38 protein-coding genes and 2 pseudogenes are annotated in these 49,325 nt (G+C 46.9%); 11 read left to right on the forward strand and 29 right to left on the reverse strand.

All coding sequences use genetic code 11. The features are described 5' to 3' along the window. Together FEK42_RS14780 and hipB are read right to left on the reverse strand one after the other, a co-directional pair. A pseudogene (locus tag FEK42_RS14780) lies at positions 1-772 on the reverse strand (HipA N-terminal domain-containing protein); the annotation flags it as partial. Continuing rightward, positions 772-1,038, reverse strand: coding sequence for a type II toxin-antitoxin system antitoxin HipB (gene hipB / locus FEK42_RS14785; protein ID WP_130209497.1), 267 nt, complete (start codon positions 1,036-1,038; stop codon positions 772-774). The gene hipB and the pseudogene FEK42_RS14780, both read right to left, overlap by 1 nt. Before the next feature lie 449 nt (positions 1,039-1,487). Between hipB and FEK42_RS22785 the strand changes: the two genes are divergently transcribed. The 3 genes from FEK42_RS22785 to FEK42_RS14795 all read left to right on the forward strand — a co-directional run bounded on the left by FEK42_RS22785 (position 1,488) and on the right by FEK42_RS14795 (position 3,022). Next, positions 1,488-1,649: a hypothetical protein gene (locus FEK42_RS22785; protein WP_165382765.1), complete on the forward strand. Its 162-nt coding sequence runs from the start codon at positions 1,488-1,490 to the stop codon at positions 1,647-1,649. Between the two features lie 312 nt (positions 1,650-1,961). Continuing rightward, positions 1,962-2,465 carry a helix-turn-helix domain-containing protein gene (locus tag FEK42_RS14790; RefSeq protein ID WP_130209643.1) on the forward strand — a complete coding sequence of 168 codons (504 nt, stop codon included), beginning with the start codon at positions 1,962-1,964 and terminating at the stop codon, positions 2,463-2,465. Between the two features lie 56 nt (positions 2,466-2,521). Continuing rightward, positions 2,522-3,022, forward strand: a complete 501-nt coding sequence (locus FEK42_RS14795) for a DUF6622 family protein (protein ID WP_130209499.1) — start codon at positions 2,522-2,524, stop codon at positions 3,020-3,022. Between the two features lie 513 nt (positions 3,023-3,535). Here the strand turns inward: FEK42_RS14795 and FEK42_RS14800 are convergent. The 3 genes from FEK42_RS14800 to FEK42_RS14810 form a co-directional block, all read right to left on the reverse strand. Continuing rightward, the gene (locus FEK42_RS14800; RefSeq protein WP_130209501.1) at positions 3,536-4,018 is read right to left on the reverse strand and encodes a GNAT family N-acetyltransferase; all 483 of its coding nucleotides are present in this window, start codon (positions 4,016-4,018) and stop codon (positions 3,536-3,538) included. After that, entirely contained in the window at positions 4,006-4,272 is a 267-nt protein-coding gene (locus tag FEK42_RS14805) for a DUF1778 domain-containing protein (RefSeq protein ID WP_130209503.1), read from the reverse strand. Before FEK42_RS14805 ends, FEK42_RS14800 begins: the two co-directional genes overlap by 13 nt. A gap of 229 nt (positions 4,273-4,501) precedes the next feature. Then, the gene (locus FEK42_RS14810) at positions 4,502-5,425 is read right to left on the reverse strand and encodes an omptin family outer membrane protease (RefSeq protein ID WP_130209505.1); all 924 of its coding nucleotides are present in this window, start codon (positions 5,423-5,425) and stop codon (positions 4,502-4,504) included. Positions 5,426-6,274: 849 nt separating this feature from the next. On the opposite strand from FEK42_RS14810, the gene FEK42_RS14815 reads away from it, so the two are divergent. The 3 genes from FEK42_RS14815 to FEK42_RS14825 all read left to right on the forward strand — a co-directional run bounded on the left by FEK42_RS14815 (position 6,275) and on the right by FEK42_RS14825 (position 16,752). Further along, positions 6,275-14,131 carry an Ig-like domain-containing protein gene (locus tag FEK42_RS14815; RefSeq protein WP_171022637.1) on the forward strand — a complete coding sequence of 2,619 codons (7,857 nt, stop codon included), beginning with the start codon at positions 6,275-6,277 and terminating at the stop codon, positions 14,129-14,131. Between the two features lie 447 nt (positions 14,132-14,578). Next, positions 14,579-15,784: an AAA family ATPase gene (locus FEK42_RS14820; RefSeq protein WP_130209509.1), complete on the forward strand. Its 1,206-nt coding sequence runs from the start codon at positions 14,579-14,581 to the stop codon at positions 15,782-15,784. After that, a complete protein-coding gene (locus FEK42_RS14825; protein WP_240780413.1) occupies positions 15,781-16,752 on the forward strand; it encodes a ParB family protein in 972 nt (323 codons plus the stop codon). Before FEK42_RS14820 ends, FEK42_RS14825 begins: the two co-directional genes overlap by 4 nt. Positions 16,753-17,432: 680 nt before the next feature. Here the strand turns inward: FEK42_RS14825 and cadA are convergent. The 21 genes from cadA to flgB form a co-directional block, all read right to left on the reverse strand. After that, positions 17,433-19,565 (reverse strand): lysine decarboxylase CadA, encoded by a 2,133-nt coding sequence (gene cadA / locus FEK42_RS14830; RefSeq protein ID WP_130209511.1) that lies wholly within the window; start codon positions 19,563-19,565, stop codon positions 17,433-17,435. A gap of 77 nt (positions 19,566-19,642) precedes the next feature. Continuing rightward, on the reverse strand, positions 19,643-20,974 hold the full coding sequence (cadB, locus tag FEK42_RS14835) for a cadaverine/lysine antiporter (RefSeq protein WP_130209513.1): 1,332 nt from the start codon (positions 20,972-20,974) through the stop codon (positions 19,643-19,645). A gap of 363 nt (positions 20,975-21,337) precedes the next feature. After that, the gene (cadC, locus tag FEK42_RS14840) at positions 21,338-22,855 is read right to left on the reverse strand and encodes a lysine decarboxylation/transport transcriptional activator CadC (protein ID WP_135491841.1); all 1,518 of its coding nucleotides are present in this window, start codon (positions 22,853-22,855) and stop codon (positions 21,338-21,340) included. A gap of 338 nt (positions 22,856-23,193) precedes the next feature. Continuing rightward, on the reverse strand, positions 23,194-24,714 hold the full coding sequence (locus FEK42_RS14845; protein ID WP_130260440.1) for a methyl-accepting chemotaxis protein: 1,521 nt from the start codon (positions 24,712-24,714) through the stop codon (positions 23,194-23,196). A gap of 43 nt (positions 24,715-24,757) precedes the next feature. Then, positions 24,758-25,267, reverse strand: a complete 510-nt coding sequence (locus FEK42_RS14850; RefSeq protein WP_130209517.1) for a chemotaxis protein CheW — start codon at positions 25,265-25,267, stop codon at positions 24,758-24,760. A 10-nt stretch (positions 25,268-25,277) separates the two neighbouring features. After that, entirely contained in the window at positions 25,278-27,296 is a 2,019-nt protein-coding gene (cheA, locus tag FEK42_RS14855; protein ID WP_138211878.1) for a chemotaxis protein CheA, read from the reverse strand. Position 27,297: 1 nt separating this feature from the next. Further along, positions 27,298-28,281 carry a flagellar motor protein MotB gene (gene motB / locus FEK42_RS14860; protein WP_135495490.1) on the reverse strand — a complete coding sequence of 328 codons (984 nt, stop codon included), beginning with the start codon at positions 28,279-28,281 and terminating at the stop codon, positions 27,298-27,300. Continuing rightward, a complete protein-coding gene (gene motA / locus FEK42_RS14865; protein ID WP_135491825.1) occupies positions 28,278-29,171 on the reverse strand; it encodes a flagellar motor stator protein MotA in 894 nt (297 codons plus the stop codon). Before motA ends, motB begins: the two co-directional genes overlap by 4 nt. Positions 29,172-29,409: 238 nt before the next feature. Then, entirely contained in the window at positions 29,410-30,147 is a 738-nt protein-coding gene (locus FEK42_RS14870; RefSeq protein ID WP_135495491.1) for an RNA polymerase sigma factor FliA, read from the reverse strand. Positions 30,148-30,321: 174 nt separating this feature from the next. Then, positions 30,322-31,974, reverse strand: coding sequence for a methyl-accepting chemotaxis protein (locus FEK42_RS23210; RefSeq protein ID WP_135491826.1), 1,653 nt, complete (start codon positions 31,972-31,974; stop codon positions 30,322-30,324). 96 nt (positions 31,975-32,070) lie between these two features. Beyond that, positions 32,071-33,006: a flagellar hook-associated protein FlgL gene (gene flgL / locus FEK42_RS14880; protein WP_135491827.1), complete on the reverse strand. Its 936-nt coding sequence runs from the start codon at positions 33,004-33,006 to the stop codon at positions 32,071-32,073. Positions 33,007-33,042: 36 nt separating this feature from the next. Continuing rightward, entirely contained in the window at positions 33,043-34,680 is a 1,638-nt protein-coding gene (flgK, locus tag FEK42_RS14885) for a flagellar hook-associated protein FlgK (protein ID WP_135491828.1), read from the reverse strand. Between the two features lie 99 nt (positions 34,681-34,779). Next, positions 34,780-35,730: a flagellar assembly peptidoglycan hydrolase FlgJ gene (gene flgJ, locus FEK42_RS14890; protein ID WP_135491829.1), complete on the reverse strand. Its 951-nt coding sequence runs from the start codon at positions 35,728-35,730 to the stop codon at positions 34,780-34,782. After that, entirely contained in the window at positions 35,730-36,791 is a 1,062-nt protein-coding gene (locus FEK42_RS14895) for a flagellar basal body P-ring protein FlgI (RefSeq protein WP_276606382.1), read from the reverse strand. Before FEK42_RS14895 ends, flgJ begins: the two co-directional genes overlap by 1 nt. 68 nt (positions 36,792-36,859) lie before the next feature. Further along, positions 36,860-37,573 carry a flagellar basal body L-ring protein FlgH gene (locus tag FEK42_RS14900; RefSeq protein ID WP_135495492.1) on the reverse strand — a complete coding sequence of 238 codons (714 nt, stop codon included), beginning with the start codon at positions 37,571-37,573 and terminating at the stop codon, positions 36,860-36,862. 55 nt (positions 37,574-37,628) lie between these two features. After that, entirely contained in the window at positions 37,629-38,411 is a 783-nt protein-coding gene (gene flgG, locus FEK42_RS14905; RefSeq protein WP_135491831.1) for a flagellar basal-body rod protein FlgG, read from the reverse strand. 23 nt (positions 38,412-38,434) lie between these two features. Further along, positions 38,435-39,172, reverse strand: coding sequence for a flagellar basal body rod protein FlgF (locus FEK42_RS14910; protein WP_135491832.1), 738 nt, complete (start codon positions 39,170-39,172; stop codon positions 38,435-38,437). Positions 39,173-39,183: 11 nt separating this feature from the next. Continuing rightward, positions 39,184-40,395, reverse strand: coding sequence for a flagellar hook protein FlgE (gene flgE, locus FEK42_RS14915; protein ID WP_135491833.1), 1,212 nt, complete (start codon positions 40,393-40,395; stop codon positions 39,184-39,186). 33 nt (positions 40,396-40,428) lie between these two features. Further along, the gene (locus tag FEK42_RS14920) at positions 40,429-41,142 is read right to left on the reverse strand and encodes a flagellar hook capping FlgD N-terminal domain-containing protein (RefSeq protein WP_135491834.1); all 714 of its coding nucleotides are present in this window, start codon (positions 41,140-41,142) and stop codon (positions 40,429-40,431) included. Positions 41,143-41,152: 10 nt separating this feature from the next. After that, the gene (gene flgC, locus FEK42_RS14925) at positions 41,153-41,557 is read right to left on the reverse strand and encodes a flagellar basal body rod protein FlgC (RefSeq protein ID WP_130209545.1); all 405 of its coding nucleotides are present in this window, start codon (positions 41,555-41,557) and stop codon (positions 41,153-41,155) included. 8 nt (positions 41,558-41,565) lie between these two features. Beyond that, a complete protein-coding gene (gene flgB, locus FEK42_RS14930; protein WP_135491842.1) occupies positions 41,566-41,979 on the reverse strand; it encodes a flagellar basal body rod protein FlgB in 414 nt (137 codons plus the stop codon). 277 nt (positions 41,980-42,256) lie between these two features. Here flgB and flgA point away from each other — a divergent pair, with 277 nt between their 5' ends. From flgA to flgN, 3 genes are all read left to right on the forward strand, one after another. Continuing rightward, positions 42,257-42,955, forward strand: coding sequence for a flagellar basal body P-ring formation chaperone FlgA (gene flgA, locus FEK42_RS14935; protein ID WP_135491835.1), 699 nt, complete (start codon positions 42,257-42,259; stop codon positions 42,953-42,955). Between the two features lie 68 nt (positions 42,956-43,023). Continuing rightward, entirely contained in the window at positions 43,024-43,317 is a 294-nt protein-coding gene (gene flgM / locus FEK42_RS14940; protein WP_135491836.1) for a flagellar biosynthesis anti-sigma factor FlgM, read from the forward strand. Between the two features lie 15 nt (positions 43,318-43,332). After that, on the forward strand, positions 43,333-43,779 hold the full coding sequence (flgN, locus tag FEK42_RS14945) for a flagellar export chaperone FlgN (RefSeq protein WP_135491837.1): 447 nt from the start codon (positions 43,333-43,335) through the stop codon (positions 43,777-43,779). A 122-nt stretch (positions 43,780-43,901) separates the two neighbouring features. Here flgN and flhC read toward each other — a convergent pair whose 3' ends face one another. Then, positions 43,902-44,453: a flagellar transcriptional regulator FlhC gene (flhC, locus tag FEK42_RS14950; RefSeq protein WP_130209553.1), complete on the reverse strand. Its 552-nt coding sequence runs from the start codon at positions 44,451-44,453 to the stop codon at positions 43,902-43,904. Between the two features lie 10 nt (positions 44,454-44,463). After that, complete coding sequence (gene flhD / locus FEK42_RS14955) at positions 44,464-44,811, reverse strand: flagellar transcriptional regulator FlhD (RefSeq protein WP_135491838.1); 348 nt, start codon at positions 44,809-44,811, stop codon at positions 44,464-44,466. 1,079 nt (positions 44,812-45,890) lie between these two features. On the opposite strand from flhD, the gene FEK42_RS14960 reads away from it, so the two are divergent. Beyond that, complete coding sequence (locus tag FEK42_RS14960) at positions 45,891-47,021, forward strand: RNA-guided endonuclease TnpB family protein (protein ID WP_135491839.1); 1,131 nt, start codon at positions 45,891-45,893, stop codon at positions 47,019-47,021. Between the two features lie 179 nt (positions 47,022-47,200). Here the strand turns inward: FEK42_RS14960 and FEK42_RS14965 are convergent, their stop codons facing one another. Then, positions 47,201-47,833, reverse strand: coding sequence for a response regulator transcription factor (locus FEK42_RS14965; protein WP_135491840.1), 633 nt, complete (start codon positions 47,831-47,833; stop codon positions 47,201-47,203). 344 nt (positions 47,834-48,177) lie between these two features. On the opposite strand from FEK42_RS14965, the pseudogene FEK42_RS14970 reads away from it, so the two are divergent. Further along, positions 48,178-49,286 (forward strand): annotated as a pseudogene (locus tag FEK42_RS14970) (IS3 family transposase). The last annotated feature ends 39 nt before the right edge of the window (positions 49,287-49,325 follow it).

Here is a 49,325-nt window from a genome sequence, read left to right on the forward strand (position 1 = left end):
GTCTGACACATATCCTCCTGCGGCAAGCGAAGTAAAACCGTTCGTTCAGTATTCCAGCGTCTGTCAAAGCGTTCGACCGCTAACGCGCGCACCTTTCCCGCTTTAATGATTTCTGCGTCGGGAACATTCAACCCGAATTCTTTTGCCAGCAGCAGACAGTAATACTCATTATCAACACTCTGACTGAGATCGAGCGTCGCGTTGGGCTGCCTGATTTCACCAATCGGCAATTTAATGATATGCGTCGTCGGCGTTATTCCTTTCGGAATGCACCAGTCATTGCCCATTCTGAGCAGCGCGGTCTTCTCCTGCGCGCCAGCAACCGAGATGCGAAAGTCATCTTCCTCCTAATCATGTCTAGCGGGATATCTGCTTTATAAGCCGTTAATACTTCTTCAAGTCTGGCTTCAGTAAGCTTTTCCCATGCCATTATCGGGCGCGTTACGGTTTCGTCTTCTGGTAATAACGTCACGGCGCCAACGCTGTCTCGCCCTATTTCTGACAATAAATCAAACGGTTGTCTGGATTTAGCATGATAACGTTTAACGATCCGGTCGCGTAAAATCGGGCTATCGGGTAACAGGTTATCGAAGAAGTTAAATACGGCATCAGAGGTGATATTCCCCCTCTGCAATGGCAGCGAAAGCGACAATGGCCTGGCATAACGGTTGGCTAACCACTCCGGCGCATACTTAAAGGTATGGGCACCGTTGGCCAGCTTCGTCAACTCGCCTACCCGCTGGTTGTTCATCCACGTGACAAGTTTAGGCATTACCACTCCAGATCTTGCTGATCAGTTGATTCTGGCGAGGCATTTTTCGTGTCGCATAGCGTCATTGATAGCTTAAGCGACAGTAATATCTTAAAAAATGTTGTTAGCGTGGTGTTGTCAGGGTTGTTTTCGAAATTGGAAATGGTCGCCTGTTTTATACCGATTTTTTTCGCCAGCTCGCTCTGCGTCCAGCCATTTTGCTGACGAACCAGTTTCATTGCATTTGCTAATTGCGTTGGGCTATAGATCATCGGAAAGCTTATCATGCCATACGTCCACAAGAAGTTTATCCGCTTTAGGGGATATTTTCAGTTTTATCCTTTAGTGAGGATAAAGTCAATCTGCAAACGCATTTTATCCGCTTTACGGGATAAACACTGCGATAGCCGCGATCGCGGATAAAAACGACCATACAGGTATAGTGCATCTCCACTACACCGGGTGGCGTCAGCCCCATTACCCCGATGCAGTCCATTTTCTTCTGACTTTTCTGTGTGTTTTGTGTGTATTTTAGCCAAGAATGTGATCAGTACCCGATATAGTGGATCACGTCATTGCCACCATACCTGATAGCGTGATGGCACGGTTAGGAAACTTTACCTGGTACAGTGTATCGTGAATGATGATCGGCTCTGATAACGCGATGATACTGAAGTGAAAGCTGTACCCTGTGTAGTGGATCCAGTGAAAGTGCGCACCCGGTATAGTGTGCTTCATGGCTGAATCGGAGTTTGCCGCAGGTAGCCCTGCGTCCACCATCATGACAGACACTGGTCGCAGGACTCGCGAGCCGTATGTAGGTAATCCACTATGCCGGGTGAATGATATGTTGATCCATGCTGACGGACAGCTGGTTATCCACAAAAACGGAGCATAACCTTGTGACCGGAATCCGGATAAGACGAGATAATCATCATTACTGCGGCATCACCAGTAAGGGGTAACCCTGCTCCTCTTTTACTTCAGTTTCTCTATATTCAGCATAAATTCAGACGTTCCGCTGATGCTGGAAGTCGACGGAAAGAACGGGAAGCTGCGGCTGTCACCCAACCCCAGACCCAACTGAATGTGCAGGGGTCCGACCTTATGACACTGGCGTGTCGCCTTGCTGTCATGGTGGTGTCGTATACGGTGCCGGACTGATGTGCAAGTATTATTGTCACAGACATTGCAGAGAACGGGAACAATGATGACTGTCGCTGAAAAGGTGAAAACATATCGTCTGAGAAAGGCATGGTCGCAGGAACAACTGGCTGAAGTCGCCTCTCTTTCTGTAAGGACTGTGCAGCGAACTGAAAAAGGCCAGAAGCCGAGTCTGGAAACACTCAGTGCGATTGCTTCAGCCTTTGATATAAATGTTTCTGATCTCTCGGAAGAGACTTACGTTGCCAGCCAGGCTCTTGATGAACGCATCAGCGAAGCCAAAATTCAGGTAGCACAGGAAACCCGGTTTTATCGGATTCTGGTTACTGCTGTTCTGGTATGCACAGCATTAATGATAATTAACTCTCTGTTTACCCCGGAAAGTTACTGGTCCGTTGTGGTAGCTGTTATATGGGGAGGACTTGTCATACTCAGGGGAATACGCGTGTTTATCATGCGAGGGAAAATCGCCTTATGGCAACAACGCAGGTTGCAGAAAATTCTTCGGTCAGGAAATAAAATATCGAATAACAATACCACTGAAAAGTAATGGTGTGCCGATTCACCTGTACTGAAAAAGATTAACTTTCGTAACTGGGACAACTTATGAATATTGCAATCTTTTTAAGAGATACACCTGTCTGGATATGGATCCTGCTGGCTTTTTTACTGCGACGCGGCTTTGCTGCTCTTTATGTCCGGGAGATGACAATCAGGCGGTTGTTTTTTCTCCCAGTGCTTTTTCTTGTCTGGGGGGCATATGGTGTTATCACTGAGACAGCACTTGCTGGCGCAAGCCTTTCAATGATGGCAGCAGGACTGCTCGCAGGCACGGCTCTTGGATACAGGTTGTGGCGCTTACAGCCACCGCTGAGAGATTCAGATAATCCGGGCATGATTATCAGGGCTGGGACGCCGCTGACCCTGGGGCTGATTGTGATTACTTTTTGCATGAAGTTCATACTTACTTCAGCCATTTATCTGCAACCGGGATTACGGTCATCCGCAAGTTTTTGTATGTTGTTTGGCGGTGTAACAGGACTTATTGATGGCGTATTCTGGGGAGGAACCCTGAGCCTTTTCATCCCTTGGTACAGCAGAAGATGATTAACCGTAACTACCGGTGATCGAAACCCAAAGGACCCGCTATTCATTGTTGTTGGCTCACGCCAGATGAAATTGAAATTTTCGCTTGTGGTAAGCGATGGTCGCACAGTTAGGGTATACCCCAAGGCATAAACGCTATAAGCGTTGTAGGATTGTTCTTGGATCTGTGACAATTGATAACTTACAAAAAGCTTTGCTTAAAATCCGTAAACCGTGGAGAACGAGCAATATCGTTATCCCGTCATTTATTTAATTAAATGTCTGCTTCACAGCAGACACTCAACAGCGCCGTCCGCGTCTATAACTGACCTATCGCGCTTAATGTTCTATATTGCTGTTCTGTTAACCGACTGGGGCCGAGTGACATTTATCGCAAGCCATGCCTAAGTGCGTACAATGAATCGCATAAAAAAGTAACTTATTGATTTTAAAGTACATATAACAAAGATTATGTTAAATGACACATCTGGAAGGCCTCGGTATGCACATTTCAATCTCCCTTGCCCCCCATTATTACGGCAGTCGGAGAAACAACGTTCTCTCCTGCGTTTGTGATGCTTTAAAACCATGATGCAGGTAAAAGCGTCGGGCAGTGTCAGTAAGTGCATGAACCATAATGGCGCGAACACCAATATTTTCAGCGACTCTATAGCATCGCAATACCGCATCATGAAGCAGATCGGCGCCCAGTCCTTTACCGTGGAATGAAAGATCGACCGCCAGACGAGCCAGGATAATCACCGGTATGGGGTCAGGCATATTACGGCGAATATTTCCCGTTGCTTCGACATGATTCACACTACCGGTTGCAAGTGAGTAATAACCAACTACACGTTTTGTCTCTTGCTTGCAGATAACAAACGTCCGCGCAGCCCCAAGCGCCTGATTCTTTAAGCCTCGGTGTTTTAACCATTCATCCAGAACAGCCTCACCGCTAACAAATTCCGCAAGTTGATGAGAACTCGATAAAGGTTCAGGCTGAGTTACAAATCCCACTGTGGTTTCCTTGCCAGAAGTTTTTCTAATGCTGGGTTAGATTCTACCGGTGCATCGATCATATCAATAAACTCGGCATACTGCTCCTCGTTCAAATTAAACACCCTGCGTTCAAGAATGACATTCTCTGCGGCCTGGCAAGCCATTTCGAGGATAAAATCCGTGCGCGACTTATGCAGAATTTCTGCTGCCGTATCTATCAGCGCCCGCTGGGATTCTCTGGCGCGAAGGTTGAGTTGGACATCTGATTTCATGGTAACACTCCGTATAGCATTTGCTATACAGCATAGCAGATTATTGCTGTGTAGCAATTACTATACATAGCGGATAACTGAATCTTTCACCAGAGTGTTACTGACTAAAGGTACTTAATGTTGGCAAGACGGCTGCTGCAACGGATGGGTAAACTATCAGGATGTTGTAACTACGTAATTTTTATTTAAATTCGGGGGCGTTTACTGCCCCCGAAGACGCATTTAACCATCAGAAGCGGTACTCAATCCCTGCGCCAATGGCGTAGTTATAGTTTTGAATACCCGCAGCATCATTGTAATGTTCAGAGTCACCTGTGACTTTATCACGTACAGCTGTGTCACCCCTGCCTTCAGAAAAACGCGTCCAGCTCAGTTCAGTGAAGACACGAGCCTGAGAAGTAATGTGATATCCCGCATTGATAGTCCCTGAGTAATAGTTTGAATTACTGGCACTTTCATTAAAACTCAAGTCACGCAGGTAATGCTCATCATGGTCACGCGCTTCTACCCACGGACTGAATTTAAACTGGGCTGTGATATCAAAATCCTGGTAAATATATTGACCCTTCAGCCCTAAGTAAGGCACCCGGTATTTCTGCTGGTAACCAATGGTACGCTCACCTCGCGGGAAATCGCCCTCATTAGCACCATTATCATAGGAATAATGCCCGCCCTCGGCCAGCCAACTAAAACGGGTTTCTTGATACCCCACCAAAGCACCGAGCTTAAAGCTATCTTCTTTCAGCAACCAGCCAGTAAGGTTCAGATCAAACTGGTTGGCAAAATTCAGGTGCGTGTCAGGACTGCCAGACCAGTCACTCCAGTGGCTTTGCGAAGGATAAGACCAGTCATAATCATCCATACCTGAACCGCGAGATGCCAGCGTTGTCCACCCATTAGCATTCAGCGACAACCATGATAATGGCTCCCAGGTAATACCTGCTTTAATAATCGGCGCATTGTTTATTTTCCAGTTAAGCTGGCTTGCTTTAACCCCTTCATCATAAACAAATTCGCGAGACTCCCCGTTTAACACCGAAAGGGAAGTTTCAACTGACACACTCTCAGGAGAAAAGTTAACGCTCTGGTCAGCATATGCCAATGGCGTTAATGCAAGTAAACCTGCCCCGGTAAGTAATACTCTTTTAAACATCGCTTTTACCCTTATAACCTGGTGGATATGCCTTATGACTGACATCAGCGCACCGATAAATTTTTCAGTTATACCTCAGCAGCAATTACTACTGACTAAATGATGGAAATGCTGTCATTTATGGATATATTTAACCTGATTGGACTATGATATTTTTACAGCCCATAATGCCATACATCCCGCGACTGCAATCAATCAAATTATGCAGAATTACGTGGTTATTCCACATTTTAAAATAGAACATTCATTGACATCAGAACAAATTAAGGTAAAACCCCTAATAAAAACTCAAACAACGTAACTCAAAATACAACACAACTCCAAAGAAATATAATTGATTGATATACATACATATAATCATATCACAAAGATAAATCACTATAGCATCGACGCCAACCAACGCAGTAATAATGGAATTTTATGCTGTGATTTCACATAGCAACCAGACCTATATATTCTAGTTATAAACAACATTACCAGGAATTATAGCAACTGTTATACGCAACAGTATGTTTTCATTAAAAAATACACATAAAACCATAACTATCCGAATATTCCATTATTAACAAAAAATCATTAACATTCTTTAGTTTCTATCACCTCCCAGGCCAGGAGATACAAATTAAACACATTACACCGACGTGCAAATAAACGTCAGCAATACACTGTTCCGCCGTCTGCCTCAGGCAATTTGAACAGAAGAAAAAAGTACTTTAAGGAAGATTGGCACGGATATATTTAAATACTGTCCGCCGTCTATTAACAAATTTCAAACAACAGACTGATGTTATTATGAAACAGAGACTCACGGCCTGCCTGCAAATATTTTTGCAGCTCACGGTTATTTTTATGAACTCCTTTGTTTTTACGTTCCCTGCTCAGGCAGCAACGAATTCGCCGGAGAATAAATCCAAACAAGAAGAAAAAGGAAAGCACTCTGCAAAAACGGCAGCACAGGATGATGGTGACGATAAAAAAATCGCTTCGATCATTACCAGCACGGCTGAATTATTAAAGCAGAGCAACAGAACAGATGCGCTGATATCCTCAGCCATCGGCAGCACTTCTTCGATTGCCACCAGTGAAGTGCAACAGTGGTTGCAGCAGTTCGGAACCGCCAAAGTTAACGCGACCCTGGACCGCAAAATGGCACTCAATAATGCCAGCGTGGATCTCCTGGTCCCTCTTTACGATAACAAGAAGCAGGATCTCGTGTTTACCCAGGTTGGCGCCCGCCGCAATGATAACCGCGATATAGCCAATATCGGTATTGGTTATCGTTACTTCGCTGACCACTGGATGTGGGGCGTCAACACTTTTTATGACCAGCAGCTCTCCGGTAATAAGCATCAGCGTCTGGGCGTCGGTACGGAGCTGGGTGGCGATTTCTTCCGCCTGAGCGCAAACGGTTACCGCCGACTTTCCAGCTGGAAGAATTCAAAACGCTATGACGATTATCAGGAACGCGTCGCCAATGGCTATGACATTCGCGCCGAGGGGTATTTACCCGTTTATCCACAGTTAGGCGCAGAACTGGCGTGGGAGCAGTACTTTGGTGAGGAAGTGGCACTCTCGCAGAATAGCAGTGATAAGCGCCTGAGCAACTCGTGGGCCATGACGCTGGGCGTCAACTACACGCCATTCCCACTGATGACCGTGGGCCTGAACCAAAAAATGGGTAAAGGTGATCAGAACGACACCCAGGTGAACCTCAATCTCAACTGGAAAATGGGCGAATCCCTGGCGAGCCATCTCGATCCAGACGCCGTCGGCGCCAGCAGAACGCTGATGGGTAGCCGTTACGAGCTGGTAAACAGAAACAACGACATTGTGCTGGAGTACCGTAAGCAACAGGTTATCTGGCTGACCCTGCAGGATAAAATTTCCGGCACTGAATCTATGACCCTGCCGGTAAATGTGCAGGTAAAGAGCAAATATCCCCTTGATCACATCCACTGGCAGGCCGACAGTCTGCTGAAAAACGGCGGCAACATCAGCGAGAAAAATGGCGCCTGGTCCGTCACATTCCCGCATTATCATACCGGCAACGCCGTGAAGAATGTCTATGTTGTTTCCGCGACGGCTCTGGATACGAAAGGTAACCAGTCGCCACCGGCGTACATGACTGTGCAGGTTGACAGTTTTAATATTCAACACGCAGTCACCACCGCCAGCGCCGCTAAAATGACGCTGCCAGCGGACGGAGCAAGCAGCACACCGATTAGCGTGACGCTGACCACCGCCAGTGGTGAGAAAGTCACCGGTCAGGCAGCTAACCTCAGTGCTCAAATCACGCAAGCCAACTCAAAACAACAGAAGCCACAAAAGAAAGCCAGGCTGCAAAAGAAAACCAACCTCTCTCCGGCAACCGCGCCAACGCAGGTGCCAGCCAGTATCTCAGCGTTTAAAGAAACCTCGCCCGGTGTGTATGTCAGTACTTTCCATGCCGGCAATATGCCTGGACAGACAACTGTCGATGTTTTCTATAACAAAACTCAGAAGATTAGCAGCACAACCATTACTCTGGAATCTCCCGCTGCCAGCGAGCGCTTTGCTGCCCACGGGATAACCGCATCTGTGCCGTCAGCCCTGGCTAACGGCAAAGATGCCATCAGCCTCACTGCACACGTCGTGGATGCAACGGGGAATCCTGTATCGGGCGTCCCCGTTACCTGGACCACGGATAATGCGCAAGCTCTCCTGTCGGCAACGTCCGCTCGCACCGATGCCCAGGGGAACGCCAGCATCTCGCTGACCAGTTCCCAGCTCCTGAGTACAACAATCAGCGCCCATCTCGATAACGGCGAAATGATTAAAAGTGAAGCGCTGCAGTTTATTGCGGATAATGCCAACGCAGTGATCAGCCAGATTGATGGCGATAAAACCGGTGCTATCGCCAATGGCCAGGACACTATCATCCTGCAGGCCATCGTGACCGATACCAGCAACCACCCTTTACCAAACCAGACCGTGAACTGGGCCATTAGTTCCGGTAGTACCACAGCACATCTGGCTGGCAGCCAGAGCCAAACCAACGAGAATGGCGTGGCAACCATGCTTCTCACCTCCACCAGTGCCGGACAGGTTACCGTTTCCGCCACCACCGGAGACAAGACAACCGGGAAAGCGGTACCAAAACACTCCATTCCTCTGACTTTTGCGGCCGACGCCAAAAGCGCCGTGCTGAAAAATATTACACCGGATAAGACCACGCTGCTGGCCGACGGGAAAGAGAGCGCAACGCTAACCGTTATTATAGAAGATGCGTTAGGTAACCCATTAAAAAATGTCCAGATCGACTGGAGTACCCTCAGTACTACCGCGCATTTTGCCCCGACAACCGCGCTGACGGATGACGAAGGCAAAGCTACAACCCAGGTTAGCTCCTCTGCTGTGGAAGATGTGGCACTGACGGCTGCCCTCCAGGGGCAGAAGATGACCTCCCCGACGTTGCATTTTACGGTTGATAATAAAAGTGCTGCGGTAACGTCGCTTAACACCAGTAAAGAAACCGCCATTGCCAACCTGAATGACGCCATTCAGCTGACTGCACTGATTTGCGATGCACACCAGCATCCTGTATCCGGCAGCCCGGTGAAGTGGACCATTACGTCCGGTAAAGGGGTACTCAGCACCGAGCAGAACACCACCGATGCCAGTGGTTACAGCAAGGTCATGCTGACGTCAGCCTCAAGCGGGGATGTGGTGGTTACTGCCAGCACCGCAGGCAGTAGCGCAGTGGCTTCTCATAACCTGCATTTTATTGCCGACAGCACTTCGGCAAAAGTCACCGACGTCACCGTGGATAAAAAACACGCCGTTGCCGACGGAAAAGAATCTGTAACCTACATCGCGACAGTAAAAGATGAGAAAGGCAACGCCCTGGCAAGCCATAAAGTAACATGGCATGCCTCCGGCGCTGGCGTCATCCTTTCTGCAGCAACCACGCAAACTGATGCTTCCGGGATAACCTCGGTCACACTGTCGGCGCTGAAAGCCGGTACAGCCAGCCTCTCTGCACAGGCTGAAGCAGGCGTTGCGTTTAATGCTTCCCCGGTAACCTTTACCGGAGACACCCGCACCGCACAGCTTACTGACCTTAAAATCAGTAAACAGAATGCGCTCGCCAACGGCACCGATGAAGTCACCTTCACGGGTACAGTGATGGATGCGAACAGTAACCCGCTGTCGGGTATCAGCATCAACTGGAGCGCAACACCTGCCACTGGCCACCTGTCCGCGGCCTCTGGTACGTCAGACAGCAACGGTAACGTGACGGTATCCCTGGCTTCAAAACAACGCGGGGCGCATCAGGTTACCGCTCTGGTGAACGGTAAAGCAATTACCTCAAACAGCGTGATATTCACCGAGGATGCCGCCACGGCCAGCCTGTCTGCCCTGAATGCAGACAAAACCAGTATCACCGCCGGTACAGGCAGCGTCACGCTGACCACTCAGGTGCTGGACGCATCCGGCCATCCGGTGGCGAATAAATCTGTCGTCTGGAAGTCTGACAATGCCGCGGGGGTTTTCAGTGAAACCACCTCGAATACCGACGCCCAGGGTAATGCGAAGGTGACCTACAGCAGCACCCGTGCACAGGCCACCACGATCACCGCATCCAGTGACAATAACAGTCAGAAAACCGTGAAGCTAACCATCACGCCCGATGTCAAGAGCGCAAAACCTGTTGATGTCAGTGTCAATAAAACCAGCGCAACGGCGAATGGCAAGGATGTGGTCACCCTGACCGCCAGAGTGGAAGATCAATACAAAAACCCCGTCAGCCAGAGTGATGTTAACTGGCAGATCCAACCGGCAGGTAAGTATCATCTTACCGGTAGCCCACAAAAAACCGATGATCAGGGCCGGGTTACCGCAACGCTGGCTTCAGAGGATGTGGTCGCCTGTCAGGCCGTGGCAACCGCTAACGGTGTGAACAAATCGTCTGCAACCATCAACTTTGATGTCGACGCAGCCACCATCGGTGTTGCCGCCCTGACATCGTCCACAACATCCGATATTGTTGCGGGCAAAGATATCATTACGCTACGGGCCGTAGTCACTGACAGCAGCGGCCACCCTGTTGCAAAGCAAATAGTTTACTGGAGTTCTGATAACACCACTGGCGATTTCTCGCCAGCTGCTGCCAGCGAAACCAACAGTCAGGGTATCGCGGAGATGAAATATAAGGCCACCCGTTCCGGTGCCACGCATATCACGGCGAGTTCCAATCAAACCAGCCGGGATATAACGGTGAATATTATCGGTGATATGACCACCGCGACCCTGTCTGACAGTAAAGTGGACAAAACCCAGGCCGTAGCCGATGGCAATGAACAGATAACATGGTCGGTCACGGTGAAAGATGCAAACGGCAATATCCTGCCTGGCGCACAGGTTAACTGGAGCAGCAACGATCCGAAGCTGATCTTCGCCAGCACCAACAGCCTTGCGGATAATCAGGGGGTTGCAACCATGCATTTCACCTCCACACACGCCGGGCAGACAACTGTTTCCGCCACCACCGCGAACGGTGCAGCGAAACAAACCACCACGCTGACGTTTGTTGCCGACGCCAAAAGCGCCGTGCTGAAAAGCATTTCACCGGATAAAACCACCCTGCTGGCCGACGGAAAGGACAGCGCTACGCTGACTGCTGTCGCAGAAGACGCACAGGGTAATCCGTTAAAGAATGTCCAGATCGACTGGAGTTCAACCAGCAACACCGCACAGTTAACCGCTACGACCACCCAGACGGACGAGCAGGGACATGTCACAGTCCAGGTCAGTTCTCCGGCGGTGGAAGAGGTTACGCTGACTGCCACGCTGCAGGGGCAGAAGCTGGCGTCTCCGGTCCTGCACTTTATGGCGGACAGTAAAACCGCCGCGGTAACTTCACTTAACGCCGACAAAAAAACTGCCGTCGCCAACCTGAATGATGCCATTCAATTGACGGCGCTAGTCACTGATGCCAGTAAGCATCCGGTGATCGGCAGCCAGGTGAAGTGGGTTATTACGTCCGGTAAGGGAACGCTCAGTAGCACGCAGAACACCACCGATGCCAGTGGCAACAGCGTGGTAACACTAACGTCACAGTCAAGCGGGGATGTGGTTGTTTCCGCCAGCACCGCGACAGGTGCCGCAGTAGGTTCACAAAGTCTGCACTTTATTGCCGACAGCACTTCGGCAAAAGTGACTGGCGTCACCGTGGATAAAACGCAGGCTATTGCCGACGGCAAGGAGCTTATTACCTACACCGCAGCAGTAAAAGATGCTAAAGGCAACCCTGTTGCAAATCATAAAGTGACCTGGAGCGCTTCTGGTACGGTTGTTACGCTTTCAGCACCGAGCGCAACAACCGGTGCTTCGGGCGTCGCGTCCGTTACACTGTTGGCGCTCAAAGCCGGTACGGTCAGCCTCTCCGCACAGGCAGAAGCAGGCAGTGCGTTTAATGCGCCACTGGTAACCTTTATCGGTGACGCCCGCACTGCGCAGCTTACCGACCTGAAACTCAGTAAACAGAACGCACTCGCTAACGGCACCGATGAAATTGTTTTCACGGGGATTGTGGTGGATGCAAACAATAACCCGCTGCCGGGCATCAGCATCAACTGGGCGGCGATACCTGCAACGGGTCTTCTGTCGGCAGCGTCCAGCACGTCAGACAGCAATGGTAAAGTGACGGTATCTCTGACCTCAAAACAACGTGGGGAGCATCAGATCAGCGGTAACATTGGCCATGTTGCCAGCGGAGCACTGGCAACATCAGGTACAGTGAAATTCACTGAGGACGCGACGTCTGCTACGCTGCAAAGCCTGACGGCAGATAACACCAGTGTCACAGCCGGTAAAGGTATTGTTACGTTGACCGCCCAGGTTCTGGACGCATCCGGTCACCCGGTCGCGAATAAACCTGTTGTCTGGCAGTCTGACAATGCCGCAGGTGTTTTCAGTGAAACAACGTCGAACACCGATGCGCAGGGTAACGTGAAGGTGACTTACAGCAGCACGCTCGCGAAAGCCACCACCATTACGGCATCCAGCGACAATCACAGCCAGAAAACTATTCAGCTAACCATCACGCCTGATATACAGAGTGCAAAACCGGTTAACGTCAGCGCCAGTAAAACCAGCGCAATGGCGAATAACAAGGATGTGGTTACCCTGACCGCCACCGTGGAAGATGAATACAAGAACCCCGTCAACCAGAGTGAGGTGACCTGGCAGATTCAGCCAGCAACAGGTAAATATCATCTTACCGGCAGTCCGCAAAAAACCGACGCCCAGGGTCAGGCTACAGCAACGCTCACCTCAGAGGATGTGCTCGCTTATCAGGCCGTGGCAACCGTTAATGGCGTGAACCAGTCATCTGAAACCATCAGCTTTGGTGCCGATGCGACTACCGCCACAGTCTCTGTGCTCATCCCATCCACAACAACGGATGTGATCGCAGGTGATAGCATAACGCTGAAAGCCACAGTAACGGACAAATCCGGTCATCCTGTTATTAACCAACGTGTTAACTGGAGCTCCGATAATACCAGTGGGATTTTCCAGGCTAATAATTACAGTGACACCAACAACCAGGGTATTACAGAGATAACCTATTCTGCCACCCAGGCCGGAGCCACGCACATCACGGCGGAAAGTAATAACAGTCACCAGAACGTGACGGTGAATATGATTGGCAACATTGCTACCGCGACTCTGTCTGACAGCAAAGTGGACAAAACCCAGGCCGTAGCCGATGACAAGGAACTGGTGACCTGGTCAGTTATAATCAAAGATGCGCATAGCAATCCGGTTGAGGGTGTCCAGGTCGACTGGACCAGTAACAACCCAAATCTGACGTTAGACGGCACCAGCAGCCTGACAGATAACCAGGGCGTCGCAACCATCACCGGACACACAAAAATCGCAGCCACAACAATTGTCACCGCCACGATGCCAATAAGTGGCACACAGCTTGCCGCGCCCGGAGTCACCTTTATTGGCGATGTTAAAACAGCAACGATATTTGATTTAACGTATGCAAAAAACCTTATTAACAATGACGATTCGGATATGTCTACTTATTACGCTACGGTTAAGGACATCAATAATAATGTGGTTCCCGGTGCCACAGTTAACTGGCAGACGACGCTGAACGCCCTTTCTGCTGCAACTTCGAAGACAAATAATTCTGGAGTCGCAACTGTCACACTTAAGGGGCGTGAGGAAGGAAAGGCTACAGTCACTGCTCTCATTAATGGTTCGACACAACAGGACAGCAACGTTGTGTTCTTTAACGGTAAACTATCCAATAGCTGGGTCATCAACACAGACTCAGCCATCTATAAATCTGTTACTTTAGAAACTCGTGCTTCAGCGGGATTTGTCACTGTCTCCCCCACAATGGGCGCGGAAACACTCTCTTCCGGGGCTGGCTATGCGGAAATTACGACACCTGTGACAGATGAAAATGGCAACCAATATACGATTCATCTGAGGGGTAACCGCGTAACTCAATGTGGAGAAAGCGTCTTTAATTCTGCCTATAATTCTTGTTCAGCACCCAATCTCACCGCCAAACTTACATGGCTTCGTAGTGATAATAGTGAGATTCCCCCCGGTCATTACACTGGTCAGATTCACTTTATGGCCCGTAACCGTTGGAGCTGGGCTGTTGATTTCAACATTGATCTGGATTTAACCATTAGCTAAACAGAAATCACGCTAGCACCCAATAAAGGTGCCTGACTAACGCAGTGAGATTACCCACCGCATCAGCTTAAATAACACCTAATGGCCTGCGCAACATTTATTGCGCAGGCCATTTTTTATCAAAAATACCCTGATATTACCGATTTTTTGGACTATTGACCTGACGCGTATTGGCTGAAAATAGTGCTATCAGAGTTCCATCAGGTTGAACGCAATACAACAACGATATTATCCAGACAGACGCTTTATGTACGTCATCAGCACTACATGACTCGCCCTTCTGCCCCGCTCCGATCTGGCGAATAACGCCCAGAGACGCTCACTACTCAGCGGATAAGTGAGACGCTACCCGCTATTTTTACCTTATTGCATCTGAAATGTTTACTTTGCCACTTGTATGTAGCATTCTTGACGAAATTCATCATTTCAGCATAAAGGCAGAAAATCATGGATACGCCTGTCCATCTGTTAAAAGTTGCGCAACGTTCAGAGAAAATGCTGTTTTCTCTTACCGAACAAATTCAGTCACAGAAAGAAGAGTTGCAGGAAAACAAGTTTTATCAGGTCTATGCCAAGGCAGCGCTTGCCCGGCTGCCCCGTCTCACGCGCGCCAGCGTGGACTACGCCGTCAACGAGATGGAAGAAAGCGGCTATGTGTTTGATAAGCGCCCCGCCGGTAGCTCCACCAAATACGCGATGTCGATTCAGAACATTATCGACATTTACCATCACCGTGGCGTTCCCAAATATCGCGACCGCTATCCATCGGCATTCGCCGTTTTCATCGGCAACCTGAAAGGTGGCGTGTCTAAAACGGTTTCTACCGTTTCTCTGGCCCATGCGCTACGCACCCACCCTCACCTGCTTTATGAAGACTTACGCATCCTGGTCGTTGATCTCGATCCGCAGTCTTCAGCAACCATGTTCCTCAACCATACCCGGGCCATTGGCATGGTCGAGGCCACCTCCGCACAGGCCATGCTGCAAAATGTATCGCGTGAGGAGTTGCTCTCAGAATTTATCGTGCCTTCCATTGTGCCGGGCGTGGACGTACTGCCAGCCTCAATTGAAGATGCGTTTATCGCCTCACGCTGGGATGAGTTATGCGCCGAACACCTGCCTGGACAGAATGTTCACGCGGTGTTGAAAGAGAATGTGATTGATAAACTGCGCAAAGATTACGATTTCATCTTTATCGATAGCGGCCCACACCTTGATGCGTTTCTCAAAAATGCTATCGCCTCAGCCGATCTGCTGTTAACGCCGGTTCCGCCTGCGCAGGTTGATTTCCACTCGACGCTGAAATATTTAACCAGGCTCCCTGAACTGGTTGAAATTATTAATGAATCCGGCATGAAATGTAATCTGCAAGGCAATATCGGCTTTATGTCAAAACTGTCGAACAAGGCCGACCATAAGCTTTGTCATAGCCTGGCGAAGGAAATTTTTGGCGGCGATATGCTTGATGTCGCATTACCGCGACTGGATGGCTTTGAGCGTTGTGGTGAGTCTTTCGACACCGTTGTCTCGGCAAACCCAGCCACCTATATCGGCAGCAGCGAAGCGTTGAAAAATGCCCGCCACGCCGCCGAAGATTTCGCCCGGGCAGTCTTCGACCGCATTGAATTTATCAGAACCAATGGAGGTGTATGATGAGCGCCAAGAGAGTCACCATAGGCCGTACCTTCAAAACCCCTGCGCTGCACGAGGATGATGGCGGACCGTCTCAGGAGCAAATCTTTACCCTCTCCACTGGGCGTCATGTTACTTTTTCGCTGCGCACCATCCCGGCCAACGAGGTTGAAAATGGGACGTATGTTATTCAGGAGATCAATGGCCGCGATCAGACTTCACTGACCAGCGAGTCCCTGAAAGACATTACCCGCACGCTTCGTCTGCAACAGTTTTTCCCTTGCATCGGCATCGAGCGGGAAGACGGCGTGGAAATTATTGATGGTTCCCGCAGACGCGCGGCGGCAATTTTGTGCCATACCCCACTGAAAGTGCTGGTCACCACTTCAACAGTATCTGCCGATGAAGCTCGTAAACTGGCGGCAGATATTCAGACGGCGAAAGAACATAACCTGCGTGAAGTCGGGTTACGCCTGATGGCGCTTAAAGCGTCTGGTCTGAATCAGAAACAGATAGCCGCACAGGAAAAACTGTCGCCGGCCAAAGTCTCCCGCGCCATGCAGGCGGCATCCGTTCCGCAGGAACTGGTTTCCCTGTTTCCGGTGCAGTCGGAGCTTCATTTTTCCGATTACAAATTACTCGCTGCGGTGGACGAAAGTCTCGCCGAGAAAAATGTCGAACTGAGCACGCTGATCGAACAAATTTCAGAAGATATTGATCTTATTCTGAGCGAAGGTGGCCTTGCGGAAGATGAGATTAAAAATAAGCTGCTGAAGCTTATTCAGAAAAAATCCTCTTTGCTGATCTCACTGCCTAAAAAAGAGAAAGCGAAAGTGGTGTCGCTATGGGCTTTTGATGACAAAGACAGATACGCGCGTAAACGCATTAATGGCCGGACAATCTCTTTTGAATTTAATCGTCTGACAAAAGAGGTCATGGACGAGCTGGAGCAGTCAATTAATGACGTGCTCGCCAGGCACCTTGATTAACCGTTTTCGCGCGGACATCATGAATGTACGCGGTAACGGCAAAATGGCTATTTAGCCCGACGTAGTTTCTTGCCGGATGCGGCGTAAACGCCTTATCCGGCCTACAGAACCATGTGGATGTAAGCGCTTACTTCATGTGATAACCTGATAGTAAAACGAAAAACTCAGGCACTGCCTATAAATTATAATTATGCCACAACAGAACTATTCCTGCTATCACCGCAAAAAAACCAATAACGCTGAGTAAAAAAATTATCGACACATGATGACTAAACTTAACTTTTCGGTTGCTGAACATAATCTCATATCCTTCCATCTTGCTTCTCCTTTTTCTATCCTGGTTAATAGCGGGTATATCTTTTACAGAGCAATATTTATCTAAAATGCTGTTTTGTTCTAAATCCGGGTGTGAATAAAGTCTTTATCTTATTTTTGATTTTTGTGCCAAAATTTATTTTCTCTGTATGTGCACTATCACATACTGACACTCAGCGTAAGAGAAAACCATCAGGATTTGGCCTTAGTTTAGCGGCCAGGAGGTATTGATAATATGGCTAAAAGAGGAGTAAGCAGCGGGCAAAAATAAAGCCGGTGAACGACAGCATGTATTCACCGGCCCCTTCCAATAGATCGATATAAGACAGAAGGAAATAAACTGTTATATCAATTTACTACTTTAATTACTTAAGTACTTTCACGGTATAACGGCCATCGGCCTGACGATACGCACCATGAATATCGGTTTCAAAGCCCGGATAATGCGCGCCAATTTCACACAGCATCTGCAGGAACTCCAGTACCGGACGGCTTTCAGCGGTGATCATTTCGCCAGGCATCACCAACGGTACACCCGGAGGATACGGCAGGATCATATTGGCGTTAACGCGACCGACCATGTCATCCAGATAAACTTCTTCTACTTCGCTATGCAGTTCTTTCTGGAATGCACGATACGGCGTTACCACCATTTCAGGCAGAACTTCGAACGCGCGATACATCAGATCCGGCAAATTATGGTGAGAAATCAGTTTATGAATGTTCTGCGCCAGTTCCTGAATACGCATGTCTTCATAGAATTCAGGATCTTCCTGATACAGTGACGGCAGCATGTTTTTCACACGCAGGTTTAAATCAAAGGCGCGTTTGAACTCGGTCAGGCCACGCAACAGGCTCAGAGCTTTGGTTTTATCGATACCAATGCTGAAAAGGAAGAGCAGGTTATAAGGACCGGTTTTCTCAACAATAATGCCGTGTTCATCAAGGTATTTCGCCACAATGCTTGCTGGAATACCGAAATCGTCCATCGTGCCGTCTTTCGTCATACCCGGCGTCAGCAGAGTGACTTTGATCGGGTCCAGATACATATGCTCGTTGTCAATGTTCTGGAAACCATGCCAGCCGTTGTCAGAATTGAGCGGCCAGCATTCAACCTGGTCAATCTGCTCTGGCTGCCAGACATCAAAGAACCAACCTTCTGATTCACCTTTTAAGCGTTTAATCTCTTTACGGAACCTGATTGCACGATTAATAGAGCCATCAATCAGACGCTTACCGGCATTTCCTTTCATCATTGCCGCAGCAGTTTCAGTCGATGCAACAATACCGTAATGCGGTGAAGTCGTGGTGTGCATCATATAGGCTTCGCTGAACGTCTCTTCGTTGACATCCCCTTTCACATGGATCATGGATGCCTGAGAAAACGCCGCGAGCAATTTATGCGTAGACTGAGTTTCGTAAATCACTTTACCTTCAACACGACCACCGCTCATCCCGCATTTACCTTTGTAAATTGGCGAGAAATTGGTGTAAGGCACCCAGGCGGAATCAAAGTGGATGGATTTTACGTCCAGCGTTTTCTTGATGTAATCGGTGTTGTACAGCAGGCCGTCATAAGTCGAGTTGGTAATAACAGCATGTACAGGCCAGGTGGCATTCGGAGTTTCTTGCACGCGTTTGGCGATGGTTTCATGCTGAAATTCGCTCTGCGGAATACCGCCTAAAATACCGTAAGCATTACGGGTCGGGCGGAAGTAGATCGGCGTAATATCGCTCATCATCATCAGATGGGTCAGCGATTTGTGGCAGTTACGGTCAATCAGCACAGTACTGCCCGCCGGAGCGGAATACATGCCGACGATTTTGTTAGCGGTTGACGTACCGTTGGTGACCATATAGCTGCGTTCAGCGTTGAACACGCGAGCAATATACTCTTCCGCTTCTTTGTGCGGACCAGAGTGATCCAGCAGAGATCCCAGCTCAGATACCGAGATGGAGATGTCTGACTTCATGGTGTTTGCACCAAAGAAGTCATAGAAAATGCTACCGACCGGGCTTTTCAGGAATGCCGTACCGCTCATATGACCAGGGGTACAGAATGTGTACTTACCTTCACGAACATATTTGAACAGGGCTTTGGTCAGTGGCGGCAGAATGGTATCGATATATTCGTCAGTATTTTGCTTGATTTTTAAGGCGATATCTTCCGCCGCGCCCAGCGCGTATTCGAAGAAACGCACCTGCATACGCAGCTCGTTAAGGCTGACATCCAGGGTAGAGTGAGTATTTGCAAACGCATACAGTGGCATGTACTCATTCATGGCGCTGATTTCTTCGCACAGCGCAAGATTGTACTTATCCCAGTCGAAGATCACGCCGCAAAGTTGAGCATTATTTTCAATCAGCTTCAGCAGATCTTCGCGGTCGTTTGGATAGACAACGTGGAAGCCTCGTTTTTCAAGGGCGCAATGCAATTCACGGATAGGCTCTTCTTTAAAGTAAACACCCATCTGATTCATTATCGCGATAACGTTCATATTTATATCTCCTGATAGAGCTGGCTCCTCCCGTCTCGTTGTGGGAGAACGAGAGGAACGCAGAGAAACGAAGGGAATTAGTGGGTGTCTACGCTGCTAACGTCGTCAGCAGCATGTTCGCGCTGGTGCAATTTACGACCGTAAAACATCAGGATTATCAGGCTGACGATAAATGTACCGGTCAGCTCGAAGGACGTGGCGCCTGACAGAGCGATGAAGCAGAAGACACAACCCAGCACTGAACAAACCAGGCTGGCGCAGTTGCGCAGGTTGACGCCTTCGAAACGAATCAGATCAACACAGGAGTAGAAGTAAGGAAGCATGGTTAACAGCACGGCGATCCCGGTTAGCACGCCAAACAGGTCAGAAGCTTTACCACCGGTAGAGTTCATCACCGTGATCAACACCATCAGGGCTGTCATTTTCACAGCTGCAAGCAGCAGGCCTTTTTTAGGGATGTTATTACTGTCAACATCACCATAAACTTTCGGGAAGTTGCCGTCGTTTGCCGCACGGACACCCGCCTGGCCAACCAGCATCATCCAGGAACCGAGGGAAGTCAGACAGGCGAAAGCGGTAAAAGCAGAAACCACCGGTGCGGCCCAACCGCCAAACATCGTCGCGGCGCTAACGGCGAACGGAGCACCAGAAGCAGCCATACGGTCGGCAGGGAACATCCCGGAAAGCACCTGGGTTGCGGCAATATAAACGATACCGGCCATTGCCGTGCCCAGCATGGTTGCCAGCGGAACGGTGCGTTTTGGATTCTTCACCATGCCGCTGCTCACCGCAGCAGATTCAACGCCAACGAAAGCCCACAGGCAGAGCAGAATACTGTTAATCACAGCGCGGCTGTCAGTCGTACCGGAGGTGTTCCAGTTCGCCTGGTAAGTCGCCAGATCAAACCAGTGCCAGCCAATAACAGCAGTCAATGCGACAGGAATCAGAACCAGTATCAGGCCAATCGTCGTCAAACGACTCACCCAGGTACCGCCAAGCATGTTGACGAACGTAAAGATCCAGACGATAGCAATACAGGCAATGCCGGCTGGAATTGGGCTATTTAATACAGGGAAGAAAGTAGAAAGATAAGAGACTGCGGTAATACCAATAGCAAGGTTACCGATCCAGTTCGCATGGTAATAAAGAACACCGGTCTGGAAACCGAATGCCGGAGATATTTCCCCTGCATAAGCAATTGGACCACCTTGTTGCGGGTTTTTGGTCGCCAGGCGGGCATAAACATAGGCCAGCGACATCGCGCCAATAATAGAGATAATCCATCCCCAGATAGCAATACCACCAATGCTGGCAAGATTCGCGGGTAATAATGCAATCCCGCTGCCCATCATATTACCGGCTACCACGCCAGTGCAGGCAAATAGCCCGATCTGTTTGGCAGAACTCATATTTTCAATCTCCTGGATTTAATATTCAAGGCACTAGTCAACATGTAAACAACGCTGAAGACTGGCCGACTACAGAAAAGAGTACTAATTCAGGAGAATGAAGTCCTAAAGATAAAATGAATAAACAATAAACGATATATAAATGATGTTTTTTAGAGATACATAAAGGTTATCTGGATTATCTACGGTTATCATGAAAAGATAAATCTTGTTGATTATCAACCAATTAAAGCAACTTTCTTAAGAATAAAACCGTAGTTCATCTGACTTATGATGGATTACGTAAAATATAAATACGGTGACTGATGACATGAAAAAAACGCCTTATCATATTATTTAAGAAAAAATATGATAAGGCTTCATTTATTCTACTGAAGAATAATTTTCAAGGTAGGGTACGATGCGGTTTAGTGATGTCTGGAATATTCCGTTTTTAATCCAGTACAGCGTGTTTTCACCAGGACGAAAATTAAATGCGGTAATATAGGCATCAGCAGCAAGACGGTTTTCGCCTTTCATTTCGTAGACTTTTCCCAGCAGGATATAGTTTAGCCAGGAGAGCTCATTTCTGATACCAAGATTAATTGCCTGATACGCCTCCTCCACGTTGCCACGATCTAACAAATCGACAGTTTTAATCTGATAGTAAATCGCTGAATCCTTGATCCCTGGGCTGTTACGAATTTTCTCCATCGAGGCATATAACGTTTTAAGCTGTTTGTCATCAAGCAACTGCTGCGTATGGCGAAAAATATCGATCAATGCTTTTTCAGCATTAACATAGGTAAATTCCGGGGACTGTTTCGCCACGTCTTCGAGGATTTCACTGGCTTTGTTTAGCGATGCAGCATCCCCCTGCATTAACAACTGATGTGCTTCAAAAAAATGTGCCAGAGACTGACTTTTAATGGGTTGATAATGGCTCATCATTTCCGTCATTTTGTCTGACCAGGATAGCGAAAGCGCCGATGATAAATTGCTCAGTAAATCATTCTGGATCGCAACCTCATTAGACCCCGTAATGAAGTAACGTTTATCCAGCATAACCTCGCCGTTCGCATGATCGACCAGGCGGACAGACATAAAACATTGCTGTGCGCGATAGTGACGTTGATTGAGAAACTCCAGCGTTAACGTTTTCCCTGAATTCCCCGAAACATGGCCGCTGTAGTTTATTTTGTCATGCACCATATAATTAGAAAATGTGTTAAGCGTGGATGTCACCAGGCTTCCTAAGCCAACGGCATAAAAAAGCTGTAAATTCCAGTTATTACATGCATTTCCATTAACGAGGTGTATATCAATATCAAGTGGATTCAGCAGAAGCTGAGTATTGGTCGTCGTTAAATTAGATTTAATTGCTGTTTTTGCAACCATAAATACACAACTGAGCACGGCTAGTAAAAATATAGCCCAAACGATAACAACACGGAAATGATGATATTTACGCGGCTGATCATCCGTTAATTGAGGTGCGGTAATGGTGGGGGCATTGGTCGGTGGCGGAGTATCAGACATAATATCGGATTGTTCAGGCGTCAATTCCATTTCTTCAGCACACCATATTACCGGCGCGGTGAGTTTATATCCACGCTTGGGGATAGTAACGATATATTCATTATTTTCATCATCATCGCCATTTTTTAATGACTTGCGTAATTCAGAAATAGATTGTGTTACAACGTGGCTGGTAACGATATTACGCTTCCACACATGGTCAATCAACTCATCGCGCGTAAGCACCTCTCCGGGGTGATGAGCAAGAAAAACCAGAAGATCGATTAATCGCGGTTCGAGTGTTGTCCGCCGCCCGTTGCAGCTGATTTGATTAACATCGGGACTGACTAACCATTCGCCCACTCGAACGACAGGTTGCTGCATAAAATTAGCTCCAAAAAACGGCTTGTTATATGCTGATATTAACACCCTCTTCAATTGTTGCATCTGTTTCCATATTATTAACCATAAAATAAGTTAAATCTGTAGCAAAAAGAAACTAACTTAAGATATTTAATGAGATTAACTCAGGTGTTTACCCTGGCTAATATAAAGGCATTTATATTAATCCTATATAAATAGATTAAGCCTACTACTAAAAATTAACCAGTCCAAACCAGGAGTAGTAACGAGAAAAACAGGAATAGTAATCGTAGTTATCGACAACGATGGCAGATATAACACCCTGGTAGGGTGCTATATCTGATGTGCATCGGGGATAATCAAAGATCATTAATCGGTAATTTAAAGAAGGCGATCATTTCCTGTAATTGTCTGACCTGATCATGCAGACTCAGTGCGATGGTTTCCGATTCGCCGACCAATATGCTATTACGCTGCGTCACGTTATCCATTTCAGTCAGTGCATACGCAACCTGCTGAATTCCCTTGCTCTGCTCTTCAGACGCCTGTGAGATATCATTCATAATGCTGTTGACATCATAAATGGCATCTACCATTTCATTAATCGTCTTACCCGCATTGGAAGCCAGCGCATTGCCTGTATTAACATGTTCAACGGCTGTGGTTATCAATTCATTGATTTCTTTTGCCGCACTGGCGCTGTTTTGAGCCAGATGCCGTACTTCACTGGCAACGACAGCAAATCCACGTCCATGATCTCCGGCTCTTGCCGCTTCAACAGCAGCATTAAGCGCCAGGATATATGTCTGGCGAGCGATGTCATCCACAACTTTGTTAATTTCCGATATCTTTTTAACACTTTGCTCAATAGTACGGATGGTTTCCGTAACCGCCTGCGCCGCCGTCAGCCCTTCCTGTGCCGTCGTATTTGCCGCGCTGGCAAATTCATTCGCTTTTTTTGCGTTGTCAGCATTATGCGCGACTGTCGTACTAATCTCTTCCATATTGGCAGCCGTAAGCTGTAATGCCCCCGCCTGCTCCTCTGTACGAGTTGACAGGTCGCTGTTGCCATGCGCCATTTCATCAGTACTGTCACTGATTAATTCAATTGAACTTTTAAACGTTGTAAGGATTTCGCTTAAATTGAGCCGCATAGTATCCAGTTGCTCAATAACTTCGCCAATTTCGTTTTTCTGACCGATCTCTAAGGTATGGTTAAGTTCACCATTAGAAATTAAAGAAAAGCATTCTTTAATGTATTCAAATCGTGAGAATACTTTATTTTTTAACCATAGCCAGCCAACAGCCGATAATATTATCCAAAAACCGAAAGAGAATATACTAACATAATAAGAGTCAGTTAACAGACAGTTAATAATATCCTTAGCTTCAGGCTCATCATATTTATAGACATAATCATCCAGAGCATTTTCCTGAATAACAAAATTATCGACCTCTTTTTGCACTTCACTCAGTCGACCCGAACTAAACGCCTTTTCAACATTTGCAAAAGCATTACTGACTGCCTGAGTGGATTTCGAACCAACTTTAGCATCATCAGAAATTACATTCAGATACTCATGGAAATAATTTTTAGCAGATTCCATGTTATGCATGGATTTACTATTGTCACGGTAATCCCATTCTTCAAAGACAAGTTCAAGCGCTTGCCGTGTCTTTGACAATTTATTGATCTGATCTAAACCTGTCGTTAGCCTGAAAACGTTATTCTTAATCTCAATAAAATGATATAATGTTATAATATTTGACATAGTGAAGAGCAAAACAACAAAAGAAACGGCAATAATAAAAGTTGTTTTTAGAGATAATGAGTCAGGTAAAAACCTGAGCTTCTCGCTGATTTTTGATGAAAAAATCATTATGCACCTGACCTGTAAGCATAAAAATTACTAAAGCAACATTTTAGTCAACTGATATTTCTGCTGTACGCTCAACCAATTGCATTTCTTCACTGTTAAGCAATTTTTCAATATCTACGAGAATAAGCATTCTGGAATCAAGCGTACCTAAGCCAAGCAAGTAATCCGTAGCTAATTTTGCGCCACTAAAATCAGGTGCCGGGCGAATTTGTTCGGGTGACAAGGAGAGCACATCAGAGACACCATCGACCACTATCCCAACTATTTTATTAGAAAAACTTAACACGATAACGACTGTGTTTTCATCAAATGCGACAGTGTCGAGATGAAATTTAACGCGAAAGTCAACTACAGGTACAATAACGCCGCGAAGGTTTGTCACACCGGCAATAAAATCAGGGGTATTCGCAATGCGTGTAACACGTTCATAGCCGCGAATTTCCTGAACCTTTAATATCTCGATCCCATACTCTTCTTGTCCAAGAGTAAAAATTAAATATTCATTACCGACATTTTCTTTTGCCGACTGCTTATCGTTATCTGTGAGTTTCATAATGTATTCCTTAATTGAGAACCTTGCCGGAATCCACTATTGCAGGCGTCATTGCTGTTCTGGAATAAAGCGCAGCAACATCCAGGATCATAGCTACGCTGCCGTCCCCCAGAATAGTGGCAGCAGCAATTCCCGGCACCTTACGATAGTTTTGTTCGAGATTTTTGACGACAACCTGATGCTGACCAATCAGTTGATCAACCAGTAGCGCATAACGAACGCCAGCACTTTGCACGACGACCGCAATACCTTCATTTACACTCTGTAAATCACTCTGGATACCGAAAAGATTATTCAGCTCTATGAGGGCCAGATATTCCTCTCTGACTTTCAATACCAGCTCACCGCCGGACATTCTGTTTAACGGCATTTCCAGTAACATCAGCGATTCCATCACTGCGCCAAGCGGAAGAACATAAATTTCTGACCCAACGCGTACAGACATACCGTCCAGAATTGCCAGCGTCAGAGGTAATATTATCCGGATAGTGGTTCCACGCCCCTGCTCTGAATGGATTGTCACATGGCCGCCCATATCCTGAATGTTTCGTTTCACGACATCCATACCAACGCCACGACCGGAGACATCGGTAACTTTCTCTGCGGTGGAGAAACCCGCTGCAAAAATGAGCATCCAGACTTCTTCATCGCTGGGGTTATCACTAATAGCGACGCCCTGCGCATGAGCGCGATTAAGGATTTTTTCTCTGTTGAGGCCGGCGCCATCATCCACGACTTCGATAACAATATTACCGCCGTGGTGCTCTGCCGATAGCGTCAGGCTACCGGTAGCAGGTTTACCATTAGCGAGCCTGACATCAATCGGCTCAATACCGTGATCCAGACTATTACGTACCAGATGTGTAAGAGGGTCGATAATGCGTTCGATTAAACTTTTATCCAGTTCAGCAGAACCGCCCCACAGCGTCAGTTCTACCTGTTTATTTAATTTATTAGCAAGATCATGAACTAAACGCGGAAAACGGCTGAAGACATATTCCATCGGCATCATACGGATCGACATCACCGATGCCTGCAAATCCCGTGCATTACGTTCGAGTTGCGCAATACTGTTAATCAGCGAATCGTACTGAGCAGGATCCAGCCCCGCAGATAACTGTGTAAGCATGGTCTGGGTGATAATAAGTTCACCGACCTGGTTAATTATCTGATCTACTTTTTCTACGGCGACACGAATACTACCGGATTCAGTACCTTGTTTACGGGATTCGCTGGCACCACGCAGTTTTCTTGCTGGCGCAGCGCCAGTCGGGGAACTGGCTGTTGCAGAAAATCCACTATCGTTTGTTTCTCCCGCAACACCGCCTGTATCCGGACAGGTATTTTCTACAAAATCGTCATCACAAACATCAATTGTGATTTGTTCTGGTTCCAGAATAAAACATAATACCGCCAGAATATCATCCGCAGCGGTAGTGGTAAGCATACGAGCCTGCAGGCTGCTTTTCTCAATTTTAAGATCCTGCAACTCGCCAAGATTTTTAAGTTCCTCAACAAGAGGTTCGAAATCCTTTTCTCCCAGATCCCTGAGGGTAATCTTTAAAATATCTTCTCCCGTTCCTGTATCTTTTTTACTTTCTTTTATCGGCTCGGACTGAGTGTTGTTATTAACAGTGCCCTCCCTGGATTCCAGGGCCATCTGTCTCAGTGCCTCGCAAATATACCGGTAGCTGTCCTCATCCGGCGAGCGGGAAGATTTATATGCATCAAGTTGATCCTGCATAATATCCTTACTTTCTAAAAAAAGATTAATGATGCCTTCATTGAGCTGGAGTTTTCCGCTGCGGGCATCATCCAGAATATTTTCCAGAATATGCGTTGTTTCCTGCAATATGGTAAAACCAAATGTCCCCGCGCCGCCTTTAATCGAATGAGCGGCCCGGAAGATAGCGTTCAGGCTTTCCTTATCAGGCGTTCGCGGATTAAGCTCAAGCAAATGCCCTTCCATATCTGCCAATAGCTCATCGGCTTCATCAAAGAAAGTCTGATAAAAATCGCTGATATCCATCTTATTTCGTCTTCTCCTGAACAGGAATTTCGGACGCGGGGTGTAACGGCGGGTTAGCGGTGCCAGGGTTGCTGGATGGCGCAATATCAGATGTACTAGATGGCGCAAAGGTTTTTTGTTCTGTCACATCACTGTTAAGCAACTTATCCTCGTTCATAATTTCTTGTTCTTTCTCTTCACTCAGCACGAGGATACTGATGCGACGGTTGACGGGATCGTCTTTCGCTGTACCGGTCTGATTCATACTGTCAGCATCACCGATAACCTGTAAGAATTTGCCAACTTCCAGACCATGATTAATAAGTATCCTTCTCGCCGCGTTAGCACGATCAACGGAAAGTTCCCAGTTGCTATAGCCAGCTTCACCGCCAGCATAAGGCAACGAATCAGTATGTCCGGTTACCATTATGTGATTCGGTAATTGGTTCAGAACAGGCACTAATGCCTCCAGAATTCCGACCATATAAGTTTCCGGTGTCCAGCTACCGACTTTAAACATCGGGCGTTCCTGGCTGTCCGTTATCTGTATCAACAGTCCATTCGGGGTCAACGATAAGCGTAAATTTGAACGGAATTTGTTCAGACGGGTGTCCGTCTTCATGATGCCTTGCAGCTTTGACTCTGCATGCTTCAGCGTTTTATTTCCCGAATAGAAATGATCTTCCTGCTTTTGCAAAACAGCTTTCTGAACTTCCCCATCCTGATGAACAACATCCTCGCCACCGCCAGGAATAACACTTTGGCTCTGACTACTTTTGTCGCCATGTTCGGCCATAGGTACGCCGATAGGTATTTTAAAATACTCAGCAAGCTGATGACGCTGTTCTGGCGTTGAGGAAGAAACCAGCCACATAACCAGAAAAAAGGACATCATGGCAGTCATAAAATCGGCATAAGCGATTTTCCACGAACCACCATGTAAACCTTCTTTTTTATTACCTGAGCGTCTTACAACAATAATGTTGCCGGTCCCGTTGTTCTTCATGGGGCCTCACCTGTGGAAGAATTATTGGCCGAATATTTCGCCTGGCGAACATGTTCCTCAAGCTCGGCAAAGCCCGGACGTTCGCTGGTAAAGAGGGTTTTTCGACCGAACTCAACCGCAATTTGCGGCGCAGAACCATGAATACATGACAGCAACGTGGTTTTAATACACTGAAGCATTTTTATTTGCTCGGCACTTTTCTGCCGTAACAGAGACGCCAGCGGAAGCACCAAACCATAGGCCAACAGGATCCCTAAAAAGGTTCCCACCATCGCATGGGCTATCAAAGCACCAAGTTCAGCGGCGGGTTTGTCTACTGCGCTAAGGGCGTTTACGACCCCCATAACGGCCGCCACAATACCGAATGCCGGTAAAGCATCACCTGCAGTCTGCAAACTGTGAACCGTTGTTTCATATTCCATTTCGCAGGTTTCAATTTCCTCATCCATTAAAGATTCCATTTCAAAGGCGTTCATACTGCCACTGATCATCAGTCGCAGGTAATCAACCATAAAATTCATCACGCTTTTATCTTTCAATAAGCGGGGATAAGAAGAAAAAATATCACTGCTTTCAGGATCTTCAATATCATTCTCCAGTGACATTAACCCTTTTTGACGTCCTTTACTTAGCAGTAAAAACATCATGGCCAGTAAATCCATGTACATTTCTTTTGAATAAAGTGCCTTAGCCCGGAATAAGACAGGAAATGTTTTGATAGTTGAACGAATAGCCTTGCCATTATTACCAACGATAAATGCACCCAGACCTGCGCCAGCGATAATCACAAATTCGGTAGGCTGATATAATGACATCAGATATCCTCCGGCGAGGACATAACCACCAAACACAGTCAAAAAAACTACAAAATATCCCAATAAAACAAGCATGTTCGCTCCTTACCATCGGTCATGCCTGGTATAAAAAAGGCTGACAGAGATGTTCACTACGATGAAAAACTACCGAACATCCCGACGACAGCGCAAACAACGACAATGAGAAATCTCTATCGTGGTAATAAAATCACGATAGGCGAATGCTCATGGTTGCATATCTGTACAGGAGGTACGACAATCACATATTAGATAATAATATCTGTAACTGAATGACCAACCTCAGGACATCTAGTTATTGCAGATTAATATCTGCATGCATTTCAAGCCTTGCTCTTAATCTTTTGATTATCTGACTGTGTAATTGGCTGATGCGTGTTTCTGTAACAGATAACAAGAGGCCAATCTCTTTCATATTAAGATCCTGCTGATAATACAGGTTTAATAGAAACTGCTCACGCTCTGGTAACAGCTGAATTTCTTCGCTAATTTTCTGCATAAGATCTTTACGCAGAATATCATTCAGAGGATTTTCCTCGTCAGTTTGACATTCAGAAAGTTCAAACCCTTCACCCCCATCTTCCATCAGCTCATCAAGCGAACATATCAGGCTTGAATTTGTTTCCTGTAAAACAGTCTGGTAATCCTGCAGCGACATTTCCAGTTCGGCTGCGACTTCTTGTTCTGTCGCTGCATTGCCGGTTCGCTGTTCCACGCGAGCTATCGCAGCGCTAACTTCACGCGATTTTCGCCGTATGCGGCGCGGCGCCCAGTCATTTTCACGCAGTTCATCAATGAATGCCCAGCGAACACGCTGCGCCAGAAAAACTTTCAGTTTCACCCCCATACTGGGATCAAACTGATCGACTGCGTTCATCACTGCTATTGCACCTGCCTGCATCAGGTCATCCAGTTCAACCCCGGCAGGGAGTCGAGCTTGCAATTTAAGGGCTTCGTGGCGTACCAATCCGCCAAATTGCGCCCATAAATTACTCTTATTATATGTTACAGCCAGATTATATAACCCCTTCACTTTACCATATTCCGTATTATTACAATGAAGGCTTATTATTCGACATTCCCGGGCAATCACATAGCCTGATAAAAGCGATTAAAGTGAAACATATCAGAACTTCAATAATCAAAAGTAAATTCATTTTTATATACCTAATAATTATCCTGATATGTATCTTGTTATTATTTTAATTTAGAACGATTCCCACTCATCATCTGACTGAATTGGTGTTTTTTTCGATACATCAGGTAATACATGTTTTCTGGTTTGTTTTTTAACATTCCAGGAACGTTTATCTTTTTCTTCTTCGACAACAAAAGAAGAAACCATATTATCCAGTTCCCCGGCATTCGTTTCGACATCACTGGTGGTTTTAGCGGCCTGCTCTACCATCGCCGCATTTTGTTGCGTAACCAGATCCATTTCATTGATTGCCTGCGCAATCTGGCTTATGCCGATACTTTGCTCATCAGAAGCTGAGGTTATTTCTGCCATGATATCAGTAACCTGAATGACAGATCTGACGATCTCCTTCATCGATTCCCCGGCGACAACCATTTCCTGAGAACCGGTATTCATGTTGGCGACACAGGTATTAATCAGTAAACGAATCTCTTTTGCTGCATCTGCGCTACGTTTAGCCAGGTTGCGAACTTCACCGGCAACAACGGCAAACCCGCGCCCCTGTTCACCTGCACGCGCCGCTTCTACTGCCGCGTTCAACGCCAGAATATTGGTCTGATTAGCAATGCTGTCGATAACGCCGTTGATATCTGCAATCTGACGAGAACTATCTGATATTTCACGCATAATTCCGTCAAGATTACTCATCACATCACCGCCGTTGCGTGCGCTAATGCTGGCGCTCTCTGCAAGTTGTCTGGCGCTGTGGGCGTTATCGGCGTTCTGACGAACGGTGATTTTTAGCTCTTCCATACTGGCAGCAGTTTGCTGAAGTGCAGAAGCCTGTTCTTCCGTACGTGATGACAAGTCATTGTTACTATTAGCAATTTCATGAACATTATGGTAAATCTGCTTCACGCCGCCACGGATGCCATTAACCGTTTCCGTCAGCGACAAACGCATTTTTTCAACTTCAGCCAGCATTAAGCCGATTTCATTCAGATTACCAATTTTTGTCTGATGGCTCAGATCGCCGCTGGCGATTGCCCTGAACGCCTCTTTTGCCATATCAAGTCGTTGAAAAAGATTGCGTTTCAACCAGATCCGCGAAATTAAAAATATTACAAAGCCCAGCAATAGCGTGATCACCGAGATGGTGGTTATTCTTTGCGTTTCTATGTCTGACTCGACATTAAATTTGCTGGTAACACGGGCGGCTTCGTCCAGATAAGCGTCAATACTGGTGCGTAGCGCATGTTGCACATCCATATCGTCAGCAACGATATTGCCTGGATAATCTTCCGGATGCGTGATGAATCCCATTTTATTGGTTTCTCTGTCCAGAGCATCCTCAAAGCTTTTTTTGACAACCAGCGCCCGGTTATGTTCTTCCTGGGTGGTGAACGGCTTATCCATAAACTGGCTGATTAGCTTACGTGATTTATTTAACACATCACGATAAGTATCTATTTCATCCTGAGTAATTTCTTGTTTGGTAATATTATGCATCATCAGCGAATTAATTCCGCTGAAACTGTCAAGCGTATAGATAGCCGCCATCATCAGAGATTCATTTTTATCCAGAGATAAGATAGCTCTGTCAAAATTCCTTGATGCGTTATTTGAGTTCACATAACTCAAACCGGATACCAACACGAGAAATAAGATGAACATACCCAGCAGGATATTCATCCAGGTCGAAATATTAAAGTGTTTTAACATGATTTCTTAACCAAAGTAAAAAATACCCTACTGGTAAATGATTACCCTAATAATAGCTATATTTACCCTTCCCTGAATCAGGTCTGGGTTAAATATTTACCCAAGCGTTTTGAATATAGAAAGCTGCTGCATTGCCTGAAAAACGCTCATGGATGAATTTAAAGCAAACTCAGACATTTTCGATTCAGATAATACGCTGATCATGGTGTCCCAGTCAGAACCGGTTGATTCCTGCAGTCGACTCTGTACGGTAATCGCCTGAGTATCAGCACTGCTTCCCAGCGTTTCCAGCTGTTGCAGACTTGAGCCTACACGCGCCTGGATTTTTCCCAGGTTATCAATGGCTTTATGTACATCAGTATTGGTTTGCCCAATTGTCGCTTCAAACGTTTGACGATCAGCGCTGGTCGGGTTTTCTGGCAGATTATTTAACGCATCAATGGTTTTCTGTAGGGATTGCAGGATATTATCCCCCGTTCCCGCATCAGTCGGGAAAAGCGCATCACCTGTCGTACCGACCTGCATTTCCGTACTGTCGGACACATTCTGCGTCATTGCCGTCGTACCGCCAACGTAGCTACCATCGACTTTAAACGGTGCTGCACCTGTTTTATAGCCCGCAAAAATGTACTGTCCGTCACTGTTTTTGCTGTTCGCCAGGTCGAGCAAACGGCTGCGGATCCCGGATAACTCTGTCGCCAGCGCTTCGCGGTCTGCTTTGCTGTACGTTTCAGATCCCGCCTGAACAATTTTTCCGGAGAGGTCTTCGGTCAGTAAGCTGGATATAGACGTCAGCGTGTTATCTTCCTGCCCGAGGGCATCCTGAGCATATTTTCTTGCAGTATCAAACTCACCCAGACGTGAAAGCGCATTTTGATACATCACCGCCTGAGATGCCTGACCCGGATCGTCAGACGGTTTTAACAGGGTCTGACCAGCAGAAAGGCGCACGGAGAGATCGTTATAATTGGTCATGGCTTTAGACATACTGTCTAACTGACGCTGATACATAAAACTGGTGCTAAGGCGCATAGCGATTATCTCAAATATAATATTGTCAGTTACGTATTATTTAAGGCTTAACAGTGTGTCAAAAAGACTGTTAGCTGTTTTAAGCACTTCGGCATTGGCCTGATAATATTGAGAAAACATCTGTAAATTGACGTATTCCTCATTCATATCCACCCCGGAAACCGCCTGCTGTTGCATTGCCCACTGGTCACAGGCTTTTCCGGCGGTATCCTGTTCTGCCTGAAGGGTGCTGACCGTCGATCCCACAGAGCTTACCAAGTTGGCATAAGCGCCGGTCAGGGTCATATCACCGACAATATTTTCATCCTTAAGGCCAATCAGATTCTTAATATTTTCGTTGTTGTTCACGTCTGTCGGATCAGCCGAACTGGAGGCTGCAATCCCATCACCATCGGTAATCGCTACCTTGATGCTATCTGCTGCGCCAGAGACAGGATTCAGCGTGAAGCTGTCACCATTATTGGGTGTTCCTGTCGGCGTTACGGTGATGCCATCAAAGGAAAGCGAACCACCAGGTCCGGCGGTTGTCGTAACGGCTTTGCCTTCGCTGTTTTTAACTTCCCAGGCATTAGAAGTACCATTCCAGGTGATGGTATAATCCTCGGCGTTAACCGCTGAGGCGTTATCTATGGTCACCCCCAGGGAAGCACCGCCGCTATTAGAGTTATAACCTGTTGCCTGCGGAGCACTGAGACTGAAAATATCACCGCCGGCATTACCGTTATGATCAAAGCCAGCTTTATTGACCTCGTTGAATTTCGACGCCATTTTCAGCGCTAACTGATTAAGCTGATTACGGGCATCCACCAGATCGGTATTACGGAATTTAAACAAACCGCCGAGATTACCGGTTGTGGCATCTTCATCCAGCGGCTGGGGATTACCGGTTGCATCAATGTAAGCAACTTTCATCTGAGTAGGATTTTTATCTGACGGGATAACTTTTAAATTGCAGGACTTGCTGTCATTGACCAGTGACATGCCATTTTGCATTGAGACATTTACACTGCCCGTTTCTTTATTTTCCGTGACGTTAATGCCGATCTGCGTACTCAGTTTACTTAGCAGTTGATCGCGTTTATCGAGCAAATCGGAAGGCATTCCGCCCGTCTGACCATGAATCTTCTCGATCTCCGCATTCAGTTTTGCTAACTGAGTAGTACAAGAGTTGATATCGTCAACGCTTTGGCTGATTTGCGTGTTGGTATTTTTATCAAGGCCGTTCAGGGTCTTGCTGTCGGTACGAAACTGATTAGCAAGGGCATCAAATTGCGACAATACGCCCTGGCGCGCAGCCGGATCGGTCGGGTTTTTACTGACCCCTTCCATCGCCGTAAACATATTGCCAAGCGTCGTAGAGATGTTATTAGTGTCATCTCCTAACATGTCATCTATCTGGCTGACCTGCTGATAGCGGCCCTGCATGGTGCTAAACTCTGTTGTTGCGCCACGTACCTGGTTATTCAGGAACCCATCATACATACGCTGAACGTCATCCACGGCGACACCATAGCCAAAAAAACCATAATTAGTAGACTGACCGCCCGCTTCCCCAAACAGGATATTTTGACGGCTATACCCTACCGTTACGGCATTCGTCAGGTTGTTTCCGACCACGTTAAGGGCACACTGCGCCGCACTTAATCCATTCTGAGCCAGATATAATAAATTCATAAAGTACCCGCCATGTAGACGCTGATTGAAATCTTTAGGTTATAAAAAACGCTGCTTTATTAATAAATCGGCCTGAGTGAAATTCCCTAAAGGCCGTATTTAAAATATTGATGAAAGGTCCGTGGTATAGGCGTTCACAACTTGATCAGACTGACCTTTAACCTGATGAATAATATTAATTAATTTATGTGCATATGAAGGATCGGTTGCATAACCGGCTGACTGAAGCGCTTTTGCCGCCGCCTCTGGTTTTACGGCATTGCAGACATGGCGGTAACGCGGGTTATTAACCAGTAATGAAGCATAGTCCTCCAGCGCCTCCGCATAAGAGGGATAAACCTTAAATCGCGCTTTGGTTTTATTGGCCACGCCATTTTTATATTCTGTGGTGGTAATTTCCGTCGTTTCACCGTGCCAGTCAGATGCGGCTTTTATGCCAAACAGGTTATGGCTGGGTTTGCCGCTTTGCGTGGGGATTTCACGATTTCCCCAGCCTGATTCGAGCGCAGCCTGCGCAATAATAAGCTGATGCGGGATGCCACTTTTACGGGCCACGGCCAAAGCGGGTTGCAGCAAGCGCGAAATAAAACTTCCCCCTTCTCGCATCGCCGTTTCGGGCAAATTCCGAACGGCACGAGGCACTAATTGCGATAGCGAGAAAGGGTGCGCCGGTGAATGAGGCAGAGCCGCATTAAAATGCGACGTAGACGGAACAAAAGGCTGAGAAGTGGCGGTATGCGGATGAAGACCACCGCCCATCTGGGCGACTATCTGATCCGCAAATCCCAGTCTCCCCGTTTGCGCGATATTCTGCGAAATTTGCTGATCGAACATCGAAGTAAACATCGCAGACTGTTGTGAATCCATCGCCCCACTTCCCAACGAGGCGTCGCGCATACTTTTCAGCATCATCTGTACAAACAACCCTTCGAGCTGTTGTGCCGCCACTCTCAGACCGTTTGCCGAATTACTTTTTACGTCCCGCTTAAGCCCGTCAAGGCTATGTTCATCAAATGCGGCACCATTAGATATCATTGACAAGCTGTTCATTAATTAATCTCCAGACGTGCGTGCAGGCAACCGGCATCATCCATTGCTTGCAGGATCGCCATCAAATCATTAGGCGTTGCGCCAAGACTGTTCAGCGCACGTACGACGTGGCTTAAATCGGCACTGGTGCTGACACGTTGCAGAGAGCCGCCCTGTTCACGAACAGAGACTTGAGACTCCGGCACAACCACCGTCTGTCCGCCAGCCAATGGCGTGTTCGGTTGGCTCACCTGGTTGGTATGAGAGATATCGACACTCAAATCGCCTTGGGCAACAGCACAGGTATCAAGCGTGACATGACGATTAATGACCACCGATCCGGTACGGGAATTGATAATGACGCGAGCATCTCCGGAACCAGCCTGTAGTGACAAATCCATAACCGCTGCCAGGAAACGGACTCTGGCAGCCGCGCCATTTGGCACATACAGTTTTACCGTCCGCGCATCTTCAGCCACCGCAGCGGAATAGAAACGGCGATTAATGGTGTCACTGATCTTCTGGGCAAGGGAGAAGTCACTCTCGTTAAGCAGCAGTTTTAACGGACTCTGGCTGGCATAATTCATCGGCACTTCACGTTCAACGGTTGCGCCGTCGGTAATGCGTGCGCCGTTGAGCTGATTCACCTGTACGCTGCTTCCACGACTCTGAGCACCGGCACCGGAAACCAACAAGTTTCCCTGCGCCAGCGCATAAATCTGATTATCCGCGCCTTTCAGCGGCGTCATCAGCAATGTGCCGCCACGCAAACTTTTGGCGTTCCCCATCGAAGAGACAACCACATCAAATTTTTCACCCGCTCGGGCAAAAGGCGGCAGCTCTGCCGTTACCATTACTGCAGCAACGTTTTTCAACTGCATACTGGAACCAGGCGGGACGGTGATCCCCAGCTGCGAAAGCATGTTGTTCAGCGTCTGCGTCGTAAACGGTGTTTGCATGGTCTGGTCGCCTGTACCATCCAGACCAACGACCAGACCGTACCCCATCAGAGAGTTACCACGCACACCTGACAACGACGCCAAATCGCGGATACGCTCTGCCCTGACCGACAGGGAGAGCATAATTAACAATAAAAGGCCGGTCAGACGGGTAAATTTATGCCAAAAATAACGATTCATCACCGGCACCTTTAGAACGGAGAAAGATTCAGGAACAGACGCTGTAACCAGCCCATTTGTTCGGCTTCGTTGATGTAACCGTTACCAACATATTCGATACGCGCATCGGCAACCTGCGTGGAAACCACCGTATTGCTACCACTGATCGTCCGTGGGTTAACCACCCCGGTGAAACGGATAAACTCAGTACCCTGGTTTATCGCTATTTGCTTTTCTCCGACCACGCGCAGGTTGCCGTTGGCGAGGACATCGCTGACCGTGACGGTGAGCGTACCGCTGAAAGTATTTCGAGCAGCCGCACCGCCTTTACCCGAGAATTCATTTTTGCCGCTGATATCCGCATTAGCCCGATCGCCACCAAACAATCCTTCTATAAAGTGCGGAATGGTCTTGAACGAAAGTCCCGTCGAGCCGCCATGAGAGGAATTGGCAGACGAACTTTTGCTGGCACTGACATTTTCCTGCAACACGATGGTCAACGTATCACCCACATTTCTTGGGCGACGATCTTCAAACATCGGCTGAAAGCCATAATTCATCGTGCTGCCAGGCTGAAAAATCGCGCCATTATTAGCAGGCTGATACGGGATCTGCGGCGTCACAGATGTTGCCCCTTCGACCAACGGTTTATGAGGGAGATACGCGCATCCTGAAAGGAGCGCCACCAAGGCAACATGCGTTAACAGACGCCGCAGTAAGCGGCCTGAATCTATCGGATAGGTCATAACGATCACATAATAAAAAAAAGCCGCGAAACCACCTGCGGCTCAAAGGCACAAATCAAAGCTGCGTTAAACGCTGCAGCATCTGGTCCGAAGTAGAGACAGCTTTGCTGTTAATCTCATAGGCACGCTGAGTCTGAATCATGTTGACCAGTTCCTCGGCCACGTTGACGTTAGACGTTTCCACGTAGCCCTGTCGCAGCGTACCTGCGCCATTCTGACCAGGCGTTGTTTCATTCGGTGCACCGGAAGATTGCGTCTCCCGGTACAGGTTTTCACCAATGCTTTCCAGTCCGGTATCATTGATAAAAGTACTCAGGGTAAGCTGCCCAACCTGTTGCGGCTGCGCCTGCCCGGCAATGGTGACGCTGACGATACCGTCGTTGCCGATGGTGATAGATTTCGCATCCTGCGGTACGTTTATCGCCGGTTGAACCGGATAACCGCTGGCAGTCACCAGTTGACCGTTCTGATCAAGCTGGAATGAACCATCTCGGGTGTACGCCGTGGTGCCATCCGGCATCATAACTTGCAGGAATCCATCCCCTTCAATGGCCACATCTTTCGAGTTGTTGGTCTGAGCCAGGCTACCCTGGCTGTGAATTCGCTCAGTGGCTACCGGTCTTACCCCTGTTCCTAACTGTAAACCGGAAGGAATAGTGGTTTGTTCAGATGACTGAGCGCCAGGCTGGCGTAGTGTCTGGTACAACAGATCTTCAAATACAGCTCGCTGACGTTTAAAACCATTGGTGCTTACGTTAGCCAGGTTGTTGGATATGACATCCATATTGGTCTGTTGTGCTTCCAGGCCCGTTTTTGCAATCCACAGGGAACGGATCATGCGTTATTACTCCTTACCAGTGATTAGCTGGCGCTCAATAACTGATTAGCGTTACGTTCATTGTCATCAACGGTTGTGATGACCTTCATATTCATTTCAAAGCTGCGTGCCGTGGTGATCATGTTCACCATTGAATTGACGGGGCTGACATTACTGCCTTCCAGCATTCCCGGCATAAGCTGCAGACTCGTATCCGCCGCCAGCGAACTGGCGTCACTGGTATGGAATACACCGTCATCGCCGTGCTGTAGTTCGCCAGGCTTCGCATTAACAATCTTGATGCGGCCGGTTTGCGCCACGGCGGATGGTTCTTCACCGGCGCCCAGCGCAGAAATAGTGCCGTCCGGCGCGATAGTTAACTTTGCCTGAGTGGGTACGGTCAGCGGACCGCCATCGCCCATCAGTGGCAGACCACGGACTTGCAGTTGCCCGTCCGCCGTCATCTGGATATTGCCGTTTTTGGTGTAACCTTCGGTGCCATCGGGCAGTTGTACTGCCAGCCATCCTTCTTTTGGCAGCGCCACATCCAGCGTGCGGTCGGTTTTTTCGACTGTTCCCGAGGAGTAGTCACTACCAGGAGTCGATTCGGCCACCAGCGTGCGGGTCGCCATTGACGGGCCGTCTACCGGAACGGCACGATAAGCGGCAATCTGTGCACGAAACCCCGGCGTCGAGGCATTAGCCAGGTTATCAGACACCACGGCCTGGCGATCGAGAGCCGCCGTTGCGGCCCCCATAGCGGTATATATCGCGTGATCCATGTCTTAAGCCATTAACCCAGGTTAACCAGCGTTTGCAGGACTTCAGACTGTGTTTTGATGGTCTGAGAGTTGGACTGATAGTTGCGCTGATAGACGATCATGTTGACCATCTCTTTACTCAGATCCACGTTTGAAGCTTCCAGTACGTTACCGCGCAGCGTGCCGAGGTTCCCGGTATCAGAAATACCAACGACCGGCTGGCCGGACTCCGGGCTCGCAGACCAACAGTTGTTCCCTGCTGCCTGCAGCCCGCCCGGGTTGGTGAAGTTAGCCAGAACAACCTGGCCCAGTAACTGCTGCTGCCCGTTGCTGTAAGAAGCAACAATCTGGCCGTTATCGCCAACAACATAGCCGGTCATCGTACCCGGCGCATAACCTGTAGTTACCGGGCTATCCATGGAGTTATCGGAGGCTTGTTGTGACAGATTGTCTAAATTAAGATCGAAGTTAAGTGGTGCGGCACCATTAAATGAAGCACCATCGACTTTCAGATTAGCGGGGATCGTGTTGAGCTTTCCGCTGGAATCAAATGTTATGTCAAGTTGTTGCGGTGCCGCAGCGCTCGGAGCGGTGTGATCATCAGAGTAGACGGACCATTTGTTATCGGCTGTTTTTACAAAATAAACATTGATTTCGTGCTCGTTACCCTGGCTGTCATACGCATTCACCTGGGTGGAGTAGTTATAAGAAGCACTATCGGTAATGCTGAAAGGATGAAGTTTCTGGTCAATTGTTTTACTGCCGGAATTCAGGTTACCGCTCAGGCTACCTGAATTAGAGGCTTTTGCTGACATCGCGCCCGTTGGGATCTGCAGAGGCTCAACCGGTGAACCGACCGGGATAGTTGGCGGTTCACCGCTGGCCTTATAACCGCACAGTTGCATACCCTGACTGTTCACGATATAGCCATTGGCATCGGTTTTAAACTGACCGTTACGGCTATAAAATATTTTTCCCGCTTCGGTTTCCATACGGAAGAAGCCGTTACCCTGAATACCCATATCCAGCGGGCTGGCGCCAGCGCCAAGAACACCATCGCTGAAATTCTGATCAACGCCAGCGACCTGAACGCCCATACCGATTTGCGAACCAGCAAACACATCGGCAAATGAAATAGAGCCGGACTTAAACCCGACAGTTTGCGAGTTGGCAATATTGTTGCCGACGACGTCCAGCGCCTGTGATGCGGCGTTTAACCCGCTAAGACCTTGTGAAAAACTCATTTTATTTCCCGAAAAACAACATAGTGAAATTGATTATTCAATGAGATAGACATTGGCCAGAGTGGCCGTCTCATCATTACCTAACTGCAGAACAGCCCCTGTCTGGGTGAAAGAAACACTGTCTACTTTTGATTTTTTCAGCGACACAATGTCAGGAGTGCTGCCGTCCGGATTGGTCGCGGAATACGAAACGGTAAAATTCGTATCGCTTACTGTGCGCGGATCGGAAGGCTCGAAATCACTGAGATCGTCCAGGGTATATTCATGCACGCCTGCTTTAACATCTTTCAATTTTCCGGTGTAAGCATTTCCTGCATCATCAGTCAGCGTGACAGTGACGTCGCTCGCATCCTGATCAACAGAGAGCGCAAACTGATTATTGCCACCCTGTGCGGTAGAAACAGTGGTATCACCTTCTACCAATACCTGGCGCCCTACCCATTCGGCAGCGTTCATCTGCTGCATACTGGTAACCAGCATCCCGACACTATTCACAGTGCCATTCAACTGCTGTACACCCGCCGCCGTATTAAACTGCGCCAGTTGGGTCGTAAGCTGGTTGTTATCCATCGGATTGGTGGGGTCCTGATTCTGCATTTGCGCAACCAGCAACTGCATAAAGTTATTCATAATATCTTCGGCGCTGCTGCCATTGGTGGCGGAGGTCGCGCTATTACTGGTCGCTGCTTCACTGGCTTTATTTGCTGCGGCAGAACTGCGTTGTGTCATGACGGGTAAAACCGACATTACTATTTCCTTACTGACCCAAAGTCAGTGTTTTGAGCATCATGGTTTTAGCGGTATTCATTACGTCGACATTGGCCTGATAACTGCGGGAAGCTGAGATGGTATTAACCATTTCGCCCACCACATCGACATTCGGCATATGGAGATAGCCTTTGTTATCTGACTGAGGGTTGTCAGGGTCATAGACCAGACGATCCGGCGCATCGCTTTCCACCACATCACTGACTTTCACTCCGCCGATCTCCTGATCCGCAGCATGATCAACGCTAAAAATGACCTGTTTGGCTTTATACGGTTTACCGTCCGGCCCGGCGATACTGTCGGCATTGGCCATATTACTGGCGCTGACATTCAGACGCTGAGACTGGGCGGCCATCGCTGAACCGGAAATATCAAAAATACTTAGAAGTGACATAATTTTATTTATCCCTGACTAACAACCGTCATCATGTTTTTAATCTGTGATGTCAGAAACGTTAAACTGGACTGATATTTCACTGAGTTATCTGCAAAATTAACACGCTCACGATCCATATCTACGGTATTACCATCAGCGCTGGGCTGATCGGGTATACGATAAAGAAGTCGCGGATCACTCATTAAATGCGTACTGTCAGCAATATGTCTTTCAGAGGTGACTGTCAGACTCATATTATTGTCAGTCGCCTGACTGCGGTTAACGGCTTCCTTTAACTGTTGCGAAAAATCGATATCCCGTGCGAGATATCCTGGTGTATCAGCATTCGCGATATTAGAAGCAAGGATGCCCTGGCGTTGCGTCAGCAGACTCAGCGCATGCTGCTGAAACCGGAATTCACTGTCGAGTTTATCCAGCATGAGATAAAACCTTTCTTGTTTATTAACAATATTGCGGTGCATTTTATGGTGAGTGGTCTAAAAAACCATAACGCAAATATGCGACAGCAATGACGTCAATTAACCAGATTGTTCCCCAAAATGGCATACAAAAAACACTTTGATATATTTTGAAATGTCTATCCTGCAAACAAACGCTTTTACGGCATCACATTAGCGAGTAAAAAAATTGCTTCTCAGCATATATTATTGTGCATGTCTTAAGTCGAAAGTTTTTCTGACGAAAGGTCGATAACAAATGTTATTTAAACGTGTACCCCTCGTTTTATTACTTTTCCTGATCGTTTATCTTAATCTGACAATCCTGGCTCATGCATCACAGTCAACCGGTCAGTCGCTGTCGTCGCGTATCGCATTGCTGTTGGCCCCCTATAGTCAGGGAATGCCACAATTACAGATTACGATCCTGACCCCTACCACTCAACTGGCAACTCTTTGTGGAAACCCGGCATTACGTTTACCTGGCAATTCAAAAAAACTAAGCGGTAATCACAGCATTATTGCCTCTTGTGGAACACATCAGAAATTCATCCAGGTTTCTGTAAGTGCCACGGCGACATACTGGCTGGCAGCACATGAACTTACACCAGGGCAAACGGTAAGTCAGAATGATATCCAGTCACAGCGAGGGAATATCGACCATCTTCCAGCCGATCTCATCCTCGATCCACAGAAGATTATTGGTGCAACGCCAACCCGATGGATACAACCAAATCATCCTCTGACTTTCAGCGAACTACGCCAGCAATGGGTGATCCACACAGGTGAAAAAGTTGATGTGATGACCAAAGGCGATGATTATGAGATTCATACCACCGGAAAAGCATTAGACAATGCAACCCTCAGAGAGTCATTTCGCGTACAAATGCACTCCGGGCAAACCCTGCTGGCGACAGCCGTAGGTAACGGTAAGGCATTTATCAGCCAGAACGACTGACTTCAGTTATTTCCCTGTACGCCGATATACATAGTACCCATTCATTATTATTTCGAATCAGGATAACTATGAGTATCGAGCGTATTTGCCAGACCTCTCCTGTACAGGGAGCTGACATCCGACAATCAACGGATTCACGTCAGCCTCAACCGCAGGGTGGATCACTGCGATCCGACGATCAAGATGCCAGTGTGCATGTTGAATTAAGTCATCTGTCTGACATATTTACCTCAGATGATTCCAACGATGTAGACCACGCCCGCCTCGCCAAAATCTCTGCGCAAATAGCCGCCGGTGAATTAACCTTGGACAGTGATCATATCGCCACCCGGTTGGTTGATGAGATTATTCGATTTTCATAAACCAGGAGTAACAAAGTGAAAGATCAGTTAGAAAAAAATCTTATTAAATTGCAAACACTTCTTGATGAACTGGAAGGTACCTTGCTGGAAGAAGTTTCCCAGCTCAGCCGCGCGAGAATAAATCCAGTCTCGCTTCAGGTTATCTCTGATAATAAAAGTCGTTTGTTGGCTGCAATTAATTTTTATGATGAAGAACGTAAGCATGCAGAAAAAAATGCACAGCTTTATATTCCTTATAAAAATAATGCCAGATTTGCCACTCGTTGGGAAGGGATTACTTTGGTGCTACGTCGTGCAAGTGATTTGAATCAAAGGAGTAATCAATTACTCGAAATCCATATGGAAAGAGTAACCACTCTGCGAAAATTAATAGTTCAGACTGGAAATATGCCATCACTTTATGGAGAAGACGGCGATCATTCTCATCATCACGTTGGAAATAGTTACCGGATTTCTGTATGAGTCTGGTGAAGATAGCAGCCAGAAAACCTCTGTCACTCCACGTCTTTATAATCGCCACCATCCCTGCCATTCTGTGCATTTGAAATCCACGGATGGCAGGAAGATATGCGTATTAGTTTTCATTAAATCTCATGGCTTACATGTTCAATTGATTGTTCTTTCATTTTTTTGCTTGCGCGAGAAGGCGGAAAACACAGGCTACAGGTAAAGGTGTGCAAACTGTATCCTGGTGTTGTGACAAAACTGCCACCGCAACCGCAACAACGCGTCAATTCTACCATTCCGCAGTCAATGAAGCGTAACAGTGTCCAGGCTCTGGTTAAGCTCAGGATAGACTTTTCACCGGATTCTTTCTGAATCTGGTCCAGATACAGTCGGTAAGCTTTAAGCATGACTTCAACAGGACGGCCAAAGTTTTTCTTTTGCAAAAAGCGATAGATGTTATAGAAAATCGAAGAATGAATGTTCTGTTCCCATGACATATACCAGTCAGCAGAAAATGGCAGCATACCTTTTGCAGGCGAACACCCTTTAATTTCTTTATAAAGTCTTAATAACCACCGACGACTCAGGTTAGTTTCACTTTCAAGAACCTGCATTCTTGCGCCAAGATTAATCAGCTCCATTGCAATTTGAGCATCCTTAACTTCATTAATAATGCTTTTATCACTCATAATCGTACCCTCAGACGGCAATGTTTTTCTGTTCTGACAATGAATCCAGTAATTCTGTGGAAAGAATAATTCCAGTGTGAATACGTTGCAGAGCATCAATCCTTGAATCTCTGGTTAAACAATTAAGTATCATTTCACTGTCTATACGTAGACGACAAATTAATTGTCCAGTAGACGATAATTTAATCAACTGAGGAAGAGATAAACCCACCAGAGATTCCATTGTCGCTTCATTTAGTCCCAGTCTGAAGCCGGCAGATATTTTATCCTCCAAAATTAATCGTTGTGCCAATAAAAGGTAAGTCAGATTAAAATCATGGATTGCTTGTGATTGTTCAGAAAGTTCAATCGCATTCATTATGTTATTTCTCCAGACAGACTCTTATTGAGCCCAGCTATTAATATTTAGACACAAAATAAAACATTATATTATCGCCTGATTCTACTGAACACATCAGGTTGGGTTACTGATAAATATTTAAAGATGACTGCTTCAAAATAATATCCTAGTGTTGGGAAACCTATGGTTTTCTGCTATTAAGTGCAAAAAATCATCTACCATATTATTTTAAAAGAAAAAAATCATAGTATATACGCAGACATGCCACTCCTATGATAGGTCGAGATAGCATCACAGCACTGTGAGGATGATTTCAATTTTACATAAAAGGTCATAACTCTTATGAATGGTGATAACTATGGGTTATTTCTAGAAAAGCAAAATGTCGTTGAGTTATTTCATGAGTTAGATTTTAAACAAATGATATCGCTATCAAAAGACCTTAGGAATCATTTTATGATAAAATATTATTCTAATACAAACAACATGTTACGTGTGTATTATACAAACATTCCTAATGATATTTAAGTTGTAATTAAGTATCTTGTACTAACAAATTATACTTTACAGTAAATTCAACTGGCTTAAAGAAATTTCATTCTTAAAAGCTGTCATCCACCTTTCAGTTGAGTTATCAGACAAATACCCATTTTTGTATGCATTGCCGATTTTCGTTGATATCAGGTTATTCAGACAGGAAAGACAGTGAAGCGATAAACTTTGGCTGGAGTATCTCAGACGAAAACGTCAGGGGCTGCATCACCAGTCAGCAGGGAATAGCAGGACGAAAAGCGTTATGAAGAGCTCTTCAGACGTCTGGAAACAAAATGGGGACCAGTAAATTGTTAAGCGACTAAAGACAAGGTCTGGCAGTAACACAGAGGTTATGTAGTGGGCGACGACTATTGTGTCGGCTCTCTCTTTTTCCAACGGCGGGCTGACATGTGAAGAATCAGAGTGCGGTTATTGTTCTTGCCGTAGAATAGTGGTCAATATCATCAGAATGCCTCCGGGAAACCTCGGCCTTCAGGCCGGGGAGGAAAGGAGGCGGTTTTCCGGCTAACTGTATCACATTTTCCTCTTTAGTATGTGAACACATGAAACGCGCATATAAATACCGGTTTTACCCGACAACTGAGCAGGCTGAGCTTTTAACTCAGACGTTCGGCTGTGTGCGCTTCGTCTACAATTCCATCCTTCGCTGGCGTACCGATGCGTACTACGAGCGAAAGGAAAAGAGCGGTTATCTACAGGCCAACGCTCGCCTTACGGCGCTCAAAAAAGAGCCTGAATACATATGGCTGAATGATGTTTCCTGCGTTCCCCTCCAGCAGTCGTTGCGCCACCAACAAGCCGCCTTTGCTAACTTCTTTGCCGGACGAACTGCATATCCGGCTTTCAAAAGCAAACGGCACAAACAGGCGGCTGAGTTCACTGCTAGCGCGTTTAAATACCGTGACGGCGAGTTGTACATAGCAAAGAGCAAGTCGCCGCTGGATGTTCGCTGGAGTCGCGAATTACCATCTGTGCCGTCAACCGTTACCATTTCCAGAGATAGCGCTGGCAGGTACTTTATTTCCTGCCTGTGTGAGTTTGAACCTGTATCAATGCCTGTGACCGCTAAAACGGTCGGCATTGATGTTGGCTTAAAAGATTTATTCGTCACCGATACCGGATTCAAAACCGACAATCCCCGCCACACCGCTAAATATGCGAAGCGATTAACGCTGCTACAGCGCCGTTTAAGCAGGAAGCAAAATGGCTCAAGAAACCGTATTAAAGCCCGCTTAAAGGTCGCCCGACTCCACGCGAAAATCGCAGATTGCCGGATGGACAATCTGCACAAGTTGTCCCGCAAACTGATTAACGAAAACCAAGTTGTTTGCGTCGAATCCCTCAAGGTGAAAAACATGATCCGCAACCCGAAGCTGTCTAAAGCAATAGCTGACGCAGGCTGGAGCGAACTTGTTCGCCAGCTCCAGTACAAAGGCAAATGGGCCGGGCGGACAGTGGTCGCCATTGACCAGTATTTTCCGTCCTCAAAACGCTGTAGTTGCTGCGGTATCACCATGCAAAAAATGCCTCTTAATGTTCGTAAATGGCACTGCCCTGAATGTGGCGCAGACCATGATCGCGATATTAACGCGGCACGTAATATTAAAGCTGCCGGGCTGGCAGTGTTAGCCCACGGAGAGCCTGTAAACCCTGAATCGCAGCACGCGGCTTAGGTTCGGCTCGTTGAAGTGGGAATCCCCGTCATTCAGGACGTGGAGCAGTCAAATGACCACTACAGTGACAGTATTCTGACAACTCTTTCCTGGACAGGCTCTTACTCTTATGGAGTTAAAAACACCCGAAACGAGCGAAATTTATACTAACTACCAGGGCTATACCTTTCCCTTATACTCTATATGGTACATACACCCATTCTCAGACCTACTTTTAGAAGTTCAATTCCACTATGAACATCCATTTTTTTCATAAGATTTAAGCGGTGTGTTTCAACAGTTTTATTACTGACGTCCAAAATTTTTGCGATATGTTTATTTGTTTGCCCATCTGCAATAAGTTGCAGAATTTGTCTTTCACGCATTGTCAGAAAATTACCAGGGACGGGTTTTCTTGTGACGGGCGATGTCTGAAGCAAACCATCATCAAAATAATGAGTATTATTATAGATATTTTCAATCGCGTGGTTTAAATTTTCAGGAGGACTGGTCTTCCAGACAACTCCCATTGCACCGGCATCAATGAATTTATTTGCATCTATATATGTTTTTTTTTCCATATATGATATTAATTTTGATTTTATTCTCATAGAGTGTATCCAGCGTATAAGTTCAATGCCCCCCAGACCGTCAGAGAACTCACCAAGAATCAATACATCTGGTTCATATTGTGAACAATACTCAGCTGCACTCAGAGCATCAGTGAAGGTAGATGATACTTCATAAATAGATGGATACTTTGATAAGAATGTTACTATTCCCTTTAACATCAGTGGATATTTATCAGCTACCACCACACTAATTTTCTTCATTGTCTTCTTCCTTTTCCGGCAAATCCCTGGATCACCTTATAAAGTTTAGGCGATTAACCCTGTTGATTGTAAATAGAACAAGTTATATAGTCATGATGGGAATATGATTTATAGTTCATAACTGCTTTTATATTTTTCTGATAATTTATTAATAACTATGTGCTTAATATAATAAGCTCTGTTTTTATTTTTATAAATGTATGATCTCAATTCTTTTTGTTGTTATTCATTCAATGCTATTGAGTTATTTTTAATGATATTTATTTGTTGTTTGGTAATCCCCCCGAAAAACCAGTGCATGCATAAGTAGAATTTTCTCCTAACCTGAATGCAGGGGGATTTCTATGAAGCGATCACGTTTTACTGACGGTCAGATCATCACCATTCTCAAACAGGCTGAGGCGGGGGCACCGGTTCCTGAACTGTGCCGGGAGCATGGCATCAGCAGTGCCAGTTTTTATAAATGGCGCTCAAAGTTTGGTGGGATGGATGCGGCACTGATGAGCAGACTGAAAGAACTCGAAGAAGAGAATCGTCGGCTGAAAAAAATGTATGCCGAAGAGCGACTTAAGGCCGAAATTATTCAGGAAGCAATGGCAAAAAAGTGGTGAAGCCATCAGACCGGAAGCGGATGGCGCAGTATGCGGTAGAACACCGGGGGCTCAGTATCCGTCTGGCCTGTCAGCTCTTTGTCGTCAGCGAATGTTGCTACCACTACAGGCACTTACTGAGTCAGGAAAATCAGATAATTGCCGACTGGCTGGTTCGTATCACAGACAGCCAGCGAAACTGGGGCTTTGGCCTGTGTTATCTGTATCTGCGCAACGTAAAAGGCTTCGCCTGGAACCACAAAAGAATTTACCGGATTTACTGCGAACTGTCGTTGAATATGCGGATAAAACCTAAAAAATGACTGAAACGTGAAAAGCCTGAACCGCTGAGTGTACCCGCAGGCAGTAACGAGAGCTGGTCAATGGATTTTATGCACGATCAGTTGTCAGATGGTCGCACCGTCCGTCTGCTGAATATTATCGACGATTTCAATCGTGAGGCTCTGGCGATAGAAGTCGATTTTTCCCTTCCGGCCAGTCGGGTAGTCAGAACTCTTGAGCAGCTAATTGAATGGAAAGGAAAACCGGCATCGATTCGTTGTGACAACGGCCCAGAATACTCAGGTAACACACTGATAATATGGACTGAACAACAAAACATCATCCTCAATTTTATTCAGCCGGGGAAACCGCAACAGAATGCTTATATTGCGCGTTATAACCGGACAGTCCGTTATGACTGGCTGGGACATTATCTGTTTTATTCGCTGAGTGAGTTACAGGCATACGCCACACAATGGCAATGGTTCTATAATCATGAGCAACCGAGTATGGCACTGAATGGCTTCACACCGATGCAGCATATTCAGCGCTTAACTGATTCTACTTATCTACCCAGTTAAAAACGGGGGATTACCAATTTTGATCTCCTCCCTGAAAAC

The sequence above is a fragment of the Escherichia sp. E2748 genome, assembly GCF_005781125.1.
GTDB lineage: Bacteria > Pseudomonadota > Gammaproteobacteria > Enterobacterales > Enterobacteriaceae > Escherichia.

Bases quoted from the DNA above. Each gene is read 5' to 3' on its own strand.
- flgM (WP_135491836.1), top strand. From the start codon at position 43,024: ATGAGTATCGAGCGTATTTGCCAGACCTCTCCTGTACAGGGAGCTGAC.
- motB (WP_135495490.1), bottom strand. From the start codon at position 28,281: ATGAAGAACAACGGGACCGGCAACATTATTGTTGTAAGACGCTCAGGT.
- FEK42_RS14825 (WP_240780413.1), top strand. From the start codon at position 15,781: ATGATGAGCGCCAAGAGAGTCACCATAGGCCGTACCTTCAAAACCCCT.
- FEK42_RS23210 (WP_135491826.1), bottom strand. From the start codon at position 31,974: ATGTTAAAACACTTTAATATTTCGACCTGGATGAATATCCTGCTGGGT.
- flgE (WP_135491833.1), bottom strand. From the start codon at position 40,395: ATGAGTTTTTCACAAGGTCTTAGCGGGTTAAACGCCGCATCACAGGCG.
- FEK42_RS14920 (WP_135491834.1), bottom strand. From the start codon at position 41,142: ATGTCGGTTTTACCCGTCATGACACAACGCAGTTCTGCCGCAGCAAAT.
- flhD (WP_135491838.1), bottom strand. From the start codon at position 44,811: ATGAATGCGATTGAACTTTCTGAACAATCACAAGCAATCCATGATTTT.
- flgB (WP_135491842.1), bottom strand. From the start codon at position 41,979: ATGCTGGATAAACTCGACAGTGAATTCCGGTTTCAGCAGCATGCGCTG.
- flhC (WP_130209553.1), bottom strand. From the start codon at position 44,453: ATGAGTGATAAAAGCATTATTAATGAAGTTAAGGATGCTCAAATTGCA.
- flgA (WP_135491835.1), top strand. From the start codon at position 42,257: ATGTTATTTAAACGTGTACCCCTCGTTTTATTACTTTTCCTGATCGTT.
- FEK42_RS22785 (WP_165382765.1), top strand. From the start codon at position 1,488: ATGGCTGAATCGGAGTTTGCCGCAGGTAGCCCTGCGTCCACCATCATG.
- flgG (WP_135491831.1), bottom strand. From the start codon at position 38,411: ATGATCCGTTCCCTGTGGATTGCAAAAACGGGCCTGGAAGCACAACAG.
- FEK42_RS14965 (WP_135491840.1), bottom strand. From the start codon at position 47,833: ATGAAGAAAATTAGTGTGGTGGTAGCTGATAAATATCCACTGATGTTA.
- FEK42_RS14910 (WP_135491832.1), bottom strand. From the start codon at position 39,172: ATGGATCACGCGATATATACCGCTATGGGGGCCGCAACGGCGGCTCTC.
- FEK42_RS14815 (WP_171022637.1), top strand. From the start codon at position 6,275: ATGAACTCCTTTGTTTTTACGTTCCCTGCTCAGGCAGCAACGAATTCG.
- hipB (WP_130209497.1), bottom strand. From the start codon at position 1,038: ATGATAAGCTTTCCGATGATCTATAGCCCAACGCAATTAGCAAATGCA.
- flgK (WP_135491828.1), bottom strand. From the start codon at position 34,680: ATGAATTTATTATATCTGGCTCAGAATGGATTAAGTGCGGCGCAGTGT.
- FEK42_RS14850 (WP_130209517.1), bottom strand. From the start codon at position 25,267: ATGAAACTCACAGATAACGATAAGCAGTCGGCAAAAGAAAATGTCGGT.
- FEK42_RS14810 (WP_130209505.1), bottom strand. From the start codon at position 5,425: ATGTTTAAAAGAGTATTACTTACCGGGGCAGGTTTACTTGCATTAACG.
- cadA (WP_130209511.1), bottom strand. From the start codon at position 19,565: ATGAACGTTATCGCGATAATGAATCAGATGGGTGTTTACTTTAAAGAA.
- motA (WP_135491825.1), bottom strand. From the start codon at position 29,171: ATGCTTGTTTTATTGGGATATTTTGTAGTTTTTTTGACTGTGTTTGGT.
- flgC (WP_130209545.1), bottom strand. From the start codon at position 41,557: ATGTCACTTCTAAGTATTTTTGATATTTCCGGTTCAGCGATGGCCGCC.
- FEK42_RS14795 (WP_130209499.1), top strand. From the start codon at position 2,522: ATGAATATTGCAATCTTTTTAAGAGATACACCTGTCTGGATATGGATC.
- flgL (WP_135491827.1), bottom strand. From the start codon at position 33,006: ATGCGCCTTAGCACCAGTTTTATGTATCAGCGTCAGTTAGACAGTATG.
- flgJ (WP_135491829.1), bottom strand. From the start codon at position 35,730: ATGAACAGCTTGTCAATGATATCTAATGGTGCCGCATTTGATGAACAT.
- cheA (WP_138211878.1), bottom strand. From the start codon at position 27,296: ATGGATATCAGCGATTTTTATCAGACTTTCTTTGATGAAGCCGATGAG.
- FEK42_RS14820 (WP_130209509.1), top strand. From the start codon at position 14,579: ATGGATACGCCTGTCCATCTGTTAAAAGTTGCGCAACGTTCAGAGAAA.
- FEK42_RS14900 (WP_135495492.1), bottom strand. From the start codon at position 37,573: ATGACCTATCCGATAGATTCAGGCCGCTTACTGCGGCGTCTGTTAACG.
- FEK42_RS14960 (WP_135491839.1), top strand. From the start codon at position 45,891: ATGAAACGCGCATATAAATACCGGTTTTACCCGACAACTGAGCAGGCT.
- cadC (WP_135491841.1), bottom strand. From the start codon at position 22,855: ATGCAGCAACCTGTCGTTCGAGTGGGCGAATGGTTAGTCAGTCCCGAT.
- FEK42_RS14845 (WP_130260440.1), bottom strand. From the start codon at position 24,714: ATGATTTTTTCATCAAAAATCAGCGAGAAGCTCAGGTTTTTACCTGAC.
- cadB (WP_130209513.1), bottom strand. From the start codon at position 20,974: ATGAGTTCTGCCAAACAGATCGGGCTATTTGCCTGCACTGGCGTGGTA.
- FEK42_RS14790 (WP_130209643.1), top strand. From the start codon at position 1,962: ATGACTGTCGCTGAAAAGGTGAAAACATATCGTCTGAGAAAGGCATGG.
- FEK42_RS14805 (WP_130209503.1), bottom strand. From the start codon at position 4,272: ATGAAATCAGATGTCCAACTCAACCTTCGCGCCAGAGAATCCCAGCGG.
- FEK42_RS14895 (WP_276606382.1), bottom strand. From the start codon at position 36,791: ATGCTCTCCCTGTCGGTCAGGGCAGAGCGTATCCGCGATTTGGCGTCG.